This is a genomic window from Streptomyces sp. NPDC050548 (assembly GCF_044457385.1).
Lineage (GTDB): Bacteria > Actinomycetota > Actinomycetes > Streptomycetales > Streptomycetaceae > Streptomyces.
This window is the reverse complement of sequence record NZ_JBITGV010000005.1, coordinates 170452-228122: the sequence shown is the minus strand read 5'-3', so window position 1 is coordinate 228122 and position 57671 is coordinate 170452. Positions and strand designations below refer to the sequence as shown.

Annotated in this window: 46 protein-coding genes (1 of these 46 running past the window's edge); 26 read left to right on the top strand and 20 right to left on the bottom strand. The window is 70.3% G+C overall.

Annotated elements, in window-relative coordinates; translation table 11 throughout:
• Positions 1 to 57: 57 nt before the first annotated feature.
• The 3 genes from pcaC (at position 58) to ACIBJH_RS16645 (ending at position 2875) form a co-directional block, all read left to right on the top strand.
• Positions 58 to 1350: a 4-carboxymuconolactone decarboxylase gene (gene pcaC / locus ACIBJH_RS16655; RefSeq protein ID WP_399117813.1), complete on the top strand. Its 1293-nt coding sequence runs from the start codon at positions 58 to 60 to the stop codon at positions 1348 to 1350.
• Between the two features lie 70 nt (positions 1351 to 1420).
• Positions 1421 to 2065 carry an MBL fold metallo-hydrolase gene (locus tag ACIBJH_RS16650; RefSeq protein WP_399117569.1) on the top strand — a complete coding sequence of 215 codons (645 nt, stop codon included), beginning with the start codon at positions 1421 to 1423 and terminating at the stop codon, positions 2063 to 2065.
• A gap of 30 nt (positions 2066 to 2095) precedes the next feature.
• Positions 2096 to 2875: an exodeoxyribonuclease III gene (locus ACIBJH_RS16645; protein WP_399117568.1), complete on the top strand. Its 780-nt coding sequence runs from the start codon at positions 2096 to 2098 to the stop codon at positions 2873 to 2875.
• 24 nt (positions 2876 to 2899) lie between these two features.
• Here the strand turns inward: ACIBJH_RS16645 and ACIBJH_RS16640 are convergent, their stop codons facing one another.
• The gene (locus tag ACIBJH_RS16640; protein ID WP_399117567.1) at positions 2900 to 4171 is read right to left on the bottom strand and encodes a lipase; all 1272 of its coding nucleotides are present in this window, start codon (positions 4169 to 4171) and stop codon (positions 2900 to 2902) included.
• A gap of 148 nt (positions 4172 to 4319) precedes the next feature.
• On the opposite strand from ACIBJH_RS16640, the gene ACIBJH_RS16635 reads away from it, so the two are divergent.
• The 5 genes from ACIBJH_RS16635 (at position 4320) to ACIBJH_RS16615 (ending at position 8016) form a co-directional block, all read left to right on the top strand.
• Entirely contained in the window at positions 4320 to 4727 is a 408-nt protein-coding gene (locus tag ACIBJH_RS16635; protein WP_399117566.1) for a DUF6278 family protein, read from the top strand.
• 112 nt (positions 4728 to 4839) lie between these two features.
• Positions 4840 to 5583, top strand: a complete 744-nt coding sequence (locus tag ACIBJH_RS16630; RefSeq protein WP_399117565.1) for an amino acid ABC transporter ATP-binding protein — start codon at positions 4840 to 4842, stop codon at positions 5581 to 5583.
• A gap of 17 nt (positions 5584 to 5600) precedes the next feature.
• Positions 5601 to 6506, top strand: coding sequence for a glutamate ABC transporter substrate-binding protein (locus ACIBJH_RS16625; RefSeq protein WP_399117564.1), 906 nt, complete (start codon positions 5601 to 5603; stop codon positions 6504 to 6506).
• 11 nt (positions 6507 to 6517) lie between these two features.
• Positions 6518 to 7162 (top strand): amino acid ABC transporter permease, encoded by a 645-nt coding sequence (locus ACIBJH_RS16620; RefSeq protein WP_399117563.1) that lies wholly within the window; start codon positions 6518 to 6520, stop codon positions 7160 to 7162.
• The gene (locus tag ACIBJH_RS16615) at positions 7159 to 8016 is read left to right on the top strand and encodes an amino acid ABC transporter permease (protein ID WP_399117562.1); all 858 of its coding nucleotides are present in this window, start codon (positions 7159 to 7161) and stop codon (positions 8014 to 8016) included. Before ACIBJH_RS16620 ends, ACIBJH_RS16615 begins: the two co-directional genes overlap by 4 nt.
• Before the next feature lie 36 nt (positions 8017 to 8052).
• Here the strand turns inward: ACIBJH_RS16615 and ACIBJH_RS16610 are convergent, their stop codons facing one another.
• Both ACIBJH_RS16610 and ACIBJH_RS16605 read right to left on the bottom strand, forming a co-directional pair.
• Positions 8053 to 9621 carry a CocE/NonD family hydrolase gene (locus tag ACIBJH_RS16610; protein ID WP_399117561.1) on the bottom strand — a complete coding sequence of 523 codons (1569 nt, stop codon included), beginning with the start codon at positions 9619 to 9621 and terminating at the stop codon, positions 8053 to 8055.
• Between the two features lie 116 nt (positions 9622 to 9737).
• On the bottom strand, positions 9738 to 10493 hold the full coding sequence (locus ACIBJH_RS16605) for a hypothetical protein (protein ID WP_399117560.1): 756 nt from the start codon (positions 10491 to 10493) through the stop codon (positions 9738 to 9740).
• 143 nt (positions 10494 to 10636) lie between these two features.
• On the opposite strand from ACIBJH_RS16605, the gene ggt reads away from it, so the two are divergent.
• Positions 10637 to 12439: a gamma-glutamyltransferase gene (gene ggt, locus ACIBJH_RS16600; RefSeq protein WP_399117559.1), complete on the top strand. Its 1803-nt coding sequence runs from the start codon at positions 10637 to 10639 to the stop codon at positions 12437 to 12439.
• A 61-nt stretch (positions 12440 to 12500) separates the two neighbouring features.
• Here the strand turns inward: ggt and ACIBJH_RS16595 are convergent, their stop codons facing one another.
• Together ACIBJH_RS16595 and map are read right to left on the bottom strand one after the other, a co-directional pair.
• Positions 12501 to 15035: an ATP-dependent Clp protease ATP-binding subunit gene (locus tag ACIBJH_RS16595; RefSeq protein WP_399117558.1), complete on the bottom strand. Its 2535-nt coding sequence runs from the start codon at positions 15033 to 15035 to the stop codon at positions 12501 to 12503.
• 110 nt (positions 15036 to 15145) lie between these two features.
• A complete protein-coding gene (map, locus tag ACIBJH_RS16590; RefSeq protein ID WP_399117556.1) occupies positions 15146 to 15913 on the bottom strand; it encodes a type I methionyl aminopeptidase in 768 nt (255 codons plus the stop codon).
• A gap of 32 nt (positions 15914 to 15945) precedes the next feature.
• On the opposite strand from map, the gene ACIBJH_RS16585 reads away from it, so the two are divergent.
• The 9 genes from ACIBJH_RS16585 to ACIBJH_RS16545 all read left to right on the top strand — a co-directional run bounded on the left by ACIBJH_RS16585 (position 15946) and on the right by ACIBJH_RS16545 (position 27243).
• Complete coding sequence (locus tag ACIBJH_RS16585) at positions 15946 to 16197, top strand: helix-turn-helix transcriptional regulator (RefSeq protein ID WP_317883403.1); 252 nt, start codon at positions 15946 to 15948, stop codon at positions 16195 to 16197.
• 154 nt (positions 16198 to 16351) lie between these two features.
• The gene (locus ACIBJH_RS16580; RefSeq protein WP_399117555.1) at positions 16352 to 18160 is read left to right on the top strand and encodes a hypothetical protein; all 1809 of its coding nucleotides are present in this window, start codon (positions 16352 to 16354) and stop codon (positions 18158 to 18160) included.
• A 158-nt stretch (positions 18161 to 18318) separates the two neighbouring features.
• Entirely contained in the window at positions 18319 to 19161 is an 843-nt protein-coding gene (locus ACIBJH_RS16575) for a nitrilase-related carbon-nitrogen hydrolase (RefSeq protein ID WP_399117554.1), read from the top strand.
• Positions 19158 to 20444: an aspartate aminotransferase family protein gene (locus tag ACIBJH_RS16570; protein ID WP_399117553.1), complete on the top strand. Its 1287-nt coding sequence runs from the start codon at positions 19158 to 19160 to the stop codon at positions 20442 to 20444. Before ACIBJH_RS16575 ends, ACIBJH_RS16570 begins: the two co-directional genes overlap by 4 nt.
• A gap of 27 nt (positions 20445 to 20471) precedes the next feature.
• Complete coding sequence (locus ACIBJH_RS16565; protein ID WP_399117552.1) at positions 20472 to 22034, top strand: PucR family transcriptional regulator; 1563 nt, start codon at positions 20472 to 20474, stop codon at positions 22032 to 22034.
• Between the two features lie 155 nt (positions 22035 to 22189).
• Positions 22190 to 23032, top strand: coding sequence for a nitrilase-related carbon-nitrogen hydrolase (locus tag ACIBJH_RS16560; RefSeq protein ID WP_019071248.1), 843 nt, complete (start codon positions 22190 to 22192; stop codon positions 23030 to 23032).
• 118 nt (positions 23033 to 23150) lie between these two features.
• Positions 23151 to 24554: a dihydropyrimidinase gene (hydA, locus tag ACIBJH_RS16555; RefSeq protein WP_399117551.1), complete on the top strand. Its 1404-nt coding sequence runs from the start codon at positions 23151 to 23153 to the stop codon at positions 24552 to 24554.
• 11 nt (positions 24555 to 24565) lie between these two features.
• A complete protein-coding gene (locus ACIBJH_RS16550) occupies positions 24566 to 25585 on the top strand; it encodes a TIGR03842 family LLM class F420-dependent oxidoreductase (RefSeq protein WP_399117550.1) in 1020 nt (339 codons plus the stop codon).
• Positions 25586 to 25710: 125 nt separating this feature from the next.
• Positions 25711 to 27243 carry an NCS1 family nucleobase:cation symporter-1 gene (locus tag ACIBJH_RS16545; RefSeq protein ID WP_399117549.1) on the top strand — a complete coding sequence of 511 codons (1533 nt, stop codon included), beginning with the start codon at positions 25711 to 25713 and terminating at the stop codon, positions 27241 to 27243.
• A 32-nt stretch (positions 27244 to 27275) separates the two neighbouring features.
• Here the strand turns inward: ACIBJH_RS16545 and ACIBJH_RS16540 are convergent, their stop codons facing one another.
• Positions 27276 to 27947: a hypothetical protein gene (locus tag ACIBJH_RS16540; protein WP_399117548.1), complete on the bottom strand. Its 672-nt coding sequence runs from the start codon at positions 27945 to 27947 to the stop codon at positions 27276 to 27278.
• A gap of 177 nt (positions 27948 to 28124) precedes the next feature.
• Positions 28125 to 29120, bottom strand: a complete 996-nt coding sequence (locus ACIBJH_RS16535) for a carboxymuconolactone decarboxylase family protein (protein WP_399117547.1) — start codon at positions 29118 to 29120, stop codon at positions 28125 to 28127.
• A gap of 166 nt (positions 29121 to 29286) precedes the next feature.
• Here ACIBJH_RS16535 and ACIBJH_RS16530 point away from each other — a divergent pair, with 166 nt between their 5' ends.
• From ACIBJH_RS16530 to ACIBJH_RS16520, 3 genes are read left to right on the top strand one after another with little or no spacing between them, the layout of a single operon-like run.
• Positions 29287 to 30402 (top strand): sensor histidine kinase, encoded by a 1116-nt coding sequence (locus tag ACIBJH_RS16530; RefSeq protein WP_399117546.1) that lies wholly within the window; start codon positions 29287 to 29289, stop codon positions 30400 to 30402.
• Positions 30399 to 31106: a response regulator gene (locus tag ACIBJH_RS16525; protein ID WP_399117545.1), complete on the top strand. Its 708-nt coding sequence runs from the start codon at positions 30399 to 30401 to the stop codon at positions 31104 to 31106. The genes ACIBJH_RS16530 and ACIBJH_RS16525 overlap by 4 nt, the downstream gene beginning before the upstream one ends.
• Entirely contained in the window at positions 31103 to 31930 is an 828-nt protein-coding gene (locus ACIBJH_RS16520) for a class I SAM-dependent methyltransferase (RefSeq protein WP_399117544.1), read from the top strand. Before ACIBJH_RS16525 ends, ACIBJH_RS16520 begins: the two co-directional genes overlap by 4 nt.
• Positions 31931 to 31952: 22 nt before the next feature.
• On the opposite strand, the gene ACIBJH_RS16515 is transcribed toward ACIBJH_RS16520, so the two are convergent.
• The 7 genes from ACIBJH_RS16515 to ACIBJH_RS16485 form a co-directional block, all read right to left on the bottom strand.
• Complete coding sequence (locus ACIBJH_RS16515) at positions 31953 to 34136, bottom strand: alpha-galactosidase (RefSeq protein WP_399117543.1); 2184 nt, start codon at positions 34134 to 34136, stop codon at positions 31953 to 31955.
• A 94-nt stretch (positions 34137 to 34230) separates the two neighbouring features.
• Positions 34231 to 35592, bottom strand: a complete 1362-nt coding sequence (locus tag ACIBJH_RS16510; RefSeq protein ID WP_399117542.1) for an ABC transporter substrate-binding protein — start codon at positions 35590 to 35592, stop codon at positions 34231 to 34233.
• On the bottom strand, positions 35589 to 36626 hold the full coding sequence (locus ACIBJH_RS16505; RefSeq protein WP_399117541.1) for an acetylxylan esterase: 1038 nt from the start codon (positions 36624 to 36626) through the stop codon (positions 35589 to 35591). Before ACIBJH_RS16505 ends, ACIBJH_RS16510 begins: the two co-directional genes overlap by 4 nt.
• Positions 36620 to 39037: a glycosyl hydrolase family 95 catalytic domain-containing protein gene (locus tag ACIBJH_RS16500; RefSeq protein ID WP_399117539.1), complete on the bottom strand. Its 2418-nt coding sequence runs from the start codon at positions 39035 to 39037 to the stop codon at positions 36620 to 36622. Before ACIBJH_RS16500 ends, ACIBJH_RS16505 begins: the two co-directional genes overlap by 7 nt.
• Positions 39038 to 39069: 32 nt before the next feature.
• Positions 39070 to 40008: a carbohydrate ABC transporter permease gene (locus ACIBJH_RS16495; RefSeq protein WP_399117537.1), complete on the bottom strand. Its 939-nt coding sequence runs from the start codon at positions 40006 to 40008 to the stop codon at positions 39070 to 39072.
• 11 nt (positions 40009 to 40019) lie between these two features.
• Positions 40020 to 41045 carry a carbohydrate ABC transporter permease gene (locus tag ACIBJH_RS16490; protein ID WP_399117536.1) on the bottom strand — a complete coding sequence of 342 codons (1026 nt, stop codon included), beginning with the start codon at positions 41043 to 41045 and terminating at the stop codon, positions 40020 to 40022.
• Between the two features lie 56 nt (positions 41046 to 41101).
• Complete coding sequence (locus ACIBJH_RS16485) at positions 41102 to 43171, bottom strand: fibronectin type III domain-containing protein (RefSeq protein WP_399117535.1); 2070 nt, start codon at positions 43169 to 43171, stop codon at positions 41102 to 41104.
• A gap of 369 nt (positions 43172 to 43540) precedes the next feature.
• Between ACIBJH_RS16485 and ACIBJH_RS16480 the strand changes: the two genes are divergently transcribed.
• The 5 genes from ACIBJH_RS16480 (at position 43541) to ACIBJH_RS16460 (ending at position 49569) form a co-directional block, all read left to right on the top strand.
• Positions 43541 to 44695 carry an ROK family protein gene (locus ACIBJH_RS16480; RefSeq protein ID WP_399117534.1) on the top strand — a complete coding sequence of 385 codons (1155 nt, stop codon included), beginning with the start codon at positions 43541 to 43543 and terminating at the stop codon, positions 44693 to 44695.
• Positions 44696 to 44783: 88 nt separating this feature from the next.
• Entirely contained in the window at positions 44784 to 46577 is a 1794-nt protein-coding gene (locus tag ACIBJH_RS16475) for a gamma-glutamyltransferase family protein (RefSeq protein ID WP_399117533.1), read from the top strand.
• A 121-nt stretch (positions 46578 to 46698) separates the two neighbouring features.
• Positions 46699 to 47541 carry an inositol monophosphatase family protein gene (locus ACIBJH_RS16470; RefSeq protein ID WP_399117532.1) on the top strand — a complete coding sequence of 281 codons (843 nt, stop codon included), beginning with the start codon at positions 46699 to 46701 and terminating at the stop codon, positions 47539 to 47541.
• A 112-nt stretch (positions 47542 to 47653) separates the two neighbouring features.
• Positions 47654 to 49063, top strand: coding sequence for a phytoene desaturase family protein (locus ACIBJH_RS16465; protein WP_399117531.1), 1410 nt, complete (start codon positions 47654 to 47656; stop codon positions 49061 to 49063).
• Complete coding sequence (locus tag ACIBJH_RS16460; protein ID WP_399117530.1) at positions 49060 to 49569, top strand: O-acetyl-ADP-ribose deacetylase; 510 nt, start codon at positions 49060 to 49062, stop codon at positions 49567 to 49569. The genes ACIBJH_RS16465 and ACIBJH_RS16460 overlap by 4 nt, the downstream gene beginning before the upstream one ends.
• A 21-nt stretch (positions 49570 to 49590) precedes the next feature.
• Here the strand turns inward: ACIBJH_RS16460 and ACIBJH_RS16455 are convergent, their stop codons facing one another.
• The 6 genes from ACIBJH_RS16455 to ACIBJH_RS16430 all read right to left on the bottom strand — a co-directional run.
• Positions 49591 to 50625, bottom strand: a complete 1035-nt coding sequence (locus ACIBJH_RS16455) for a 2Fe-2S iron-sulfur cluster-binding protein (RefSeq protein WP_399117529.1) — start codon at positions 50623 to 50625, stop codon at positions 49591 to 49593.
• Positions 50622 to 51875: an aromatic ring-hydroxylating dioxygenase subunit alpha gene (locus ACIBJH_RS16450; protein WP_399117528.1), complete on the bottom strand. Its 1254-nt coding sequence runs from the start codon at positions 51873 to 51875 to the stop codon at positions 50622 to 50624. Before ACIBJH_RS16450 ends, ACIBJH_RS16455 begins: the two co-directional genes overlap by 4 nt.
• A gap of 51 nt (positions 51876 to 51926) precedes the next feature.
• On the bottom strand, positions 51927 to 53981 hold the full coding sequence (locus ACIBJH_RS16445) for an FAD-dependent oxidoreductase (protein WP_399117527.1): 2055 nt from the start codon (positions 53979 to 53981) through the stop codon (positions 51927 to 51929).
• A 134-nt stretch (positions 53982 to 54115) separates the two neighbouring features.
• Positions 54116 to 54901: an IclR family transcriptional regulator gene (locus ACIBJH_RS16440; protein WP_399117526.1), complete on the bottom strand. Its 786-nt coding sequence runs from the start codon at positions 54899 to 54901 to the stop codon at positions 54116 to 54118.
• 110 nt (positions 54902 to 55011) lie between these two features.
• Positions 55012 to 55467 carry a hypothetical protein gene (locus ACIBJH_RS16435; RefSeq protein WP_399117525.1) on the bottom strand — a complete coding sequence of 152 codons (456 nt, stop codon included), beginning with the start codon at positions 55465 to 55467 and terminating at the stop codon, positions 55012 to 55014.
• 518 nt (positions 55468 to 55985) lie between these two features.
• Positions 55986 to 57671 carry the 3' portion of a M1 family aminopeptidase gene (locus tag ACIBJH_RS16430; RefSeq protein WP_399117524.1) on the bottom strand. The gene runs 174 nt beyond the window's last position, so only the last 1686 of its 1860 coding nucleotides appear in the window; its start codon lies beyond the right edge, outside the window; it ends in the stop codon at positions 55986 to 55988.

Genomic DNA, 57671 nt, shown 5'->3' with positions numbered 1-57671 from the left:
CGAGGGCCCCACAGCCGGGCCGTAAGAAACGGCGGTTACGTTGGAGCGGTGAGCGACATGAACAACAGCCCCGCCCTCCAGTACCGCTTCGACGGCCCCGAAGACGCCCCTGTACTCATCCTGGGCCCCTCGCTCGGGACGACATGGCACATGTTCGACCGCCAGGTGCCCGAACTGGCGAAGCAGTGGCGGGTCTTCCGGTTCGATCTGCCGGGCCACGGCGGCTCGCCCGCGTATCCGGCCGGCTCGGTCTCCGACCTGGCCGACCGGCTGCTCGCCACGCTCGACGCGCTCGGCGTGCAGCGCTTCGGTTACGCGGGCTGCGCGCTCGGCGGTGCGGTCGGTCTCGAACTGGTCCTGCGCCACCCCGAGCGGGTGGCCTCGCTGGCGCTGATCGCGACCTCGCCGCGCTTCGGGACGGCGGACGAGTTCCGCCAGCGCGGGGTGATCGTGCGCACCAACGGGCTCGACCCCATCGCCCGCACCTCGCCCGAGCGCTGGTTCACCGGCGGTTTCGCCGCCACGCAGCCCGCGATCACCGAGTGGGCCGTGCAGATGGTGCGCACCACCGACCCCGGCTGCTACATCTCCGCGTGCGAGGCGCTGGCCGCGTTCGACGTACGGTCCGAACTCGCCCGGATCGGTGTGCCGACCCTCGTCCTGGTCGGCTCGGACGACCAGGTCACCGGTCCCGCGGAGGCCCGCACCCTGGTCGCCGGCATCCCGGACGCCCGCCTCGCGGTCGTACCCGGTGCCTCGCACCTGGTCCCGGTCGAGCAGCCCGCCGCCGTCACCGACCTCCTGGTCCGGCACTTCTCCACGGCCTGGCAGCCGGCCTACGACCAGTCCACCGGGCAGGTCGCCATCGTGGCGTCCCCGGTCAGGCCGGTCCTCGCCGCGCCGCAACAGGCCGCGCCCATCGCCGAGATCGCGCCGCCGCCCCCGGTACCGCCGCAGGTCATGGGCCGTCCCGATCCCTACGACGCCGGGATCAAGGTCCGCCGGGAGGTGCTCGGCGACGCGCATGTGGACCGGGCGCTGGCGCAGGCCGACGAGTTCTCCGGGGACTTCCAGGAGTTCATCACGCGGTACGCGTGGGGCGAGATCTGGGACCGGCCCGGCCTCGACCGGCGCTCCCGCAGCTGTGTCACCCTCACCGCGCTGGTCGCGGGCGGTCATCTGGACGAACTGGCCTTCCACACTCGGGCGGCGCTGCGCAACGGCCTCACCCCGGTCGAGATCAAAGAGGTGCTGCTGCAGGCGGCCGTGTACTGCGGAGTGCCGGCGGCGAACAGCGCCTTCAAGGTCGCCCAGCAGGTCATCCGCGAGGAGACGACCCCCACGGAGTGATCTTCAGCCCGGTACCGAAAGCACCAGTCTCAGGCGCCCGCCCGGAGTCGGGCAGCGGCAGGATGGACCCATGACGCTCACCACGCTCACCAAGAAGTCGCACGCCTGCATCCGTCTGGAGAAGGACGGCCGGACGCTCGTCATCGACCCGGGCACCTTCACCGAGGAGGACGCCGCGGTCGGCGCGGACGCGATCCTCGTCACGCACGAGCACCTCGACCACTTCAACGAGGACCGGCTGCGGGTCGGCCTGGACGCCAATCCGGCCGCCGAGATCTGGACCCTGAAGTCGGTCGCGGACCAGCTCTCGGCCGCCTTCCCGGGCCGCGTCCACACCGTCGGCCACGGCGACACCTTCACGGCGGCGGGCTTCGACGTCCAGGTGCACGGCGAACTGCATGCCGTCATCCACCCCGACATCCCGCGCATCACCAACGTCGGCTACCTCATCGACGCCGGCCGCGTCTTCCACCCCGGCGACGCCCTCACCGTCCCCGACCACCCCGTCGAGACCCTGATGCTCCCGGTCATGGCCCCCTGGAGCAAGATCTCCGAGGTCATCGACTACGTCCGCGAGGTCAAGCCGCAGCGCGCCTACGACATCCACGACGCCCTCCTCACGGACCTCGCCCGCCCGATCTACGACAACCAGATCGGCGCGCTCGGCGGCGCGGAGCACCTGCGGCTGGCGCCGGGGGACAGCGCGTCGGTCTGAGTGTCAGTGCCGTTCGGTAGGTTGTGAGGCATGCGCATCGCGACCTGGAACGTGAACTCGATCACCGCCCGTCTGCCGAGGCTCCTGGCCTGGCTGGAGAGCAGCGGCACCGACGTGCTGTGCCTCCAGGAGGCCAAGCTCGCCGAGGCGCAGTTCCCGTTCGACGAGCTGCGCGCGGCGGGCTACGAGGCGGCGGTGAACGCGACCGGCCGGTGGAACGGCGTGGCGGTGCTCTCCCGCGTAGGACTCGACGACGTGGTCAAGGGCCTCCCCGGGGACCCCGGTTACGACGGCGTCCAGGAGCCCCGCGCCGTCGCGGCGACCTGCGGCCCTGTCCGCGTCTGGTCGGTGTACGTGCCGAACGGCCGCGAGGTGGACCACCCCCACTACGCGTACAAGCTCCAGTGGTTCGAGGCCCTCAGGGCGGCTGTCGCGGAGGACGCGCAGGGCAGCCGCCCGTTCGCGGTGCTCGGTGACTACAACGTGGCGCCGACCGACGACGACGTCTTCGACGTGGCCGCCTTCGAGGGCCTCACCCACGTCACCCCCGCCGAGCGCGCCGCCCTCACCGCCCTGCGCGACGCGGGCCTCTCGGACGTGGTCCCGCGCCCCCTCAAGTACGACCACCCGTACACGTACTGGGACTACCGCCAGCTCGCCTTCCCGAAGAACCGGGGCATGCGCATCGACCTGGTCTACGGCAACGAGCCGTTCGCGAAGGCCGTCACCGACTCCTACGTCGACCGCGAGGAGCGCAAGGGCAAGGGCGCCTCGGACCACGCGCCGGTCGTCGTCGACCTGGACGTCTGACCGGACCGGACCGGCCCCGCCCGCTCAGCCCAGCGAGGCGAACCACCGTACGACGGCCCCCGTCGCCGCCTGCTGGGAGCCCAGATGGCGGGAGCCGCCGTAGTCCGGAGTGCCGAGGTCGACGAGCGGTACGTCGACCCCCTGGGCCCGGAACGACGCCTGGCAGTGCTCGCTGTTGCCGTTCACTGCCTGTTCGTCGCCCTCGGCGTAGTAGAGCCGCATGGGCATCTTCGGTGTCCAGCCCGTGCACACCCCGTCGGTGATCCGCAGCGCGGCGGCCAGGCCGCCCGTCGGGTGCGCGATCAGCGCGCGCCCGTGCCGGGTGAGGAGTGCGTCGATCGTGTTCGGCGTCTTCGCCACGACCTCCTGCCCGGTGTGGGTGCCGTCCAGCAGGCGCTCGATCGTGCGGGAGTACGGCGCCCGGAAGACCTCGCCCGGGCTGTCGTAGACGTGATGGAGCCGGTTGAAGGAGACCAGGGCCAGCGCGGTGTAGATCACGCCGGCCTTCGCGTCCGCCTGCCCGTCCAGCAGGGACGGGAACGCCACCTCCCGGAAGGCGTAGGCGCCGCTCACCGGTGCCACCGCCGCGACCCGGAAGCGCGGATCGGCTCCCTCCTGAAGGGCCCGGGTCAGCGCGAGCGCCGCCGACGCCCCCTGGGAGAAGCCGGTGGCCAGCACCTCGTGCCCCAACTGCCGTCCCACCGTGGGCGCGACGGAGGCCGCGGCCCGCAGCAGGTCCAGCGCGGCCGTCGTCTCGGACGGCACATCCATCCACGCCTGCGGCCCGGAGCCGAGGCCGAGCCCCAGGTAGTCCGGGAGTACGACGGCGAAGCCCGCCGACGCGTAGGTGAGGGCGGGTGCCTGTCCCCACACCTCCGTCGACACCGAGGCGACATCGCCCTTGAAGAGTTCGGTGCCGTGCGTGAACGACACCGTCCGCAGCCGCCGCTCACCACCGCGCGGGAACGCCAGCAGCCCGCTCGCGGTGGTCGGCCGGCCCTTGGCGTCCACCGTGCGGTAGACCACCCGGTACGTGTCCACGCCGTAGCGGACGCTCCCCGTGTCCCAGTCCGGGCCGTCCTCGTCGCTCCTCAGCTCGGCGGTCACCTGTCGCGCGGACAGCGTCCGCAGGTGCGTCACCGACACCACCCGCCCCCGCCCCGCATCGTGCACGGCCTGCGCCGACGCGGCCCCCGGAACCGCCCCCGCCCCCACGGCCTCCGCGGAGATCGAACCGCTCACCACCAGGGCTGCGGCAACCGACGACATCACGATCATCCTGCCTGTCCGATTCATACTGCGACCGTACGAACGGGACATCGCGCCCACCATCCGGCCAACCCGCGCCCGGGAGAGGGGCTTTCCCCCGCCGCGGCCGGGGTGCTGACACGCCACCGGCGACGCCCTGTGGTGCGTACGGCGGTGCGAATGACACGCTGTATGTATGAACATCCCTTTCCTGGGCGACCGGGCCGAGAAGCACCGTATCCATGACGCCGAGGGCATCGCCGAGTTGCTGGCCGAGTGCGAGCTGCTCCGCTCGCACGCTGCCCGGGAAGGCATCCAACTCGACGACTCCGCAAGCTCGTTGGAGGCACTCGACCAGCTGGTGCCGCGCTGGCGGGACGACGAGGAGACGGTGTCCTGGCTCGGCAACGACGCCGGTCTGTATCTGGGCACCGTGATCGTGCGCACGGTGGAGGGCGCCGTCTGGGAGATCCGGCCGGACGGACAGCCCGTCGTACGGCTGGACTCCGGGCGCGAGTTCGATGTCGTGGCCTCCGGTCATGAGTGGGCCGCGAGCGGGGTGCCCGAGCTCTCGCAGCTCTACGCGGAGGTCTCCGAAGAGTAAGAGGGGCATAAATACGGCTAATGCCCGAAAAGTGCGTGTCGTACGTTAACTCCGGTCTTGTGTGGATAGTTTGCGGCAACCACGACACAGCTGAGAGTGAGTAGGGCTGGGCATGGCCGTCGATCCGTTGATCGAACTGCGGGACGTCAACAAGTACTACGGGGAGCTGCATGTCCTCCAGGACATCAACCTCACCGTCGGCAAGGGGGAGGTGGTCGTGGTCATCGGCCCTTCGGGGTCGGGAAAGTCGACGCTGTGCCGGGCGATCAACCGGCTGGAGACCATCGAGTCCGGGACGATCGAACTCGACGGGCAGCCGTTGCCCGAGGAGGGCAAGGCCCTCGCACAGCTCCGCGCCGAAGTCGGCATGGTCTTCCAGTCCTTCAACCTGTTCGCCCACAAGACGGTGCTGCAGAACGTCTCGTTGGCCCAGATCAAGGTCCGCAAGCGCAAGCGGGACGACGCCGACAAGCGGTCGATGGAACTCCTGGACCGCGTGGGACTCGTCTCGCAGGCACCCAAGTTCCCCGCGCAGCTCTCCGGCGGCCAGCAGCAGCGGGTGGCCATCGCCCGCGCCCTCGCCATGGAACCCAAGGCACTGCTCTTCGACGAGCCGACCTCGGCCCTCGACCCGGAGATGATCAACGAAGTCCTGGAAGTCATGCGGCAGTTGGCCCACGACGGCATGACCATGGTCGTCGTCACCCACGAGATGGGCTTCGCCCGCTCCGCCGCCAACCGCGTCGTGTTCATGGCCGACGGCCGCGTCGTCGAGGACCGCACCCCCGAGGAGTTCTTCACCAACCCGCGCAGCGACCGGGCCAAGGACTTCCTGTCCAAGATCCTCAAGCACTGAGCGGGGGAGTGCGATCCATGTTCCGTACCACCCGTGTGCTCCTCGTGCTGATCCTCGCGCTGCTCGCGACCGCCTGCGGCAAGGAGGGCAGCCCGCCCGTGAAGGGCCCGGCCGCCGGGAAGCTCCCCAACTACCAAGTGGCACAAGGCTTTCAGCTCCCCGACTCCAAGACCTGGAAGCGGGCGAAGAAGCGCGGCTACTTCGTCGTCGGCGCCAAGGAGGACCAGCCCTACCTCGGCGAGAAGGACCCCGCGACCGGCACCTACTCCGGCTTCGACATCGAGATCGCCAGGATGATGTCGGCCTCCCTCGGCTTCGCCCCGAAGACCGTCCACTTCAAGACGATCGCCTCCGCCAACCGCGAAACCGCCCTGCAGAACGGCCAGATCGACTACTACGTCGGCACCTACACCATCAACGACATGCGCAAGAAACTCGTCGGCTTCGCCGGCCCCTACTACATGGCCGGTCAGTCGCTCCTCGTCCGCAGCGACGAGCACGACATCCACGGCCCCCAGGACCTCGCCGGCAAACGCGTCTGCTCGGCGGCCGGTTCGACGCCGTACCAGCGCATCAAGGACGACTACCCCAAGGCCCAACTCGTCGCCTACGACACCTACTCGGTCTGTGTCGACAACCTGCTCACCTACCAGGTCGCCGCCGTCACCACCGACGACGCGATCCTCATCGGCTACGCGGCGAAGGTCCCCGACCAGCTCAAGGTCGTCGGCAAGCCCTTCTCGAAGGAGCCGTACGGCATCGGTGTCCCGCACGGCGACAACGCCCTGCGCTTCGCCCTCGACGACGCGTTGGAGGCCCGTGAGAAGAACGGCGACTGGAAGAAGGCGTACGAGGCGACGCTCGGCCTGTCCGGAGTGCCCGCGCCCACCCCGCCCGCGATCGACCGCTACCCGGCGAGCTGAGCGAGGCCGATGTGAACGTACTGACAGACAACTTCTCGACCTTCGTCGACGGCTTCCTCGGCACCGTCGAACTCACCGTCTACGCCTCGGTGTTGGCGCTCGTCCTCGGGTTCCTCATGGCCTCCTTCCGGGTCGCCCCGGTCGGCTCGCTGCGCGTGTTCGGCACCGTGTGGGTCACCGTGCTGCGCAACACCCCGCTCACCCTGCTCTTCTTCGCGGTGCTGCTCGGCCTGCCGCGCTTCGGACTCGTGCTGCCCTTCAAGGTGTTCGCGGTCCTCGCACTCGGCTGCTACACCTCGGCGTTCATCTGCGAGGCGCTGCGCTCCGGCATCAACACCGTGCCCAGGGGGCAAGGAGAGGCGGCCCGCAGCCTCGGGATGTCCTTCGGGCAGAGCCTCGGCCTGGTCGTGCTGCCGCAGGCGTTCCGCTCGGTGATCCCGCCGGTCGGTTCCACCCTCATCGCGCTCGCCAAGAACTCGGCGATCGCGGGCGCCTTCAGCGTCACCGAACTCCTCGGCACATACCGGACGTTGAGCGAGCTCGGCTACAACATCGTCTGGACCTTCGTCTGGATCGCCCTCGGCTACCTGATCATCACCCTCGCCATCAGCGCGCTGTTCAACGCGATGGAGAGGAAGTGGGGAGTCGCCCGATGACCACCGCCAACGCCCTCTACGACGTCCCCGGCCCAAAGACCCGCAAACGGCACCGCCTTTACGGCATCGCGTCCACCGTCGTCATCCTCGGACTCCTCGCCTGGATCCTCTATCTCCTGTTCGACACCGACCAGTTCACCTACACGAAGTGGATGCCCTTCGAGTACAAGGGAATTCAGGAACTGCTGCTGCGCGGCCTCGGCAACACGCTCAAGGCCTTCGGGCTCGCGGCCGTACTGTCACTGGCACTCGGGACTCTGCTGGCCGTGGGACGGCTGTCGGACCACCGGCCGGTGCGCTGGCTTTCCACGCTCGTCGTGGAGTTCTTCCGCGCCATGCCCGTCCTGGTGATGATCTTCTTCATCTTCGTGGCGCTCAAGGTGCAGCCGCTGCCCGCACTGGTCGCGGGCCTCGCCCTCTACAACGGCTCGGTGCTCGCGGAGGTCTTCCGCTCCGGCGTCAACAGCGTCGAACGCGGCCAGCGGGAGGCCGCGTTCGCGCTCGGAATGCGCAAGACCCAGGTGATGTCGTACGTCCTCGTGCCGCAGGCCGTACGGGCCATGCTGCCCGCCATCATCAGCCAGTTGGTGGTCGCGCTGAAGGACACCTCGCTGGGCTATCTGATCACCTATGAGGAGTTTCTCCACGCCGGGAAGCTGATCGCGTCGAACCTCGACTACGATTTGCCGTTCATCCCGGTGGTGATGGTGATCTCGCCGATCTACATCGGGATGTGCATGCTGCTCTCCTGGTTCGCCGGATGGGTGTCCCGCCGGGAGCAGCGCAGTCCCAAGACCGAGGCCGTGGACGTGGCCCCGGCCGAACCAGGGACGCTGCTGCCGCGGGTGCAGTAGTTGGAGGGCACTTGCCCGTCCGGCGGCAGCCGGAGATCACTGCTCGCGCAGCGGGATCGACACGTACGACGGGTCGTTCGCAGGCGAGGAGAAGGTCAGCTGCGCGCCGGTCGGGTTGTGCTCGATGTAGAGCGGGTCGACCGTGTCGACGACCAGGGCGAGATGGTGCCCTGCCGGGACGTCGTAGGCCGTGGAGAACAACTCCAGGTCCACACCGAACGGCTTGCCGGGCGTCTGCCCGTGCCAGGTGTACGGCGCGTTGCTGACCAGCTTGCCGAGGCCGAGCGGGCCCACGTCGTAGAGGTACGCGACGAGGGTGCCGCTCTCCTTGGTGTCCGTGACAGTTGTATGCAACTTCACGGTGCCGCGCACCTGTTGGGCGCTCGGGTACTTCGCCGACTGCCATACGGCGGCCCAGCGGCGGGGGAGGAGGGGAACGGCGGCCACCGGAGGTACCTGCGCGACCTGGTCGAGGATGCTGGACAGGAAGACGATCCCGCCGTCCGCGCCCGAGTCGACATTGGTGTGGATGGTGGTCGTGCCCGCGAGGTCGATCTTCTTGCGGGTCGCGCCGACCGACTTCCAGTCCGGGTAACCCTCGTAGCCGCCCGTGGAACGGGACTTGAGCTCCACGGGGTCCTCGCGGTTGATGCCGTTGTCCTCGCCCTTGAGGTAGTGGTCGAACCAGCGCTCGGTGTCCGTCCACACGTCGTTGGGCAGCCCGAACAGTCCGGTCAGCTCGGCGGTGGCGTGGTCACCGGGGCGGAGTTCGAGCCGCTTGGGGCCGGTCAACTCGCCGTAGAAGTCGGCTATCTGGTTGGGCGGGAAGATCGTGTCGCCCCAGGCGTTGGCGAGCATGATCGCCGCGCCGTTCTTGTTGATCTGATCTACGTAGGTCGCGGGGGAGCGTTCCTTCCCCCAGTCGATCAACTCCTGTTCCTTGGACAGGTCGGAGGCGAAGAAGTCCTTGAAGACCTGGCTCGTCTCTGCGCTCGGTCGGCCGGTGACCAGGCCCACGCCGTCCAGCAGGGCGGTCGCCTGGGAGTGTTCGGTGCGGCCCGAGTAGATCGAGTCGATCAGGTCCGCCCAGCCGCTGAGCGAGGCAACTGCCTTGATCCGCTTGTCGTGTGCCGCCGCGAGCAGGCTGATGCCGGCGCCGTACGACACGCCCGCCATGCCGATGTGCCCCGCGTCGGACGGGGTGTTGGCGAGCGCCCAGTCGATGACCTCGGACGCGTCGGCCACGTCGGCCGGGCCGCCGACCTCTATCCCGCCGCCGGACTGCCAGAAGCCGCGGACGTTGTAACTCACCACGACATAGCCGGAGTTCGCGAGCTTCTCGGCCTGGGCGAGGTACTGGACCTGAGGGAAGCCCCAGCTCGTGGGCAGGACGAGGAGGGGGTAGCGACGCGAGCCGTCGGCGCCTGCGGGGGTGACGACGTTCGCCGCGAGTTTCGTACCGCTCTCGCCCGCGATGTCGACGAAGCGGACGCCGTTCGTGGCGGCCTGGGCGGCGGGGGCGAGCCCGAGGACGCCTCCGGCGACGAGAGTCGCGGAGACGGCGACCGCGGCGGTCGTACGCAGGGACTGGCGACGGTTTCGCACAGGTCACTCCTCACACGTGTCAATGCAAAGTGACCCGACGGTAACCGCAGCCCTTTACCTGAGGTAACCCGTGGGTAAGTTACGTGCCAGTAACGATTGTTGAAGTGTGTGTGACTTCAGGAGGCGCGGTGCGAACTTCGTGGTGCCGGTGCAGGTAGGGGGGTCTCCGCGGCCCGCGTCACATCGGCGACCAGCTCCACCACATCGGGGCCGTACGCCTGCGAGTTGACCACCTTCAGCAGCAGGACGAAGGTGTTGCCGCCGTGTTTGCGGGCCAACTTCTCATGGTTGCGGGCGAGATAGCGGGAGGCCGCCTGGTTGGTGATCGCACGCTGGCCGCAGAAGAGGAACACCGGCCGCGCGCCGCCGAGTTGACCGGCGGTGAGCCGGGCGAGAAGGACGTACTCGCCCTTGCCGGGATCGAGTCGGTAGCGCTCGCTGCCTATTTGGAACGCGCCCCGGTCCGGCCCCGGCTCGGGGTCGACGTTGACGCGGATGCCGGGCAGCAGGGACGCCAGATGCGCGGCCATCCGGCGGTTGGAGGCCGGACCGCCCACGCAGAACTCGGTGCGTTCGCCGAAGCCCTGCTGGGCCGCGTCGTGCGCGACGACCTGGGCGTGCGCGTTGCAGTCCTTGATCAGGGCGGCGAGTTCGAGGAGCGCGAACACGTCGTGCCGCATCACCGTGAGTTCGGGGCCGCCCGCCTCGCGGTTGACCACGAGCAGCGACTCGGAGTTGTCGGGCAGCCCGAAGAACGCCTGCTTGCGCCGGAGTTTGCGCTTCCACAGGTAGGTGCGGGCGAGCCAGCCGAGCGCGGCACTGAGGCCGGCGGCGACCACGCCCAGAACGATGTTGCGCACGTCGTCATTCATGGGCGCGCATGGTAGCGGCCCGATGTGGCTGGTACGTACCGGTGTTCGACGTGTGACGTTCGTGTGGCGGCGGCCGGAAGCGGTCTGTCGGGGCCCGTGCCAGGTGGATACGCTGCGCGGACGGTTCTGGACTGGAGGTACGGATGCGTCGCCCTGTGGCACGGAAACTGTCGGTCCTGGCGGTCTCGGCCGCCGTGGTGTCGGTCGGGGCAGCGGCCCCACCCGCCGCGACGAGCAGCAGCACACCGACGAAGGTTCCGGTCGCCGTCGGCTACGGCGGCGCCGTGGCGAGCGTCGACGCGGACGCCACCGCCGCCGGTATCGAAGTCCTGAAGAAGGGCGGCAACGCGGTCGACGCGGCCGTCGCCACCGCCGCCGCGCTCGGTGTCACCGAGCCCTACTCCTCCGGCATCGGCGGAGGCGGCTACTTCGTCTACTACGACGCCAAGTCCCGTACGGTGCACACCATCGACGGCCGCGAGACCGCGCCGCTGACCGCCGACTCCAACCTCTTCGTGGAGAACGGCAAGGCCCTCGCCTTCGCCGACGCCGTCAGCAGCGGCCTCAGCGTCGGCACCCCGGGCACACCCGCCACCTGGCAGACGGCACTCGACCAGTGGGGGAGCAAGAAGCTCGGTACGGTCCTCAAACCCGCCGAGCGGATCGCGTCCGACGGCTTCACGGTCGATGACACCTTCCGCACCCAGACCGCGGCCAACGAGACCCGCTTCCGCTACTTCCCGGACACCGCCAAGCTGTTCCTGCCCGGCGGCGCGCTGCCGGTCGTCGGCTCCATCTTCAAGAACCCCGAACTCGCCGCCACCTACAAGGAGTTGGGCAAGAAGGGGATCGGGGACATCTATCGCGGCGCCCTCGGCAAGGACATCCTCGCCACGGTCAACACCCCGAAGGTGGACGCCAGTTCCGGCTGGAACGCCCGCCCCGGCAAGCTGGCCGCCGAGGACCTCGCGGCCTACCGTGCCAAGCTCCAGGCGCCCACCAGGACGTCGTACCGCGGACTCGGCGTCTACTCCATCGCACCCTCCTCCTCCGGCGGCACGACCGTCGGCGAGGCCCTCAACATCCTTGAGAAGACGGACCTTTCGAAGGCCAGCGAGGTCCAGTACCTGCACCACTACATCGAGGCCAGCCGGATCGCGTTCGCGGACCGGGGCCGCTGGGTCGGCGACCCCGCCTTCGAGGACGTACCGACGAAGGAACTCCTCTCGCAGAAGTTCGCCGACTCGCGTGCCTGCCTCATCAAGGACGACGCGGTGCTCACCAGCCCGCTGGCGCCCGCCGACCCGCGCAACCCGACGGCCTGCACCGCCGCCGGGACGGCCGCTCCGACAACGTACGAGGGCGAGAACACCACCCACCTCACCGTCGCCGACAAGTGGGGCAACGTCGTCTCCTACACGCTCACCATCGAGCAGACCGGCGGCAGCGCGATGACCGTGCCCGGCCGCGGCTTCCTGCTCAACAATGAGCTGACCGACTTCTCCTTCACCCCGGCCAACCCGGCCGTCCACGACCCGAACCTGCCCGGTCCGGGCAAGCGGCCGCGCTCGTCGATCTCGCCGACGATCGTCCTCGACAAGCACAACAAGCCGGTCGTGGCGCTCGGTTCACCCGGTGGCGCGACCATCATCACCACCGTGCTGCAGACCCTCACGGAGTTCCTCGACCGGGGGCTTCCGCTCGTGGACGCGATCGCGGCGCCCCGCGCCAGCCAGCGCAACGCGGCCAACACGGAGCTCGAACCGGCGCTTTTCAACAGCGACTTGAAGACGCAGCTGCAAGCTATCGGGCACTCGTTCACGCTGAATCCGGAGATCGGTGCGGCGACGGGTGTGCAACGGCTGCCGGGTGGGAAGTGGTTGGCGGCGGCGGAGACTGTGCGGCGGGGTGGGGGGTCCGCGCAGGTGGTGGATCCGGCTCCGTAGTTCGCGGTCTGCGGGGGCGTGGGGGCTGGTCGCGCAGTTCCCCGCGCCCCTGAGGGGCGCCTCAGCGAGCGGCGCTTGACGGGTTCTGCCCGTTGAACGCCAAGTGATCGCCCTCCACATCCACCGTCACCTGACCCCCTTCCGCGACCGTGCCGTCCAGAAGCAGCCGGGACAGCTGGTTGTCGACCTCGCGCTGGATGGTGCGGCGCAGCGGCCGGGCGCCGTACTCGGGCTGGAAGCCCTGCCGGGACAGCCAGTTGACCGCCGGGTCCGTGAACTCGACCGTGATGCCCTGCGCATGCAGGAGGCGGCGGGTGTGCTCCAGCAACAGCTCGGTGATCAGGCGGAGTTGCTCGGCGGTGAGCTGACGGAACACGACGATCTCGTCGATGCGGTTGAGGAACTCCGGGCGGAAGTGCTCGCGCAGCGGGCGCAGGATCTGCTCGCGCCGGGCCTCCTCGTCCGCGTCGGCGCCGCCAGGGCCGAAGCCGATCCCCGCCCCGCGCCGGGTGATCGCCTCGGAGCCGAGGTTGCTGGTCATCACGATCACCGTGTTGGTGAAGTCGACCGTGCGGCCCTGCGCGTCGGTCAACCGGCCGTCGTCCAGGACCTGGAGCAGAATGTTGAAGACGTCCGGGTGCGCCTTCTCGACCTCGTCGAGGAGGAGGAGCGAGTAGGGGTGGCGGCGTACGACCTCGGTCAGCTGACCGGCCTCCTCGTGGCCGACGTAGCCGGGCGGGGCACCGATGAGACGGCTCACCGTGTGCCGTTCCTGGTACTCGCTCATGTCGAGGCGGACCATTCGGTCCTCGCTGCCGAACAGAGCCTCGGCGAGCGCGCGGGCAAGTTCCGTCTTGCCGACGCCCGTTGGGCCCAGGAACAGGAAACTGCCGATCGGCCGGTCCGGGCTCGCGAGCCCGGCGCGCGAGCGCAGCACCGCGTCCGACACGACCCGCACCGCCTCCTCCTGGCCGACGACCCGCCGGTGCAGATGCTCCTCAAGACCGAGCAGCCGGTCCTTCTCCTCCGCCGTGAGACTGCTCACCGGGATACCGGTCTGCCGTGACACCACTTCGGCGATCGCCTCGCCGGTGACCTCCAGGTGCTGCCCCTCGTCGCCCGTGTCCTCGCCGCCGGCCTCCGTCAGCCGTACCTTCAACTCGGCGATACGGTCCCGGAGTTGGGTCGCCTTCTCGTAGTCCTCGTCGGCCGCCGCCTGGTCCTTGTCCCGGGCGAGCTGCTCCACCTCGCGCTCCAGGGCCCGTACGTCCGTGCCCTTGGTCCGGGACCGCAGCCGTACCCGCGCGCCCGCCTGGTCGATCAGGTCGATCGCCTTGTCCGGCAGGCGGCGGTCGGTGAGATAGCGGTCGGACAGCTCCACGGCCGCCACCAACGCCTCGTCGGTGTAACGGACTTGGTGATGTGCCTCGTAGCGGTCACGCAGTCCGCGCAGGATCTCGATCGCGTCCGCGACGGTCGGTTCCGGTACCAGGATCGGCTGGAAGCGGCGGGCCAGCGCCGCGTCCTTCTCGATCCGGCGGTACTCCTCCAACGTCGTGGCACCGACGATGTGCAACTCACCGCGCGCCAGCGCCGGTTTGAGGATGTTGCCGGCGTCCATCGAACCGCTCTCGCCGCCACCGCCCGCGCCGACCACGGTGTGCAACTCGTCGATGAACACGATCAGTTCGTCCGAGTGCGCGCGGATCTCGCCGACGATGTTCGTCAGCCGCTCCTCGAAGTCGCCCCGGAAACGGGTGCCCGCGACCACGCCGGTCAGGTCGAGGGCGACAACCCGCCGCCCGGTCAGCACGTCCGGGACGTCGCCGTCCGTGATGCGCTGGGCGAGCCCCTCGACGATCGCGGTCTTGCCGACGCCCGCGTCGCCGATCAGCACCGGGTTGTTCTTGCCGCGCCGGGACAGCACCTCGATGGTCTGCTCGATCTCCTCGTCGCGACCGATCACCGGATCGATACGGCCGTGCCGGGCCAGGTCGGTGAGATCGCGGCCGTACTTGTCGAGGGTCGGGGTGCCGGTGGGGCGGGGCTGTTCCGCGCGCGGCAGCGTGCCGTCCGGCGCCTCGGGCGGCAGGCCCGTGGGGGCGTAGCGGGCCGCGTTCAGGATGTGGCCGGCGGCGGAGTCCGGGTTCGCGGCTAGGGCCCCGAGCACGTGTTCGGGGCCGATGTAACCGGCGCCGCCCGCCCTCGCCAGGTCGTGCGCGTCCAGGAGGGCGCGTTTGACGGCCGGGGTGAGGGCGAGCGACGTGCCCTCCGGGGGTTGGACCGGTCCCGAGCGCGCGTCGATCTCCGCCGCGAGGGAGTCGGGGTCCGCGCCGGCGCGGGACAGGAGACCGCGGGTCGGCTCCGCGGACAGCGCCGCGCGGAGGAGATGCTGGGTGTCCAGGTCGCGACTGCCGTGTTCCGCGGCGTACTGGGCGGCGCCCCGGACGAGGTCCCTGGCCGGTTGGCTGAGCAGGCGGCCTATGTCCACATCGCGTGGACCGGGGCGGGCGGCTCCGCCGGCGGCTCCGCCGAAGAACCGGGCGAGGAAGTCTTCGAAGGGGTCGTTTTCGGGGGGTATGTAGCCGCTGGTCATCAATCCACCATGGCACGGGCCACTGCGTGGGGCATGTGCAAGTTTGGGTGGTTTTGCGGGTGCGGGTGCGTTGTGGCTGGTCGCGCAGTTCCCCGCGCCCCCAAAGGCACTCAGCGTGCCGTGAGGATCCTGGGACCGTCCTCCGTGATCGCCACCGTGTGTTCCACGTGGGCCGCCCTCGAACCGTCGTTCGTGCGGAGGGTCCAGCCGTCCGGGGCCTCGTGGTAGCCGTCCTTGCCGCTCGCGATCAGCATGGGCTCGATCGCGAGGGCCATGCCGTGGCGGAGGGGGAGGCCTCGGCCGGGGCGGCCCTCGTTCGGGACGCCGGGGTCCTCGTGCATCTGGCGGCCGATGCCGTGGCCGCCGAAGCCCTGGGGGATGCCGTATCCGGCCGTACGGCAGACCGTGCCGATCGCGTGGGCGATGTCGCCGATGCGGTTGCCCACGACGGCTGCCGCGATGCCCGCCGCGAGGGCGTGCTCGGCGGTGTCGATCAGGCGTACGTCGGCGGGGCGCGGTGTGCCGACGGTGAAGCTGATCGCCGAGTCGCCGGCCCAGCCGTTCAGCTTGGCGCCGAAGTCGATCGAGACCAGGTCGCCGTCGCGCAGGCGGTAGCCGTCCGGGATGCCGTGCACGATCGCGTCGTTCACCGAGGCGCAGACGACCGCCGGGAACGGGGTGGGCGCGAACGAGGGGCGGTAGCCCAGGAAGGGCGAGGTCGCGCCCGCCGCGCGCAGCACGTCGTGCGCCAGCTCGTCCAGTTCCAGCAGGGATACGCCCACGTCGGCGGCCTCCCGCACGGCCGTGAGGGTGCGGGCCACGACCTGGCCCGCCTCGTACATCGCATCGATGGACGTGTCCGTCTTGAGTTCCACCATGCCAATTACTATACCGGTATTAGAATGACGGCATGGTACGCACCCCTCTCACCCCCGAAGAGCGTGAACGCGGCGAACGGCTCGGCCGGTTGCTCCGCGAGGCCCGTGGTGGCCGCAGCATGACGGACGTGGCGGCGAACGCGGGCATCTCGGCGGAGACCCTCCGCAAGATCGAGACCGGCCGGGCTCCCACGCCCGCCTTCTTCACCGTCGCCGCACTTGCCGACGCGCTCGGGCTGTCCATGGACGAACTCGTCGTCAGATGTGCGCCGTTGGCGGCCTGAGGGGGCGGATACGGCGTGAACCCGGCGGGCGCACAGGAGGGAGGCGTAGGCTCCGAACTCTCTGCGCCCGGCTCGAAAAGCTTCTGTAGCCGCGTCGTAACACAAATGGTGTTTTCTACGGACCGGAGCATTCCGGTCTGGCGGGAGTTGGAGCATGGCTGTGGATCAACTCCCCGGACAGGTGCGGGAGTTCGCGAACTACCTCGACCGACTCCTGGCGCGCCTCGACCAGGGCGGTGGCTGGTGCGGGGTGTTCTGGCAGCGCGATCCCGATGGTATGCAGGCCTGCCTGGGCGGACGTGAGATACCGCCCTGGGACGTGGTGGAGGCGCTGCTCCAGGACCTCGCGGCGGAGTACGGCCCCGGTGTCGCCGCCCAGGAGAAGGAGCGGGCCCGTGCCCTGCACGCGGCGGCGCTCGCCGCGTTCGACGCCCGGCCCGGCAGCCGGGACGCCCTCGGTGACCGGCTCGACGTGATGCTCCGCGAACAGAAGTACGCCGCCGAACGGCAGGCGGAACTGGGACGGTTGCTCACCTCCGCCACCACGCAGGAGGAGGCCGACGCCCTCCGCCTCGACCTCGCCTGGGCCCACGACGACCACGAACGCGCCACCGCCCGCTGCATCGAACTCCGCGCCCGCATCGAGGAGTTGGACAACCTCGTCCGCCTCCGGGGCGTCGGCGCCGTCCACCGCGACCGGCACGGCAACGTGTTCCGGGTCGACGACACCTTCCAGGACCAGGCCCAGGACGGCCGGTCCGACGGGCAGGACCCGTACGGGTCGTACGGCAACGGCCCGGCCCCGTACCGCCTGCCCCGCCAGCGAGACACCGAACAGGCGCAAGGAGCCGGACCGCAGAGCGGCTACGGCGGCCCCGACCCCCTGCGCCACGACGAGGGCGTCCGTGAGGCGCGCCGCGGTTACGACCCGACGGGCGGCGACCAGACCGGAGCCCAGCCCGCCCGCCGCGACGACAGGGCCCTCGACGCGCGCCGCGGCTACGAGGACTTCGAACGCGCCAACCCCGACTACGGCAGCCCCGCCCCCCTGCCGGGCGACTTCCCGAACCCCGCCGCCACTCCCGCGCCCGAACCCTCCGGCTGGCCCGCACCCGAGGCCGCGCCGTCCGTCGGCTTCGACCCCGCACAGCCCACGGCCCCGGAGCCCACGCAGTCCACCGACCCCGACCCGGCCCCCGCCTCCACTCCCGCTCCCACCCCCAAGCAGCGCAAGCGCCGCCGGGGCAGCGCCCGCTTCGCCGGTATGGCCGAGGACGACACAGCCGCGGGCACTCCGGCCCCGGACCCCGCGGCCGTCGTACCGGATCTGCCGACCCCGGCGCCCGCCGCCCGCCGCACCCCGCGCGGGGCCCGCTTCGCCGGGGCCGCGCGGCCGGCCGAGCGGACACAGCCGAAGCGTGAGGCGTTGGACGCCGACGCGCGGCAGGCCACCGTGGAGGCCGTGCAGCGGCTCGTGGGGCTGCGGCGGGAGGGCCGTAGCGGCGAGGCGCACGCGCTGCTCGCCGAGGCCGCGTACTGGCCCGCCGCGCGCTTCCCGCTGCTCGCGGCCGAGCTGCAGCGCGCCGGGCTCGGCGCGGACTGGGCGACGCTGCTCTGGGAGGCCGCCTCGCTGCCCGCCGACCGGCTGGTCGGCGCGGCGGACGCGCTGGTCGCGGCGGGCCGTACGGCGGACGGCGAGCAGATCCTGCGGCAGGGCGTGGCCCGCCCGGCCGAGGAGATAGGTGAGGCGGTGCTCGCGCTCGTCGCCGAGGGCCGCCGCCGCGAGATCAACGCCCTGCTCGACGCCTACGTCCGGGTCCGCACCCCCGAGGAGGCGGCCCGCAGCGTCGCGGCCGACCCCCAGCAGCTCGTCCCACTGCTGCTGGAGGCCGCCCAGGGCGTCTCGGACGAACGCCACTGGGACCTGGTCCACGCCCTTCGTGTCGCGGGCTTCACTGCCTGACCGGCCCATCGACTCGCCCACCGGAGTGTGAAACGCGATCGACTCCGCGGGTTAACGACGATGGTCTTGGCAAGGCTCCTCCGGAGGCTTACGTTCATCCCTCTACGGCCTTTGTCTACGGGCGTAGAGGCTCTGACGTCCCGTCGAAGGAGCAGCTCATGACCAACGTCGTACGCGCCGCTCTGGTCCAGGCCACCTGGACCGGCGACACCGAGTCCATGGTGGCGAAACACGAGGAACACGCCCGCGAGGCGGCCCGCCAGGGCGCCAAGGTCATCGGGTTCCAGGAAGTGTTCAACGCCCCCTACTTCTGTCAGGTCCAGGAACCGGAGCACTACAGCTGGGCCGAGCCGGTGCCCGACGGGCCGACCGTGCGTCGTATGCAACAGCTCGCGCGCGAGACCGGCATGGTGATCGTCGTCCCGGTCTTCGAGATCGAGCAGGACGGCTTCTACTACAACACCGCGGCCGTGATCGACGCCGACGGCACCTTCCTCGGCAAGTACCGCAAACACCACATCCCCCAGGTCAAGGGCTTCTGGGAGAAGTACTACTTCAGGCCGGGCAACGCCGGCTGGCCCGTCTTCGACACCGCCGTCGGCAAGGTCGGCGTCTACATCTGCTACGACCGCCACTTCCCCGAGGGCTGGCGCCAACTCGGCCTCAACGGCGCCCAGTTGGTCTACAACCCGTCCGCCACCTCACGCGGCCTCTCCGCCTACCTCTGGCAGCTGGAGCAGCCCGCCGCGGCCGTCGCCAACGAGTACTTCATCGCCGCGATCAACCGGGTTGGACAGGAGGAGTACGGGGACAACGACTTCTACGGGACGTCGTACTTCGTCAACCCGCGAGGCCAGTTCGTCGGCGATGTCGCCAGCGACAAGGACGAGGAACTCGTCGTCCGCGACCTGGACTTCGGGTTGATCGAGGAAGTACGCCAGCAGTGGGCGTTCTACCGCGACCGTCGTCCCGACGCCTACGAAGGGTTGGTGCAACCGTGACAAAGGATCTGCTGGGGCGGCACAAGGCCGTGCTCCCGGACTGGCTCGCCCTCTACTACGACAACCCGCTCGAAATCACGCACGGCGAGGGCCGGCACGTCTGGGACGCCGAGGGCAACAAGTACCTCGACTTCTTCGGCGGCATCCTCACCACCATGACCGCGCACGCGCTCCCCGAGGTCACCAAGGCGGTGAGCGAGCAGGCCGGGCGGATCCTCCACTCGTCCACGCTCTACCTGAACCGGCCGATGGTCGAACTCGCCGAGCGCGTCGCCCAGTTGTCCGGCATCCCCGACGCCCGCGTCTTCTTCACCACCTCGGGCACCGAGGCCAACGACACCGCCCTGCTCCTCGCGACCTCGTACCGGCGCAGCAACCAGATCCTGGCCATGCGCAACAGCTACCACGGCCGCTCCTTCAGCGCGGTCGGCATCACCGGCAACCGCGGCTGGTCCCCGACCTCGCTCTCCCCGCTCCAGACGCTGTACGTCCACGGCGGTGTGCGCACGCGCGGACCCTACGCCCACCTGTCCGACGCCGAGTTCATCGCGGCCTGCGTGGCCGACCTGAAGGATCTGCTCGGTCACGTCCGCCCGCCCGCAGCCCTCATCGCCGAACCCGTCCAGGGCGTGGGTGGGTTCACCTCCCCGCCCGACGGGCTCTACGCCGCCTTCCGCGAAGTACTCGCCGAGCGCGGCGTGTTGTGGATCGCCGACGAGGTGCAGACCGGCTGGGGCCGCACCGGCGACCACTTCTGGGGCTGGCAGGCGCACGCCCAGAACGGTCCGCCGGACATCCTCACCTTCGCCAAGGGCATCGGCAACGGCAGCTCGATCGGCGGTGTCGTCGCCCGCGCCGACATCATGAACTGCCTCGACTCCAACAGCATTTCGACCTTCGGCGGCACCCAGATCACCATGGCGGCGGGCCTCGCCAACCTCACCTACCTCCTGGAGCACGACCTCCAGGGCAACGCCCGCCGCGTCGGCGGTCTCCTCATCGAGCGGCTGCGGGCCGTCACCGCCCAGCATCCCGGCGTACGGGAAGTGCGCGGGCGCGGACTGATGATCGGCGTCGAACTGGTGAAACCGGGCACCGACGAGGCCGATCCGCAGGCCGCCTCCGCCGTGCTCGAAGCGGCCCGCGAGGGCGGGCTGCTGATCGGAAAGGGCGGCGGCCACGACACCAGCGCCCTGCGCATCGCCCCGCCGCTCTCCCTCACCGTTGCGGAGGCCGAGGAGGGCGCCGCCATCCTCGAACGGGCTCTGGCGAGCACGCAGTAGCAGCAGTACGAGCAAGGGAACATCGTCATGGCCACCACCTTCGACACCCTGGAACCCGCTCTGTCGGTCCGTCAGGTCCTCGCCCTGGAACGGGTGCTGGCCGGGGAGCCCGAGGTGGTGGCCGGCGCGAGCCAGCTCGACCGCGCCGTGCGGTGGGTGCATGTCGCCGAGGCCGCCGACGTCGGGGTGATGCTCACCGGCGGCGAGATGGTCCTCACCACCGGCGTCCTCCTCGCCGGTGACGAGGGCGCCCAGGCCGAGTACATCCAGTCCCTGCACCGCGCGGAGGCATCCGCCGTCGTCCTCGGTCTCGGCCGCGCCTTCCCCGCCCCGCCGGACGTGATGCGCCGCGCGGCCGAGCGGTGCGGGCTGCCCATGGTGGTGCTCCACCGCCCCTTCCCCTTCGCGGAGTTGACGGAAGAGGTCCAATCCCGCCTGGTACGGCGGAAGTTCGCCGCCGTGAGTCTCTCCGAGGCCGTCCGGACCGCGCTCACCGCACTCATCACCGGCGGCGCCCCGCTGCAGAGCCTGCTCGACGAGGTCGCCACGCACAGCGCCTGTCCCGTGGTCGTCACCAACCTCGCCCACCGCGTCCTCGCCACGGCGGGGGAGCGGTCCGCCGTCGACGACGTGCTGCGCGACTGGGAGCGCATCTCCCGCCAGGCGGGCGGCAGCGAGGGCGACGGCTGGATCCGCGCCGAACTGGGCGGACGCGGCGAGCGCTGGGGCCAGATCATGCTCTGCGGCCACCGCGGCGACACCGCCACCGGCCGTCTCCTCGCCGACCGCGCCGCCGAGGCCCTCGTCCTGCACCGCATGCTCGGCGGCTCCGCCCACACCTGGGAGGAACAGTCCGCCCAGAGCCTGCTCACCGACCTGGCGAGCGGCGTCGTACCGGCCCGCCAACTCCTGCCCCGCGCGCGGGCCGCAGGCCTGCCGGTCAACCGGCGCACCTTCGTACCGATGGTCGTACGCGACGGCGACACGACCCAACTCGACCGCGTGCTACGGCTGTTGGGCCTGCCCGGACTCGTCGCCGAACTGGCCGACGGCGTCACCGCCGTCCTTCTCAGCCTCCCCCGCGACCAGGACGCGGACGCCCTCGCCGCACACTTCGCGAGCCGACTGCGCACCGAGTCGGGGGCGTTGAAGGCGGTCGTGGCCGCCGCGGGGCAGCGCACCGTCTGGGACGACGTGCCCGCCGGACTGCGCGAGGCACAGCACGTGGCCGACGCCGTAGCGGATTCCAGCGACGCCCTCGAACTCCCCACCGTCGTCCGCCTCAAGGACGTCCATCTGCGCGGCCTGATCCGGCTGCTGCGGGACGACCCTCAGGTGCAGTCGTTCGCCGAACGGGAGTTGGACGGGCTGCTGTGCGCGGCCGACGAGGACCTGCTCGCCGTACTGCGCACGTATCTGGCCACCGGCCGCAACAAGTCGCGCACCGCGCAGCTCCACCATGTCTCACGGCCCGCGCTGTACCGCCGGCTGGAGGCGATAGAGGGCCGGCTCGGCGTGGACCTCGACGACTTCGAGCAGGCCGCGTCGGTGCACATCGCGCTCCTCGCGCACGACGCGCAACAGGGGTGAAACATGGGACTACCTGCGAAAACGGCGGTGAAACATGCGGCCACGACAGGGTGACACCGTGGAACGCCGAGCGTCCGCAGACGTGACACCGTGCAACTCAAACCGGACTTCAGGACTTCCTAGGCTCCTCGCACACCTAGCGACCGGAGGTCCCGATGAGCACCGTGATTCGTGCCGCCCTGTTCCAGACAGCCTGGACGGGCGACAAGGAGTCCATGATCCAGGTCCACGAGCAGGCGGTCCGCGACGCCGCCGCGCAGGGTGCTCAAGTCCTGTGCTTCCAGGAGCTGTTCTACGGACCGTACTTCTGCCAGGTCCAGGACAAGGCGTTCTACGAGTACGCCGAGGCGATCCCGGACGGCCCGATCGTCAAGCGCTTCCAGGCGCTCGCCAAGGAACACGGCATCGTCCTGGTCCTGCCGATGTACGAGGAGGAGCAGCCCGGCGTCCTCTACAACACGGCCGCCGTGATCGACGCGGACGGCTCCTACCTCGGCAAGTACCGCAAGCACCACATTCCCCAAGTCCCCGGATTCTGGGAGAAGTTCTACTTCCGCCCGGGCAACAGCGGTTGGCCGATCTTCGACACCAAGGTCGGCAAGATCGGTGTCTACATCTGCTACGACCGCCACTTCCCGGAGGGCTGGCGTGCGCTGGGCCTCGCGGGTGCGGAGATCGTCTTCAACCCGTCGGCGACCTCGCGCGGCCTGTCGGCGTACCTGTGGCAGCTGGAGCAGCCCGCCGCTGCCGCCGCCAACGAGTACTTCGTCGGCGCCATCAACCGTGTCGGTGTCGAGGAGTTGGGCGACAACGACTTCTACGGCACGACCTACTTCGTCGACCCGGAGGCCCAGTTCGTCGGCGAGGTGGCCAGCGACAAGGAGCCCGAACTGGTCGTCCGCGACCTGGACTTGGCGAAACTGCGAGAGGTCCGCGACCGCTGGCAGTTCTACCGCGACCGCCGCCCGGACGCGTACGGCCCGCTGACCGCACCGTAAAGAACGCAGGGTCCCCCGCGCTCCTTTGGAGGGCGCAGCCCTCCTGAAGGGGCGCGGGGAACTGCGCGCCCAACCCCCACAGACCCGCACCAGACCACAATCCAGCGGAGTCAAAACAATGAGCACCCGTACCGTCATCCGCGGCGGCCTAGTCATCACCGCGTCCGACGAACTCCACGCCGACGTCCTGATCGAGGACGGCCGCATCGCCGCCCTCGCCACCTCCGGCACGACCGTCGCCGAGGGCTGGACCGCCGACCGGGTCATCGACGCCACCGGAAAGTACGTCATCCCGGGCGGGGTCGACGCCCACACCCACATGGAGATGCCGTTCGGCGGCACCAAGGCCGCCGACACCTTCGAGACCGGCACCCGGGCCGCCGCCTGGGGCGGTACGACGACCATCGTGGACTTCGCGATCCAGAGCGTCGGCGGAGCCCTCCGCGAGGGCCTCGACGCGTGGCACGCCAAGGCCGAGGGCAACTGCGCCATCGACTACGGCTTCCACATGATCGTCTCGGACGTCAACGAGGACACCCTCAAGGAGATGGACCTGCTGGTCGAGGAGGGCGTCACCTCCTTCAAGCAGTTCATGGCCTACCCGGGCGTCTTCTACAGCGACGACGGCCAGATCCTGCGTGCCATGCAACGCGCCGCCGACAACGGCGGGTTGATCATGATGCACGCCGAGAACGGCATCGCCATCGACGTCCTGGTGGAACAGGCGCTGGCCCGCGGCGAGAGGGACCCCCGCTACCACGGCGAGGTCCGCAAGGCCCTCCTCGAAGCCGAGGCCACCCACCGAGCCATCAAGCTGGCCCAGGTCGCCGGTGCCCCGCTCTACGTCGTGCACGTCTCCGCGATGGAGGCCGTCGCCGAGCTGGCCAAGGCGCGCGACGAGGGCCTCCCCGTCTTCGGCGAGACCTGTCCGCAGTACCTGTTCCTCTCCACCGACAACCTCGCCGAGCCCGACTTCGAGGGCGCGAAGTACGTGTGCAGCACGCCCCTTCGGCCGAAGGAGCACCAGGCCAAGCTCTGGCAGGGCCTGCGCACCAACGACCTCCAGGTGGTCTCCACCGACCACTGCCCCTTCTGCTTCGTGGGCCAGAAGGAACTGGGCCGGGGCGACTTCTCGAAGATCCCCAACGGCATGCCGGGCGTCGAGAACCGCATGGACCTGCTCCACCAGGGCGTCGTCGACGGGCACATCAGCCGCCGCCGCTGGATCGAGATCGCCTGCGCCTCCCCGGCGCGGATGTTCGGCCTCTACCCGAAGAAGGGCACCATCGCCCCGGGCGCCGACGCCGACGTCGTCATCTACGACCCGCACGCCGAGCAGACCGTCTCCGCCGAGACCCACCACATGAACGTCGACTACTCGGCCTACGAGGGCAAGCGCCTCACCGGCCGCGTCGAGACCGTCCTCTCGCGCGGCGAACTCGTCATCACCGAGCGGGAGTACACCGGGCACGCGGGCCACGGCGTCTACACCCCGCGCTCCACCAGTCAGTACCTCAACTAGGAGTGGCGCACATGGACTTCGGACTCGTCCTGCAGACCGACCCGCCGGCCTCGCGGGTCATCAGCCTGATGAAGCGCGCCGAGCGCAACGGCTTCACCTACGGCTGGACCTTCGACTCCGCCGTGCTGTGGCAGGAGCCGTTCGTGATCTACAGTCAGATCCTGGCCAACACCACGAAGTTGACGGTCGGCCCGATGGTCACCAACCCGGGCACCCGCACCTGGGAGGTCACCGCCTCCACCTTCGCCACCCTCAACGACATGTTCGGCAACCGCACGGTCTGCGGCATCGGCCGCGGCGACTCCGCGATGCGCGTCGCCGGCCGCACCCCGAACACGCTCGCCCGGATCAGCGAGGCCATGAAGGTCATCAGGGCGCTCGGCTCCGGCCAGGAGGCCGACCTCGGCGGCACGGTCATCAAGTTCCCCTGGGCCAAGGAGGACGCCCAACTCCCGGTCTGGATGGCCGCGTACGGCCCCAAGGCCCTGAAGATGACCGGCGAGGAGGCCGACGGTTTCATCCTCCAGCTCTCGGACCTCTACCTCACCGAGTACATGGTCAAGGCGGTGAAGGACGCGGCGATCGCCGTGGGCCGCGACCCGTCCGAGGTCAAGATCTGTGTCGCCGCCCCGGCCTACGTCACCGAGGACGACTCGCCCGAGGCGCTCGCCCACGCGCGCGACCAGTGCCGCTGGTTCGGCGGCATGGTCGGCAACCACGTCGCCGACCTCGTCTCCAAGTACGGCGAACACTCCGCCGCCGTACCCGACGAACTCACGGACTACATCAAGGCCCGTGAGGGGTACGACTATTCGCACCACGGCCGTGCCGACAACCCCGACACCGCCTTCGTGCCCGACGAGATCGTCGACCGGTTCTGCATCATCGGATCGGCCGAGAAGCAGATCGAGAAGCTCAACGCCCTGCGCGAGTTGGGCGTCGACCAGTTCGCCGTCTACGACATGCACGACGCGCAGGAGGCCACGATCGACGCCTACGGGGCGAAGGTGATCCCGGCCGTCAACGGCTGACGAACAAGCGTCCAACTCCCCGTCCCCCCACTCCAGTTCTCCCCCTCCCCACCGTCCTGGGGAGGGGGGCCGGAGCCCCGCCCGCACGGCCTTTCCGGATCCGCCCCTCATTGATTGGCCTGCCCATGACCGACACCGCTCCCACGGCCATAGAGCCGACCGCTCAAGTCACCCTCGCCGACGGGCGGGTGGAGATCGCCCCCGGATCTCCGCAGCCCAGCGGGCCGTACGCCAACGACGATCTGCTGCCGGTTCCCGTCGAGAAGCGCACCTGGACCACGTACAACTTCTCCGCGCTGTGGGTCGGCATGGCCCACAACACGGCTTCCTGGACCCTGGCTTCGGGGCTCATCGCCGTGGGCATGGACTGGAAGCAGGCGGTGTTCACCATCGCCCTGGCCAACCTGATCGTGCTCGTGCCGATGCTGCTCACCGGGCACGCGGGACCGAAGTACGGCATCCCCTTCCCGGTCTTCGCGCGTGCCTCGTTCGGTGTGCGCGGCGCCAACCTCCCCGCTGTGGTGCGGGCGTTGGTGGCCTGCGGCTGGTTCGGCATCCAGACCTGGATCGGCGGTGAGGCGATCTTCTTCCTCGCCGGCAAGCTGATCGGGGACAGCTGGGCCGACGCCTCGCAGATCGGCGGGTACGCCTGGACGATGTGGCTGTCGTTCGCGCTGTTCTGGGCGCTCCAAGTGGCCATCATCTACCGGGGCATGGAGACCATCCGCCGCTTCGAGAACTGGGCGGCGCCCTTCGTGCTCGTCGGCGCGTTCGTGATGCTGTGGTGGATGAGCAGCAAGGCCGGCGGTCTCGGCCCGCTCTTCGACCAGCCCTCCAAGCTCGGCTGGGGCGGCAGCTTCTGGAAGCTGTTCTGGCCCTCGCTCATGGGCATGATCGGCTTCTGGTCCACGCTGTCGCTGAACATCCCCGACTTCACCCGCTACGGCAAGAGTCAGAAGGCCCAGACATGGGGCCAGGCGCTCGGTCTACCGACCACGATGACCCTGTTCGCGTTCCTGTCGGTGCTGGTCACCTCCGGTTCGCAGGCCGTCTACGGCAAGGCGATCTGGGACCCGGTACAGCTCGCGGCGAAGACCGACAACGTCGTAGGCCTGCTGTACGCGCTGGTGACCGTGCTGGTGGCCACCCTGTCCGTGAACATCGCGGCCAACCTGGTCTCGCCCGCCTTCGACTTCTCCAACATCGCGCCCCGGAAGATCAGTTTCCGTACCGGCGCCCTGATCACCAGCGTCCTCGGCGTGCTGATCTTCCCCTGGAAGCTGTACTCCGACCCGCAGGGCTACATCTTCACCTGGCTCGGCCTGGTCGGCGGTCTGCTCGGTACGGTCGCCGGCATCCTCATCGCCGACTACTGGATCCTGCGCCGCGGCAAGCTCGACCTGACCGACCTGTACAAGGCGGGCGGCCGTTACTGGTACGACGGCGGCTGGAACTGGCGGGCCGTCGTCGCCTTCCTGGTGGGTGGTGTGCTCGCCGTCGGCGGCGCCGACTTCCACCCGCTGATCGACGGCCGTCCCATCCCGGCCCTGTCCTCGCTCGCGGACTACGGCTGGGCGGTCGGCCTCGGCACGTCGATGGTGCTCTACGTGGCGCTGACGCTGCTGACCGGGAAGAAGCAGACGCCCGTCGAGGCGTAGGACTCGATTCGTCGTGCCGGAGGGCGCCGGGGCTAGCTGGCCTTGGCGCCCTGCAGCGCGGTCACCGCCTCCTTGGCGGCCTTGATCGCGCCCTTGTTGATGACGTCCGTGCTCGGTGCCTTCTTGTTCTCGAAGTCGCTGCCGTTGTACGTGATGGTCACCAGCGCGTTGCCCGCGCGGACGACGACCGTGCCCTCACGCGTCTGCTGCTTGTCCTCCGTGGTGAGGTTCACGATGGAGTAGGCCGCGTCCCCGAGCCCGGGAACCACCCCGCCGCCACTCTTCTCCGTAGTCGTCTCGGTGTACGACTTTTTTGCCGCTTCGTCCGATTCCGTGATCTCGTACGACACGTCGAGCCAGCGGTAGTCGTACCCCTTGAGCGCGTTCCACGAGCAGGTGCGGCGCACCTTCGTGTCCGTCGACGGGATCTCCTTGCCGGCCGTCTTCGCGCCCGGCACCAGGGACTTGAGCGTCGCCGCCGTCACACTTCCGCACGGGGCGGGGGACGTGGAGTACGCCTTGACCACGGGTGCCGTCGACGGCGCCGAGGTCCCGGACGAGGAGTCGGACTCGGGCGTCGCCTTGTGATCGGCGGTCGTCGTCGCGGCGAACGGACCGGACGTCAGGGCCCAGCCCATCGCGGCGAGCACGACGACCGGCGACAGACGCGCGGTGAGAGCGAGCGGCAGAGGTAGAGAACGCAAGTCGCACTTCTCGTGGGGGAAGGGTGCGGAGCGGGTCCGCACTGCGGACGGGAACGTCAGTGTCACATGACTCCCTGTGAGGCGGAAGTGTGAACTCGCTCCGTGCCTGTGCGGTGACAGTGCCTGACTGTGGACGCGTTGTGTGTCCTCTTATGTCCGTCCTCTTGTGTCCACGCGTCAGGCGCGAGCGGCGGGCGCGCGCATCGTCGACTCGATCCGTTCGACGGCCGCGAACGCTCCGTACGCGACGAGCCGCACGAGACTCGCGTCACTCCGCGACGGCTCCCGCCAGGCGGCCACGTCCTCCTCCGTGATCCGGTACGGCGCGAGCGCGGCCAGCACCGCGAGCCGTGCCGCCGGCCGCTCCCGCCGGTTCGGGAAGCCGCGCAGCACGACCGGCGGATGTCCCCCGTCCCAGGCCCACAGCGTCTCCCGTACGAGGATCAGGTCGTCCGCGTCGAGCAGATCCGCGCCCGCGAGCGCCGCGGTGCGCAGGGCGTCGTAGGCCGGGCCCACCGGGGTTCCGGCCGCCCAGCCAGGGCCGGGGCCCGGCGTGTCGAGCAGGGGGAGCGCCGCTCCCGGTACGGCGCCGCGGCGCACGGTGCGGGCCACGCTGCGGCCGGCGAGGCTGCGTACGGCCCGGAACCGCTGGGCGTTGCCCGGCAGGAGCTGTTCGGTCAGCAGGGCCGACACGATGCGGTTGATGAAGTGGAAGGTGAGGGCTGTGCCCAGGTAGGCGGGTGCCTGCTCGGGCGGGAACGGGTACGGCGCCAGGGTCGCGCCCGGGACCCGGGTGCGGCGGCCCCAGTCGAGCACGCGCGCGTGCCCCTCGTTCTCCGGTGTGCCGCCGCGCGCCAGGTGCTCGGCGAGGGCGTGGTCGCCGGTGGCGTGCAGCAGGACGGTGTGCGCGTCCGCGCAGAACGGGCACTTGTTGGCGAGCGAGACCCCGAGGGCGGCCAGCTCCTTGCCGGTGCGGCTGCCGTCGCCCGCGATCAGCGACTCTCGCATCAACGCCCAGGCGGGCGCGAGGAGTTCGGGCGCGGAGGACAGGACCACGAAGGTCGGGGGCCGCTCGATTCCGAAGTCGACGGCGATCTGCTCGAAGACCTCGGCGGTGCGGCCGGTGGCGGACTTCGGCGACGGGGGCAGGGTGTGACGGAAGGGTGTGGGCATGGCAGTAGCGTGCGCCGCCCGGATGCCTCCGGTCGTCGTACGGCCGAAGGGAGTCGACGCTGCGTCGGCCGGGTGGCGCGGGGCCGGGAAGTACTGCGTGGGGAGTAGTCCAGGAGTTGTCCACAGGGCTGACGCCCGTGTCGGCGCGGCGGTCTACTGTGCGGTCATGAGCGGGTACCCGGTCGATGTGACCCCACGCAGGCGCCTCGCCGACGCTTCCCTCGCGGTCGTGATCGGTGCCCTCGTCATGACCGTCGCCGCCTTCGACGCGGACACGACCGCCGTCGACCATGTGCTGGTCGCGCTCGCCTCGGCGGCCCTGGCGTTCTACCAGACGGCTCCGCGCGCGGTCCTCGCCGTGGCCACGGTCGCGGAGGCGGTCTACGTCCTGCACGCCCACCCGGGGCCGGTCGCCGGTCTGCCCGTGCTCGCCGCCATGCACACGGCGGCCCGCGCGGGACACCGCGGCTGGGCGGCCGGGGCGGGCGGGCTGTTCCTGGCCGCGTACTTCGCGACGGGACCGACGACCCAGCAGGTGGTCGAGCGGACCGCGCTCATCGCCGGCTGGTTCCTGTGCGCGGTGGTCACCGGCCTCGCCGACCGCAACTGGCAGGCGTATCTGCGCCAGACCGAACAGCGCGCCCTGGAGGCCGAACGCACCCGCGAGGAGGTCGCGTTGCGCCGCGCGGGCGAGGAACGCCTGCGGATAGCGCGGGAGTTGCACGACTCCCTCACCCACAGCATCTCGATCGTCAAGCTTCAGGCGGGCGTCGCCGTCCACCTCGCCCGCAAGCGCGGCGAGGAGGTGCCACCCGCCCTGCTCGCCATCCAGGAGGCGGGCGGCGAGGCGATGCGCGAACTGCGGGCCACCCTGGAGATCCTGCGTACCACCGAGGAGCCCACCGGCACCCCCGAACTGCTCGTCGAGCGGGCCTGCGCGGCCGGCCTCGCCGTAGAACTCGCGGTGACGGGCGAGGAGCGCCCCCTCGCCGCGACGGTCGACCGCGCGGTGTACCGCATCGTCCAGGAGGCCCTGACCAACGCGGCCCGGCACGCGGGCACGGCCAAGGTCAGCGTCCAACTCGACTACGGCGAGGACGACTTGACGATCCGGGTGGAGGACGACGGGGCCGCCGACCCCGGCTGTCCGCCGAAGCCCGGCATCGGCCTCACCGGCATGCGCGAGCGCGTCACGGCGCTGGGCGGCACCCTGCACACCGCCCCGCGCGCGGAGGGCGGCTTCGCGGTACAGGCCGAACTGCCACTGGGGGAGGCGAGATGATCAGGGTCGTGGTCGTCGACGACCAGGCACTGATGCGCGCGGGCTTCCGCGCCCTCCTCGACGCCGAGGACGGCATCGAGGTGGTGGGCGAGGCGGCCGACGGCGAACAGGGCGTGGCCCTCGTCCGCGCGCAACTGCCCGACGTCGCGCTGATAGACGTACAGATGCCGGTCATGACGGGCATCGAGGCCACCCGCCGTATCGCCGCGGACCCCGCGCTCGCCGCGGTCCGGGTCGTCATCCTCACCAACTACGGCCTGGACGAGTACGTCTTCGAGGCGCTGCGGGCGGGCGCCAGCGGCTTCCTTCTGAAGGACACCGATCCGGCGGACCTGCTCCAGGCGATCGGGATCGTCGCCGGTGGCGAGGCCCTGCTCTCCCCGTCGATCACCCGCACCCTCATCGGCGAGTTCGTCTCCCGGCCCCCCGACCGCTGCACCGCCACCGGCCTGGAACACCTCACCCGCCGCGAACGCGAGGTCACCGCCCTGGCCGCCCGCGGCCTCACCAACGAGGAGATCGCCGTCCACATGGTCATCAGCCCGTTCACGGCGAAGACCCACATCAGCCGCGCCATGACCAAGCTCGGCGCCCGCGACCGGGCCCAACTCGTCGTGTTCGCCTACGAGTCGGGCCTCGTGACGGCCCGCACGCCGGAATCCCGTTGCGGGCCGGGCACGCCGGATCACACCCTGGAGCGGTGACCGAGACGACACGCGCGCAAGACCCCGCCGTCCGTGTCCGCGAGGAGATCCTCGCCTACTACGCCCGCGGCGAGGAGGACGGCCGCCTCAGACAGGGCTCCGACCGGCTGGAGTTCTGGCGGACCCAGGACGTACTGCGACGCCTGCTGCCCGAGGCCCCCGCGAAGGTGCTGGACGTCGGCGGCGGCAGCGGCATCCACGCCGAGTGGCTCGCACGGGACGGGTACGAGGTCGAACTCGTCGACCCCGTACCGCTGCACGTGGAGCAGGCGGGCCGGCTGCCGGGGGTCACCGCCCGCGCCGGGGACGCCAGGGCGCTGCCCGCCGAAGACACGTCGTACGACGTGGTGCTGCTGCTCGGACCGCTCTACCACCTGCCCGAACGGGCGGACCGCGTACGGGCGTTGGGCGAGGCGCGTCGTGTCGTGCGGCCGGCTGGGCTGGTCGTCGCGGCGACCATCAACCGGTTCGCGGGGCTGCACGACATGCTCAGGCAGGAGTTGTACTTCATCGACCCGCATCGCACGCGGATCGACCGCGAGATGGAAGAGGGACGCCACGACTCCGAGGACGGCGGCCACTTCACGACCGCCTATTTCGCCCAACCCCACGAGGCCCCCGAGGAGTTCGAGGAGGCCGCACTCACCGTCGACGGCCAGTACGGCCTCGAAGGCGTCGCCTGGCTGATGGGCGGCATCGAGGGCTGGCTGGACGACCCGGACCGCCGCGAGGCCGTCCTGACGGCCAGCCGCCACATCGAGTGCGAGCCCACCCTGCTCGGCACCAGCGGCCATCTGCTCACCGCGGGCAGACGGCCCCACTGACCCTGCGCCTCCCCGCGCACGATCAGCCCGCCGTCCTCGCGAGTTCGAGCAGCAGGGCCTGCTCCGGGTTGAGGTTCGGCAGGGGCAGGCCCGCGACGGTGAGCACCGAACCGGGCAGGGACAGCCCCTCGCCGAGGGCCGCGGACAGCCAGGCCGGTTCCGCCGTCTCGTGGAAGGACGGCAGGCCCAACTCGGCGCGTACCCGCACCCGGTAGGTCGCCTCGGGGTCCAGGCCGGGCAACTGCACTCGCCCGTACTGGCCCTCGGGGGACGTGGCGAGCCGCGCCCAGCAGTACAGCGCCGCTGAACCGTCGTGGGCGACGACCCCGTGCAGCAGCGTCGACTCGTCGGCGAGGTCGGCGCGGACCGTGCGACCGCCGTGCAGCAGCGGGCGCAACTCGCGGTGGAGGGCGGTCCAGGCGGTGAGGCGGGCCAGTTCCTCCGGGGAGCAGCGGGTGAGGTCCTGTTCGATGCCGGCGTGGCCGAACAGGGCGGTGGCCAGGCGGAGTTGATCGGAGCTGACGCGGTCCGTGGTGTGGCTGGTACGCGGGCCCACGTGGGTGCCGACCAGTTCGGGGGGCAGCAGTTGCGCGGTCCAGCGCTGGATCGTCTGGCGCTCCACCGGGTCGTTGCAGTCCGAGGCCCAGACCCGGTCGGTCCGCTCCAGGATGCCCAGGTCGATCCGGCCGCCACCGGCGGCGCAGCTCTCGATCTCCAGCGCGGGATGGCGCTCCCGGAGGGCGTCGATCAGCCGGTAGAGGGCCATGACCTGGGCGTGCGTCACGGGACGGTCGGCGGTGGAGTGCACGGTCTCGTGGAGGTCCCGGTTGTGGTCCCACTTGAGATAGGCGATGGCGTACTTCTCCACCAGCGCGTCCAGCGCGTCCAAGAGGTACTTCCAGGCATCCGGGTTGGCCAGGTCCAGCACATGCTGATGGCGGGCCGCGGGGCCGACCCCGCGGGCGGGGCCCAGCACCCAGTCGGGGTGCTCGCGGGCCAGGTCGGAGTCCAGATTGATCATCTCCGGCTCCACCCACAGCCCGAACTCCATGCCGAGCGACCGCACATGGTCCACCAGCGGGGTCAGTCCCTCGGGCCACACCACGGGGTCGACGGTCCAGTCGCCGAGCCCGGCGTCGTCCGAACGACGGCCCCGGAACCAGCCGTCGTCCAGCACGAACCGCTCGACACCGACCTCGGCGGCCCGGTCGGCGAGCCGTAGCAGCCGGTCCAGATCGTGGTCGAAGTACACCGCCTCCCAGCTGTTGAGGATCACCGGGCGGGGGCCCCGCGGATGCCCGGGGCGGGCCCGGAGGAGGGTGTGGAAGCGGTCGGCGAGCCCGTCCAGGCCCTGGTCGGACCAGGCGAAGTGACAGACCGGAGCGGTGTACGACTCACCGGGCGCGAGCCGGATCTCCCCGGCCCGCAGGAGTTCGCCGCCGCCGAGCACCCCCGCATGGGCGCCCGCTCCCTCCGGCAACTGCTCGGCCAGATACCGCTGGTCGCCGCTCCAGGCCACATGAACGGCCCACATCTCCCCGTCACGGAAGCCGAATCCGGGCACACCCACCGCCATGACGTACGGCGAGTCCACTCCCGGCTTGCCCCGCCGCACCTCACGGGCATGGGTGCCGAAGCCCAGCGGCCGCCGCTGCGGTGAACGCTCCCGGCTCCACTTGCCGGTGAAGTCCAGGACCTCGGACGCCCGGCGCGGCAGCGGCAGCAACGTCGTGAGGCCCGCCAGATCGTACGGCGCCGGGTCGGCGTCCGGTCGGCGGGTGAGCGTGGTCCGTACGCCCAGCACCCCGGAGGGCTCCAGGACGTAGGAGAGCGTGGCGTCGAGTCCGGTGCCGGAGTCGGCGAGCTGAAGGGTCAACTCCCCGCCCGCAGCCCGTGGTTGGTACGAACTGCCGGTCAGCGTCAGCCGGGGTGCGGCGAACGCGCCGGCGAGATGGCCCTCCTGGGCCGGGGTGCCGGACCAGGCGTCGGCCTCGGTGGGCCAGACGGTGAACCGGCGCGGGATGTCGACGGAGTTGTTGAGCACGGCGGGTTCGCCGGTCAGGGCGAGCGCGGCCAGGGCGTCCTGCGGGAGGTCGCCGAGGTCGGCACCCCAGTGCAGCACCCTGGGCACCGGCTCGGTGAGCTCCACGACGAGGGCGGTGCCCGCCGCGCGCAGGATGTGGATCCGCGCCGTGGTGTCCGACATGAAGAGTCCTTTCCGAGCGCCCGGTGCCACCGGACGGGCCCGGCTCAGTGGGCCCGTCCGGCGGCCGGACAGGGAGTGCGGAGGAGTGGTGGGGTCACTTCTTGGCGAGCAGCTGCTTGCTCTGCTTCTGCATGTCCGTGAAGACGGAGTCGCTCTTCTGGCCGGCGAAGTAGGCCTGGAACAGCGGCTGCAGCGCGTCCTGGAGGGCCGCTCCGTTGCCGTAGACCGGGGACGGGTAGAGCACCTTGTCCTTGATCATGTCGGTGAAGACGGACAGGTCCACGCCCGTCTTGGCCAGCGCCGCGGCCGAGGCGTCCATGGAGGCCGGGATCGACGGGAAGAAGGTGCCGGTCAGGGAGGCCTTGGACTGGCAGGCCTCACTGCCCATGTAGGAGACCCACTTCCAGGTCTGTTCGGGGTTCTTGGTGCCGGCCCAGATGTTGTTGCCGTTGGAGTTGCTCAGCACGGCCCGGGTCTTGCCGTCGGGGCCGTAGGGGGTCGGGGCGATGCCGACCTTGAGGCCGGGGATCTTCGCGAAGGTCGAGGCCTCCCACGAACCGCCGGTCTCCATCGCGACCTTGCCGGAGGAGAGCAGGTCGACGTCGCTGACGCTGTCGTTGAACTGCCCGATCTTGGGCGCGTAGCCCTTGTCGGTCAGCGAGCGGATCCAGTCCATGGTCTTCACGAACCGCGGGTCGGAGTAGTTGAACACCGTCGGCCAGCTGGCCTTGTCGCCCAGCCGCCAGCCCGTGGTGCTGACCAGCGGGTTCCAGGTGGTCTGGCCGATGAAGTCCTTGGCCGCGATCTCCCCGTAGCCGTAGGTCTTGATGTGGGACTTGTCGAAGCCCTTCTCGTCGCCGCGACGGCCCTTGGTGTCGATCGTCAGGTGGGCGATCATCTTGCCCAGCGTGCCGCCGTTGTCGGGGTTCCAGTTCAGCGACTTGACGTCCTGGTCGGTGTACCCGGCCTTCTTGACGGCGTCCTCGTTGAAGTAGACGCCGGCCGCCGCCCAGTCCAGGGGCAGGGCGTACTGCTTGCCGTCGGTGAACTTCCAGGCGTCCACGCCGACCGAGAACCGGGACAGGTCGAAGTTGTCCTTCTTGATGTAGTCGTCCATCGCCAGCAGTTGGTGCTGGGAGGCGTACGCCTGGAAGAACTGGACGCTGTTCTGGAAGGCGTCGGGCGCGCTGCCGGCCACGAACCCTGCGGTCAACTTGGTGAAGTAGCTGTCCACTTGGTACTGGGTGATCTTCACCTTGACGCCGGGGTTGGCCTTCTCGAAGTCCGTGGCGCACACCTTGTACGCGGCGGCCTGCTTGTCGTCCCAGGTCCACCAGTTGACGGTCTTGGAACCACCGGCGGAGGAGGAGCCGTTGGAGCACGCGGAGAGCAGCGCGGCCAGCGTGAGCGTGGCGCCCAGCGCGACCGTCTTCCGAACTCCCTTGATTCTTCTCATTGTTCCTTCTTTCGGGATGACGCGGTCGGTGCGGGGGACGGCTGCACCAGCGGATGGGACGACGACTTGAGGAGGGCGCCGAAAGCGCCCAGTGCGACGGCCAGGTCCTCGGGCCCGCCGGCGTCGTGGCCGTTGAACTCCCACAGCCGCAGCTCTTTTTGGCCGGCGTAGGCGTGGTAGGCGGCGATCGCGGTGACGGCCGGGCACACCTCGTCGCGCAGCCCGGCGGAGAACCAGGCCGGGGCGTTCGCGCGGCGGGCGAAGGCGAGTCCGTCGAAGTAGCCGAGGGTGTCGAAGGTCTGCTCCACCCGGTCCCGGCGGGCCCCCAGATAGCCGACGATCTCGGCGTAGGGCTCGGCGGAGGTGAGCCGGGTGGCGTGCCGGATGTCGCAGAGGAACGGCGACTGGAAGTGCGCGGCGGCCAGATCGGGGACCAGTCCGGCGACCGCGAGGGCGATGCCGCCGCCCTGGCTGGGGCCGACCACGGCGACCCGCTCCGGGTCGACGAGATCGGTACGGGCGCGCAGCGCGTCCACGGCCCGGACGGCGTCGGTGAACACCCGCCGGTAGACGTAGGTTTCCTTGTCCTCGATACCCCGGGTGAGGAACCCGGGATGTGCCGGGCCGCTGCCGACCGGGTCGGGCGTCGCGCCCCCGCCCGCCCAGGCCCCGCCCTGGCCGCGCGCGTCCACCAGCAGATGCGCGTACCCGGCGGACGCCCACAGCAGGTCGTCGATCGGGGCGCCGCGCCCGCTGCCGTAGCCGTGGAACTGGACGACGGCGGGCAGCGGGCCACCCCGGTGCCGGGGCATCCGCAGCCAGGCGCGGACGGGGTGCCCGCCGAAGCCGGGCAGCACGGCGTCGAAGACGTCGACCGTCTCCAACCCGGTGGCGACCTCGGTCAGTTGGAGGGTGGCCTCCTGTCCGGCGCGGGTCTCGGCGAGGGTGCCCTTCCAGAAGGTGTCGAAGTCGGCGGGCTCCCGGTAGGCGCTGCGATAGGCGAACAGCTCGGGAACGTCCTGTTCGCTCAGCACGGCACCGGCTCCCCTCGGGGCCGCAGATCGGCGTCCAACTCGACCTGGTGACCGGCCGGAAGCAGCAACTCGGTCGTACGGTCGCGGCACCGGACCCGCACGGTCTCGCCGGAGTCACCCGCGTGCCTGCGGACGGTCGCACCGGTCAACTCGCCCTCGTTCCAGGCGAAGTCGACGGCCAGACCGCCCCGGCAGCGCAGGTCGCGGGCCTCGCCTTCGGCCCACTGTGCGGGCAGCGCGGGCAGCAGATCGAGGGTGCCTGTGTGGCTCTGCACCACCATCTCGGCGATGCCGGCCATCAGCCCGTAGTTGCCGTCGATCTGGAACGGCGGGTGCGTGGAGAAGAGGTTGGGCAGCAGCCCGCCCCAACGGGAGCCGTCCACCGGGGCGTTCACCCCGGAGTCGCCGTCAAGTGGCCGTACGGCTTCGAGGAACAGCGAGCGCGCGGTGGCGGCATCGCGTAGCCACGCCCGCAGAGCGATCTTCCAGGACCACGACCAGCCCATCGCCCCGGGCCCGCGCCGGTCCATCGACTTCCCTGCCGCAGCGGCCAGTTCGGGCGTCGAGTCGGGATCGATCAGACCCAGCGGGTGTACGGCGACCAGGTGCGAGAGGTGACGGTGGTGCGGGTCGGCCTCGGTCAGGTCCTCGGCCCACTCCTGGAGTCGGCCCTCCGACGAGACCGGCAGGGGGCGCAGTCGGGACAGCGCCGCGCGTATCTCGCCGGTCAGCGGAGTGTCCAGACCCAGCAACTCGGCTGTCGCCAGGACCCGTTGGAAGGTGGCTCGGATCAGCGCCAGGTCCATGGTGGCGGTGCGGGTCAGTGACCTCGGGACGCCGTCGGCCAGGAACAGGTTCTCCGGGGAGGTCGACGGCAGGGTGTCCAGGTAGCCACTTCCGTCGTCGACGAGCCAGTCCAGCAGGAACTCGGCGCAGCCGCTGAGCAACGGCCAGGCCCGCTCCCGCAGGAAGACGGCGTCGCGGGTGAACTCGTAGTGGTCCCAGAGGTGTTGGGACAGCCAGGCGCCTCCCATCATCCACAGCGCCCACGAGGTGTTGCCGTGCCCCATGCCGACCGGCAGCGCCCATCCCCACGGATCGGTGTTGTGGTGCGCCACCCAGCCGCGCGCGCCGTACAACTCCCTTGCCACATGCGCCCCTTGGACGGCCATGCGGTCGAGCAGGTCGAAGAGGGGCGCGTGACAGGCGCTGAGCCCGACCGTCTCCGCGCCCCAGTAGTTCATCTGGGTGTTGATGTTGATCGTGTAGTTGGACGACCAGGCGGGTCGCAGCTCCGCGTTCCAGATGCCCTGGAGGTTGGCCGGGGGGCCGGTGTGCGGGCGGGAGGCGGTGGCCAGGAGATGGCGGCCGAGCTGGAACAGCACGGTGGCGGTGAGGAGTTCGTCGTCGCCGTCGAGGATGTCGCGGGCGACGTCGTAGGTGCCGGAGCGGCGGGGCCCGACGCGCAGGGACGTGCCGCCCAACAGGACCCGCACGTCGGCCTCGTGGTCCTTGAGGAGACGGTCGGCGCCCTGCGCGACGGCCCGCGCCGCGAGTTCGCCGGCGGCGGCCGGATGGGCGGCGCGGGCCACGGCCGGGGCTCCGCTCCAGTCGCGGTCGGCCGCGGTGGAACTGGCCAGGGCGAGCAGGACGTGGGAGGCGCCGGTGATACGCAGACCTCCCTCGTCGTCGAGGGTCGTCGTGCCGTCGGTGTGCACGGCGAGCGCGAGGGCGCCGAAGGGGTCGTAGCCGTCGACGGGACCGTCCGCGTAGCGCAGCGGTTCCGCGACCTCGGGCTCGTGCGCGGGGGCGCCGTCCACCGGTATCCCGATGCCCAGCGTGATGCCGTCGGGCGCGGCCGAGCGCAGCAACTCCCGTAGTGGGGTGGACAGTTCTACGGCCAGGTCGACCGTGCCGTCGTCCGTGTCCAGGGTCGCGCACAGCGCGCCGGTCACGGCATCGGCCCAGACCCGGCGCCGTACCGTCGTCCCTCGAAGGTCGAAGCCGTCCTCGGCGACGGCGGTGTCGAGGTCGAGCGTCCTGCCGTGGTAGGTGGCGTGTTCGCCGCCCGGCACGGTCAAGTACAGGTCGGCGTACGGCAGATACTCCTGGGTGTAGGGCCCCTCGAAGGTCATGAGGAGGGACTCGGCGCGGTTCTGGTCGCCGGCGCGCAGCGCGGCGCGGACCTCTTCGAGCCGCTCCGGGCCGGCCCCTTGCGCGCGGAGTGCGGCGAGGGCGGTGGCCGGTCCGGCGGGGGTGCCGGACCAGACGGTGGAGTCGTTGATCTGGATACGGGTCCGGTCGGTGCCGCCGAAGACCATCGCGCCGATCCTGCCGTTGCCGACCGGGGCGGCCTCCGTCCAGGTGGCGGCGGGCGCGGGCCAGCTCAGCACCAGGTCGCTGGAGTGCATGGCTGTGTCGTCCAATCGAGGGGTACGGCCGGTCACTTGAGGCCGGAGAAGCCGATGGAGTTGACGATGCGCTTGCCGAAGGCGACGAACAGCAGCAGCATCGGCAGCGCCGCGACCAGGGCGGCGGCCATCAACCCGGCCCAGTCGGGGGCCGCTTGGGGCGAGGACTGCTTGAAGACACCGAGCGCGAGCGTCAGCGGTTCCACGCTCTCGCTGTTGGTGATCAGCAGCGGCCAGAAGTAGTCGTTCCAGGCGTTGACGAACATCAGCAGCGACACCGTCGCGATCGGTGCCGTCGACATCGGCAGGATGATCCGGAAGAAGATCCGCAGCGGGCCCGCGCCGTCGATGATGGCGGCTTCCTCGACCTCGGTGCTCAGGCCCAGCATGAACTGCCGCAGGAAGAACAGCGTGAACGCCTGGAAGAGCGCCCCGGGAAGGATCAGTCCGGCGAACGTGTTGGTCAGGCCGAGGTCTTTCACGAGGACGAAGTTGGGCAGCAGCGTGAAGACGCTGGGCACCATCAGCGCGGTGATCAGGATGTTGAACACCAGGTTGCGGCCACGCCAGTGCAGCCGGGAGAACGCGTAGGCGCCGGCCGAGGCGAACAGCACGATCAGCACCGTCTGCACGGACGCGTAGATCAGTGAATTGCGCAGGTAGAGCGCGATGTTGATGGCCGCGCCGGAGCCGCCCTGGGCCTGTGCGTCGGCGGTGGAGGCGATCCCGAGGACGCGTTCGAAGGCACCCCAGGTGAAGCCGACCGGCAGCGGTGAGGACGGGTGCGTCGACAGCTTGTAGTTGTTGGACAGCGCGGTGCGCAGGATCCAGTAGAACGGGAAGAGGGTGATCAGGACGATGATGCCCAGGTAGATCCAGGCGACGATCCTGCCGGGGGAGAGGCTTCTGCGGTTCTTCCGGGGCCGGGGCTGTGCGGTGGCCGCCCGGCCGGGGGCGAGGGTGACTGCCATGACGGGCTCCTTCAGCTCAGGTCGGATTCGTTGGCGCGGGCGAGCCGCAGCTGGGTGAAGGTGACCGTGATGAGCAGGGCGAACAGGGCGAGCGAGAGGGTGGCCGCGTAGCCGAAGTCGAACTGCCTGAACGCCTTGCTGTAGATGTACATCTGCAGCACGTTCGAGGCGTTGGCCGGGCCGCCCTGGGTGGTGACCTGCACGATGTCGAACACCTGGAAGGAGTTGATCACCGTCAGGACGACCACCATGACGAGGATCGGCCGCAGCAGGGGCACCGTGAGGCGCCGGAACATCTGCACCTCACTGGCGCCGTCCACCCGGCCGGCCTCGTAGACGGTGGCCGGGATGGTCTGCAGTCCGGCGAAGATCAGCAGGGAGTAGTAGCCCATCCACTTCCAGATGCTGATCGCGGCGAGGGACGGGATGGCCCAGGCGCTGCTGCCGAAGAAGAGGATGGAGTGGCCCGTCAGATGCTGCAGGACGAGGCTGACGACACCGAGGGACGGGTCGAGCATCCACTGCCAGACCAGCGCGGCGATCACGTTGGAGATCAGGAACGGCAGCAGGATCACTCCGCGCAGCGCCGACGACTTGGTCACCCGGTGCAGCACCACGGCCGTCACCAGGGAGGCCAATGTGCCGAAGACGACGGCCAGGATGACGAAGTAGACGGTGACGAGCAGGGAGTGCCAGAAGACGTCGTCGCCGAACATCTGGTGGAAGTTGGCCAGTCCCACCCAGTTCGGCGGGGTGAGGACATGGAAGTCGGTGAAGCTGAGGTAGATGCCGCGCAGGGTCGGATAGGCGTAGAAGACCGCGAATCCGACGACACTGGGAAGGATCAGCAGGAGTGCGACCGGCAGGTCGCGGCGGCGGGCCGCCGCGGACCTGGTCGGCGCGTTGCGGCTCGCCCTGCGGGCCGAACGGGTCTTGCGGACGTGGGCGGTTGAGCCGGGGGCGGTGGCCGTGGTGGTCACCGCGGCGGACGGCGGTGTGGTCGGCGTCTTGGGCTCGCCCTGTGATGTGACCACCACGGAACTCTCCTCGGATGTCGGTCGGTCGGAGGCTGGTCAGGTCGGACGGACGACGGTCAGAGGACGATCCGGTCCACGTCGGCGGCGTAGTCCGTGGCGTTGCCGAAGGTGATCGTGTTGTCGCCGGCCTTCAGCTGGACGGGCACGGTGATCGAACTCGGCCGGCCCCAGACGTTGTCGTTGCTGCCGGGCAGGAACTGCTGGAAGGAGGTGCCGCCGGTGGTGATGATCATCGTGCGGCCGGTGTCGCCGTCGGTGTAGTCGAGCTTCATCAGGTACGTGCCGTCCCGGGGCGCGGTCACGTGGTTGATCGCCACGGTTCCGGTGCCGCCGAGGTTGCCGACCTTCTTGCCGCCCGAGCACGCGGAGCAGTCGCCCACGGAGGCGTTGCCGCTGAGGGTGTTCCCGGAGGCCTCGGCCTCGTAGGACACCGGTCCATCGGCCGCCGGGGTGGTGACGTCAACTGCCTTGCTGGGGGCGGACTTCCGTCCCTTGGCGTCGTGCGCGACCACGGTCAGGGAGTAGGCGGTACCGGCCGTCAGACCGCTCACGGTGGCGGAGGTGCCGGTGACGGTGGCCTTCTTGGTGCCATTGGCGTACACGTCGTAACCGGTGGTCTTCGTACCGGAGTTCACCGCGCTCCAGGCGAGCGAGACGCTGCCGGCCGTCGACGCGGTGCCGTGTACGTTCAGCGGCACACCTGGGTGGGTGCCGGTCGCGGCGGGCGTGATGCGCAGCAGTCGCGAACCGTGCGGGGCCAGGTTGTCGGTGAACTTGCCGCTGACCGAGCCGAGGTTCTTGTGGCTCCACAGGTCGCGGACCTTGGCCTTGCCGCTGATGCCGAGGTCGCTGAAGTCGGCGGTCACGTCCGAGTAGCCCTTGCCCAGGTTGAAGAGGGCCACGGTGTAACTGCCGTCGGCGTTGCGGGCGTACCAGGTCTGCTGGGGCGTCTTCTGGCTGACCGGCCTCGCCGGGTTGCCCGCCTGGTCCACGGCGATGACCTCGTCGTTGGTGAGCAGCTTCAGGCCGTACTTGTCGAGCTTGGTGAGGTCGTCACCGATGTACAGCGGCGCGGCCTCGATGGCCCACAGGGTCATATAGCTCTGCCGCTCGGTCTGGTTGACGCCGTCCATGACGTCCGAACCCACGTCGAGCGAGTCGAGGTTGTTCCAGTGGCCGGGACCGGCGTCGTCGATCCACGGCACGACGTCGTTCCAGCGCGCCTTCACGGAGTTGTTCCACGTCACCAGGGTGTCGCAGTAGCACTCGACGTCCGTGTCGATGCGCCAGCCGTTGGAGTTGGCCTTCCAGACGTCGGCCTGGTTGTGGCTCAGCGACCAGGAGAGGGTGAACTCGATGGGCCGCCCGGTGTTCTTCAGGGCGGTGTGCCAGGCCTGGATGTCGGGGACGTTGTTGTGCGCGTCGTCGCCCTGGTTGGAGCCGGGGCCGACGCCGTCGATCTTGAGGAAGTCGACGCCGAAGGAGGCCAGTTGGTCGGCCTCGGACTGGATGTACTTGGTGGTGCAGGGGCTGGAGAAGTTCAGCTGGTAGGAGACGTCGTCCCAGCCGCTGGTCTTGCGCAGGTCCGGGTAGACGATGTCCTTGGTGGTGCAGCCCGGCGCGTTGTAGATCGGCGTCTTGCCGTCGTTGTACGCCTGCTGGTAGAGGCCGACGGCCAGATAGAGGCCGAACTTCAGTCCCTTGCGGTGGAGTTGGTCCGCGAGGTACTTCATCCCGTGCGGGAACTTCGTCAGGTTCGGGGTCGGCCGGGCGTAGGCGTCGCCCTTGGCGTCGTTCCAACCGGCGTCCACGTTCACGTAGTTGTAGCCGTGCGACTTCAACTTCGAGGACAGCACGTCCGCCTGCTGCAGGACGTGCGCCTCGGTGAGCCAGTCCCCGCCGTAGCCGGGGAAGTTGGTGGATTCGACGCTCCAAGTGCTGTAGCCCATATAGGGCTTGGCGGCCACGACGGGCGTGGTCGTGGCAGTCGTGGCACCGGATGCCTGGGCCCCCGAGGCGTCCGCGGCGGTCGCGGCCCGTGCGGAGGCGGGCACGACGAGTGCCGCCGTCAGCGCGGTGAGGCAGGTGAGAGTTCTCAGACGTGTGGGTCGAGCTGGACGAGGCATGTGTTCACTCCGTCAGGGCGCGGCTGCAGGCGGGGTTCCCGCCTGAGGTGTCGAGGTGCGGGGAGCCTCTCGGTGGTGGTCGTCCCGGGACATCACCGAGAGGGTTCGCTGGGACCAACGGGCGAGTGGGTGGGGGCCACACACTCCTCACCGGCGCAGGACCGTCCCGTCCGCCCCGACGAGGAGTGCCGCGAATCTAGGCTTAGTTTCCTTCCAGCGTCAACATAGTCGGCGCTCAGAAAACTCCGACCTTTGTGCGGCCTGGTGGGGGGTTTCAGCCACCTGCTGCCGAATGACCTGCGGTTTCAGGCCCATAGGGCCGATGAATATCCCTTGTCTTACTTTCCAAAGGAAAGGTAACGTCGCCCCATGACCCTCGCCGACCAGCCACCCGCGGCCGCACTCGTCCTGCAGACCCTGCTCCAGCACGGTCCGCTGAGTCGCGCCGAGATCGGCCGGCGGACCGGACTGACCGCGGGAGCCGTCACCAAAGTGGCCACCTCGCTGATGGCCGACGGCTGGATCACCGAGGGCGGCAGGACCGCCACCGAGCGGACGAACGGCCGCCCGGCGACCCCGGTCGAAGTACGGCCCGAACGCGCCCTGTTCGCCGGTGTGAAGGTCACCGGCGAGGAACTCATCGGCGTACTGGCCGATCTGACGGCCCGTCCGCTGGCCTCCCGGCGCGTCCGGCTCGACTCACGCGACGTGGGCACCGTGGTGCTGGCCATCGCCCGGCTCGTCGACGAACTGCGCACGGCGGCGAACCCGGCGGGCGCCGCCGACCTCCACGGGGTCGGGGTCACCATCTCCGGCGACGTGGACAGCCAGTTGGGCACGGTCCAGTACTCGCCCTTCCTCAACTGGCGCCGGGTGCCGCTCGCTCAGCTCGTCGAGACGGCCACCGGGACACCCACGGTCATCGAGAACGACGTACGCGCGCTGACCGTGGCCGAGCAGTGGTTCGGCGCCGGTGTCGGGCTGTCGATCTTCGCCCTGGTCACCGTCGGCGCCGGCATCGGCGCCGGGCTCTGTGTCGCCGGCCGGGTGGTCTCCGGAGCGCACGGCGTGGCGGGCGAGGTGGGCCACCTGCCGGTGAGCGGCACCGACCGGATCTGCACCTGTGGCAACACCGGGTGCGTCGAGGCGGTCGCCTCCACCCACGCGATCGTCGAACAGGCCCGACAGGCCAGCGGCGACGCGGAGTTGACCATGGACGGCGCGATCCGCCTCGCGCACACCGGCGACCCCGCCGTCCGCGCCGTCTTCGCCCGCGCCGGACACGCCGTGGGCCTCGCCCTGGCCTGCGTCGCCAACCTCATCGGACCGGAGCGGATCATCATCTCCGGCGAGGGTGTCGCCTCCTACGACCTGTTCGCCGACCACATCCGGCAGGCCTTCGTGGACCACGCGTTCGGTGCCGCGGTGGACTGCGATCTCGTGGTCCGACCCCTGCCGTTCGAGGAGTGGGCACGCGGCGGGGCGGTGGTCGCGGCGCAACGCGTGTTCGCGCCCGCGAAGTAGGGAGTGACGTGTGCACGCCTTCGGTCGATAGTCTGCTGCCCGATCAGGACGATCGGGACGACCACACACGCGACCACCGAGGTGAGACATGTCCTTCACCACCCGCCCCACCCTCCAGGGCACCTTCGGCATGGTGTCCTCCACCCACTGGCTGGCCTCGCAGTCGGCGATGGCCGTCCTGGAGGACGGCGGCAACGCCTATGACGCCGCCGTCGCCGGAGCCTTAGTCCTGCACGTCGTCGAGCCGCACCTGAACGGCCCGGCCGGCGAGGTGCCCATCCTGCTCGCCCCGGCCGGCGGCGAGGTCCAAGTGCTGTGTGGACAGGGCGTCGCACCCGCCGGAGCCACGATCGACCACTACAGAGGACTCGGTCTGGATCTCGTACCCGGCACCGGCCCCCTCGCCGCGGCCGTCCCCGGCGCCTTCGACGCCTGGATGCTGCTGCTCCGCGACCACGGCACGAAGTCCCTCGCCGACGTCCTGAAGTACGCCATCGGCTACGCCGAGGACGGGCACGCGTGCGTGGAGAAGGTCGGCGCGACCGTCGAGAGCGTACGGGAACTCTTCGAGACGGAGTGGACCTCGTCGGCGGACGTGTACCTGCCCGGCGGGAAGGCGCCCCGGCCCGGCGAGCTGTTCCGCAACCCCGCCCTCGCCGCCACCTGGAAGCGGCTGCTCGCCGAGGTCTCCGGCGCCGGGGACCGGGAGGCCCAGATCGAGGCGGCGCGAGCGGTGTGGCGGTCCGGCTTCATCGCCGAGGCCCTCGTACGGCAGTCCGGGCGGCCCACCATGGACACCAGCGGCGAGCGCCACACCGGCACCCTCACGGCCGCCGACCTCGCCTCCTGGTCCGCGTCCTACGAGGCCCCGGCGACGTACGACTGGAACGGCTGGACACTCTGCAAGGCCGGCCCCTGGAGCCAGGGCCCGGCCTTCCTCCAGCAACTCGCGCTTCTCCCGCCCGAGTTGCCCGCCTACGGTTCCGCCGACTACGTCCACCTCCTGATCGAGGGCTGCAAGCTCGCGATGGCCGACCGGGAGGCCTGGTACGGGGACGCGGGAGAAGACGCCGTACCGCTGCGGGAGTTGCTGTCGGCGGAGTACAACGCGGCGCGACGGGAGCTGATCGACGAGAAGGCCTCGCACGAGCTGCGGCCCGGCAGTCCCGGAGGGCGCGTTCCCCGGCTGAGCGGGCACGCGCGCGTGGTGGCGCCCGCGGAGTCCGGCTTCGACCCGCTGGGGGCGGGGGAGCCGACCGTCGCGGCCGACGGCGGTACCCGGGGCGACACCTGCCACCTCGACGTCGTCGACCGCTGGGGCAACATGATCGCGGCCACGCCCAGCGGCGGCTGGCTGCACTCCAACCCCGTGGTGCCCGAGCTGGGCTTCCCCCTCGGGACCCGGCTGCAGATGGCCTGGCTGGAGCCGGGGCTGCCCAACTCCCTTGCGCCGGGCCGCCGTCCGCGCACCACGCTCACCCCGTCGATCGCCCTGCGCGACGGAGTGCCGGTCCTGGCCTTCGGCACACCGGGCGGTGACCAGCAGGACCAGTGGCAGCTGCACTTCTTCCTGGCGGTCGCCACGCGCGCGAAGGCACGCGGCGGCCTCGACCTCCAGGGCGCGATCGACGCCCCGAACTGGCACAACGACAGCTTCCCCGGCTCCTTCTACCCGCGCGGCATGCGACCGGGCAGCGTGACCGTCGAGTCCCGCATGGACGAGAACGTGGTGGAGGAGCTGCGCCGGCGCGGCCACGACGTGACCGTCGGGGACGCCTGGTCGGAGGGACGGCTGTGCGCGGTCACCCGGGACCCGGCGGCCGGGATCCTCTCGGCGGCGGCGAACCCCCGGGGCATGCAGGGGTACGCCGTCGGACGCTGACGCGGAGGCCGATGCGCCCAGTGATGCGGACGGTGATCGCGAATCCGGGTGTTCATGGTGATTCCACCCGGAGTGCACCGGGCGGGTGGGGATTGTCAGTGGCCCGTGCTCTCATGGAGACATGATCGAAGACACCGAAACCATCGACGAGTTTCTCGTACAGCACACGGCCGACGTCGAGGACGCGATCCGCAGGGCGGCGGCGGCCGAGATCATGCCCCGCTTCCGGCAGCTCGCCGCGCACGAGATAGACCAGAAGAGCGGCCCGCACGACCTGGTCACGGACGCCGACCGCAACGCCGAGCGGTATCTGACGAAGGAGCTGGGCATCCTCCTGCCCGGCTCGGTCGTGGTCGGCGAGGAGGCCGTGCACGCCGACCCGGAGACCTACGAGGCGATACAGGGCGACGCCCCGGTCTGGATCGTCGACCCGGTCGACGGGACCCGCCAGTTCGTGCGCGGCGAGACCGGCTTCTGCACCCTGGTCGCGCTGGTCCGGCACGGCGAGCTGCTCGCGTCCTGGACCTACGCCCCCGCCCGCGACCAACTGGCCACGGCGGTGAAGGGCGGCGGCGCCTTCCTCGACGGCGTCCGGCTGCGCTCCGGTGGCCCGGACCCCGCCCGGGACCTGGAAGTGGCCACCTCTCACCCGGACTACACGACGGACGCCCAGAAGCGCGCCCTGCTCGGCCTCTGGACGGACGGGGTGCGCACGCGCCCGTGCGGCTCGGCCGGACTGGAGTATCTGGCCATCGCCCGGGGCGAGTTGGACGCGACGGCCTTCTCCTGGGAGGCCGCCTGGGACCACGCGGCGGGCCTGCTCCTCGTCGAGGAGGCGGGCGGCGCCCACCTCACCCTCGCCGGAGAGCCCTTCCGCATCACGGGCGGCAACGCACTGCCGTTCACGGCGGCCCGGGACGAGGCGACGGCCCGCCGCGTCATGGAGCTGCTGAGGGCGTCGTAGGGTCACGGGTTCCGCACACTGGACGGACCGGCCCCGGGGATGTCAGTCCTGCGGCATATCCTGGCTCCGAGTGGCCATGGGCTGACGAAGAAGGGGTCCGAAGGTGCCGTCGATGCTCGATGCGGTCGTGGTGGGTGCGGGGCCGAACGGACTGACGGCTGCCGTGGAGCTGGCCCGGCGCGGCTTCTCCGTGGCCGTGTTCGAGGCGCGGGACACCGTGGGCGGCGGCTCCCGCACCGAGGAGCTCACCCTCCCCGGCTTCCGGCACGACCCGTGCGCGGCGGCGCACCCGCTCGGCATCAACTCGCCCGCGTTCCGCGCCCTGCCCCTGGAGCGCTACGGCCTGGAGTGGCTGCACGCCGAGCTGCCCATGGCGCACCCGTTCACCGACGGCAGCGCGGCAGTGCTCTCCCGGTCCGTCGCGGAGACGGCCGCCTCCTTCGGACCGCGCGACGCGGGGACGTACCGGAGGCTGGTCGAACCCTTCCTCCCCAAGTGGGACACCCTGGTCCGCGACTTCATGTCCCTGCCGCTCACCTCGCTGCCCCGCGACCCGGTCACCCTCGCCCGCTTCGGTCTGGCCGGACTGCCCCCGTCGACCTGGCTGACCAGCCGTTTCCGGGACGAGCGCGCGAAGACCCTGTTCGCCGGACTGGTCGGCCACGTCATGGCCCCGCTCAACGGCTTCGCCACCGGAGCCATCGGCCTGGTCTTCGCCCTCGCGGCACACGCGCGCGGCTGGCCGGTGGCCCGCGGCGGCTCCCAGTCCATCTCGGACGCCCTCGCCGCCTATCTGAAGGACCTCGGCGGCGAGATCCACACGGACTACGAGGTCAAGCGCCTCGACGACCTCCCCCCGGCCCGCGCCTACGTCTTCGACACCTCGCCGACCGCCCTGGCGAAGATCGCGGACTTGGGCAACTACTACGAGAACTACCGCTACGGTGCGGGCGTCTTCAAGATCGACTACGCCCTGGACGGCCCGGTGCCCTGGACCGCCAAGGAGGCGCGCACCGCCGGCACCGTACAGATCGGCGCCGACAGCACGGAGATCGGCAACGCCCTGCGCGCCGCGTCCCGTGAGAACCGCGCCCCCGACCGGCCGTTCATGATCACCGTGCAGCCCAGCGTCGTCGACCCCACCCGGGCCCCGGCCGGCAAGCAGGTCTTCTGGGCCTACGGCCATGTCCCCAGCGGCTGGACCGGCGACCTCACGGACGCCCTGGAACGCCAACTGGAGCGCTTCGCCCCGGGTTTCCGCGACCGCGTCCTCGCCCGCGCGACCGCGGGCCCGCCCGAACTCGCCGCCCGCAACGCCAACTACGTCGGCGGCGACATCGGCACCGGCGCGGTCTCCGGACTCCAGATCCTGCTGCGCCCCAAACTCTCCCTCTCTCCCTACGGCACCCCGCACCCGGCCGTCTTCATCTGCTCCTCGGCGACCCCGCCAGGCCCCGGTGTGCACGGCATGTCGGGCCACAACGCGGCGAAGGCCGTCTGGCGCAAACTGCGACAGTCATGACCACCATCAAATTCGTCCGGGGCGACATCACCCGCCAGACCGCCGACGCGATCGTCAACGCGGCCAACTCCTCACTCCTGGGCGGCGGAGGCGTGGACGGCGCGATCCACCGCCGGGGCGGCCCCGCGATCCTGGAGGCCTGCCGCAAACTCCGCGCATCGCACTACGGCAAGGGCCTGCGCACAGGCCAGGCGGTCGCGACGACGGCCGGCGAACTGGGCGCCCAGTGGGTGATCCACACCGTGGGCCCCGTCCATTCCCGCGAGGAGGACCGCTCGGACCAACTCGCCTCCTGCTACCGGGAGTCGCTGCGCGTCGCCGACGAACTCGGCGCTCGCACGGTCGCGTTCCCCGCCGTCTCCGCCGGGATCTACGGCTGGCCGATGGACGACGCGGCGCGGATCGCGGTGGAGACGGTACGGGCGGCGAAGACGTCGGTCGAGGAGGTCACTTTCGTGCTGTTCGACGAGGCGGCGTACGAGGCGTTCGGTCGGCAGCTCCGCTGACCGGGCTTGGCGGGACAGTCCTCACGCATCGATCACGACATCCTCCAGCGGCTTCGAGCAGCAGAGCAGGATCTTGTTCTGGGCGATCTCGCGCGGCCGGATGCCCCCGTTGTGCCGCATGTCGACGGAGCCGGCGAACAGGGTCGTCTTGCAGGTGCCGCACATGCCCTGCGCGCACGAGGCCGGCAGGCTGAGACCGGCTCTGGACGCGGCGGCGAGGAGCGAGGTGTCGGCGTCGCACTCGACGGTGCGCCCGCTGCGGGTGAACTCGACCTTGAAACCGGTGTCCGCGGAGGTGGCGGGGGCGGCGTCGGCCTGCGCGGCCAGTGCCTCGAAGGTGAAGCTCTCCTCGTGGTAGTGGTCCATGTCGAGGCCCGCGTCCGCCAGCATCCGCCGTACGGCGGCCATGTAGGGGGCGGGGCCGCAGGTGAAGACCTCCCGTTCGAGGAAGTCCGGCGCGATCTGCCGGAGTGTCCCGATCGTGAGCCGGCCGCGGTGTCCGCCCCAGGGGGCGTACGGGCGGTCCTCCTCGCAGATGTGCACGATCCGGATGTTGGGCGCGGTCGCGGCGATGAGGTCGAGTTCGTGGCGGAAGACGATGTCCGCCGGGGTGCGGGCACTGTGCAGGAACACCACGTCGGCGGGGTCCGCCAGGTCGTACAGCGTCCTGGTCATCGACATCGACGGCGTCACTCCGACACCCCCGGACAGGAAGAGGTACTTGGACGCCGGATGCCGGGCCGTGGAGAAGTCGCCGAGCGGTCCGTGCGCCCGTACGGTGTCGCCCGGCCCGAGGTGGTCGTGCAGCCAGTTCGATGCGAGCCCACCCGGTACGCGCTTCACCGTGATCGAGAGCAGGAAGGGGCGGGTGGGCGGTGAGGAGATGGTGTAGCAGCGCTGCACCGGCCGGCCGTCGATGTCGAGGGTCAGCGTCAGGAACTGGCCCGGGTCGTGCCGGAACGGCCGGGGTTCGGCGTACTCGAACACGAACGTGGACACGTCGTGCGTGAGCGGATGCACCTGACGGCAGACCAGCGACTCTTCGGTCTCGCTCATGGCCGGCGCTCCAGGTGTGCCTTGAGCCTGGTCACGTACCAGTTGACGAACGCCTCGACCTGCTCCTCCGTCGGACCGTACGGGCCCGGCAGATAGGCCGGGCTGCTGATGCCCCGGTGGGCGCGGGCCACCAGCACCGCGTCCTGGTCGTTCGTGGCCCGCCACACCTTGGTGAGGGTGTCGAGGTCGTAGTCGATCCCCTCGACGGCGTTGGCGTGCACGAGCCAGGTGGTGCGGACGAGGGTGCGGTCCGGGCCGAGCGGGATCACGGAGAACGTGATCGCGTGGTCGGCCATGAAGTGGAACCAGGAGTTGGGCTGGATGTGCATGGACAGCCGGCCCAGTCGTGCCGTGGGGAAGTCCGCCAGCAGCCGTTTGCACGCGGCCGTGCCGTCCGGGGTGTACGACTCCCCGGCGAGGTCGAGGGGCTCGCGCTGGATGCGGAAACCGGTGGGGCGGGTGTCCAGTTCCTCGATCTCGGCGTAGGGCAGGCCCAGGGAGTCGTAGGTCTCGCGGGCCTCGGCGTCGGCCACGAGGAAGCGCTCGTAGGCGGGGCGCAGCGCGGGCGGGATGTCCTTCTCCTGGTAGCCGTAGACGGGGAAGTAGCAGGCCTGGAGTTCGGGATGGCCCACGCAGTGGTAGCACTCCCGGTTGTTCTCCATGGTCAGCTTCCAGTTGCCGTTCTCCACCAGGTCGATCTGCGTGGCGACCTTCGCCTCGGCCAGGCGGTGCGGTGCGAGGTACGGCTCGATGCGGGCGGCGACCTCGTCGAAGTCCTCCGGCGGCTCCTGGGCGAGGCAGATGAAGACCAGCCCGGCCACCGTGCGCGCGTGCACCGACCGCAGCCCGAAGCAGGACGGGTCGAAGCCGGGCGCCTGGGACTCGGCGTACAGCAGCTTGCCGTCCACGCCGTACGTCCAACGGTGGTATCCGCAGACGATGTTGCCCACCGAGCCGCGCTCCTCGTTGAGGATCCGAGCCCCGCGGTGGCGGCAGACGTTGTGGAAGGCCCGGACGTCCTCGTCGTCGTCGCGCACGACGATGACCGAGTACGACCCGAGGTCGACCGTCACGTAGTCGCCGGGCTCGGGAAGCTCCGCCTCGGCGGCCACGAACAGCCAACTCCGGGCGAAGACGGCCTCGATGTCGAGGTCGAAGAACTCCTCGCCGACGTAGAACGGGGCTTCGAGGCTCTGGCCGGTGGGACGGCGGGCAACGAGGTCGCCGACGTCGAGGGTCGCTTGCTTCATCTCATCTCTCCGGTACGACTGGGGAGTTGACGTGCGGACGGGGGGTGGCGCTCAGACCGGCAGGCACAACCGCAGCGCGTCGTGGATCGCGGCGTGGATGTTGCGGGAGGCGACGGCGTCGCCGACGCGGAAGAGCTGGTAGCGGCCCGCCTCGTTGCGGACCACGGACTGCCGCTCGTCGGCCAGCAGGGCGCGGTGGTCGACCTCGCCCAAGTTGCTGGATCCGGGGAGGAGTTCGACGTACAGCTCGTCCGCCGGCAGGGTCCCGTGCTCCACGACCACGTGGTCCACGATCCGTTCGGTCTCGGCCTCGGTGTACTCGCTGTAGAGGGTCGCGGCCAGCCGTCCGTCCCCGGTGCGGCGTACGGAGCGCAGCCGCCGGGCGAGCGTGATGGTGACCTCGTGCGCGGTGAACGCCCGTAGATAGGCAGGGGAGTTCATGCTGCCGACGTCGGGGGCGAGGGCGCGCTCCGGGGTGACGTACTCGATCCGGACGTCGGGCAGGGCCGTGAGGACCTCCGTGGCGTCCATCGCCGGGTAGCCGCCGTGGTCGTCGTAGACCAGGATCTCGCCGCGCGGGCGCCGCAGCGAGCCCGTCATCACGTCCCAGGTGTCGGACACCAAGCCCTCGCCGGCGCTGAGGAAGCTGCGGTTGGGCGTGCCTCCGGTGGCGACGATCACGAGGTCGGGGTGTTCGGCGAGGACGTCGTCGGCCTCGGCGTACGCGCCCAGGCGTACGTCGACGCCGAGAATTTTGCATTCGGCGAGGCGCCAGTCGACGATCTGGATCAGGTCGGCCCGGCGCGGGTTCGACGCGGCGAGCCTGATCTGCCCGCCGGGCTGGTCGCTCGCCTCGAACAGGACGACGTCGTGGCCGCGTTCGCCCAGCACCCGCGCCGCTTCCAGGCCGGCCGGTCCCGCCCCGACGACAACTGCCTTCCTGCGGCGGCCTGTTGTGCGGGAGATGAGGTGGGGCAGGTGGAGTTCGCGGCCGACGGCCGGGTTGTGGACGCACTTGGTGTCGCCGGAGTCGTAGATCGCGTCGAGGCAGTAACTCGCCCCGACGCAGGGCCGGATGCGGTCCTCCTGGCCGGCCTTCACCTTGGCGACCAGGTGCGGGTCGGCGATCTGCGCGCGGGTCATGCCGACCAGGTCGAGCAGCCCTTCGCGCAGGGCGTGCCGCGCGGTGGCGACGTCGGCGATGCGGGCCGCGTGCATCACGGGGATGGAGAGGCGTCGCTTGATCTCGCCGGTGAAGCCCAGATACGGGCCGAGCGGGGTGCCGATGGACGGGATGGCCTTCGCCAGGGACGCGTCCCGCTCGATGGAGCCGTGGATGGTGCTGATGAAGTCGATGCCGTCGGCGGCGTACTGCCGGGCGGCGGTGAGCGCCTCGTCGAAAGTGAGGCCGCCGGGTTGCGCCTCGTCCAGCGACATCCTGATCCCGACGACGAAGTCCGGGCCGACGGCTTCGCGTACGGCCCGGATCACCCGGCGCGGAAACGCCATGCGGTGCTCCAGTCCGCCGCCCCACTCGTCGTCGCGGTGGTTGGTCGCCGGGGAGAGGAAGCTGTCCAACAGGTGGCCGTACGCCTCCAGTTCGATGCCGTCGAGACCGCCCTCCCGGCAACGGACCGCCGCGGAGGCGTAGTCGGCGACGATCCGGTCCAGGTCCCAGGACTCGGCGGCCTTCGGGAAGGCGCGGTGCGCGGGTTCGCGCAGCGGCGAGGCGGACACCACCGGGAGCCAGTCGCCGGTGAAGTTGCTGGTGCGGCGGCCGAGATGGGTGACCTGGCACATGACGGCGGCCCCGGCCTCGTGCACGTCGTCGGCGAGCCGGCGCAGCCACGGGACGATGTCGTCGCGGTACAGGAGCAGGTTGCCGAACGCCGGCGGGCTGTCGGGCGAGACGACCGCCGAGCCGCCGATCATCGTGAGACCGACCCCACCTCGGGCTTTCTCCACGTGGTAGGCCCGATAACGGTCCTTGGGCAGGCCGTCCTCGCCGAACGCCGGTTCGTGGGAGGTGCTGACCACACGGTTGCGCAGGGTGAGGTGCTTGAGCCGGAAGGGCTGGAGCAGGGGATCCAGGATGGCTGAGGGCACGGCTGCTCCTCGAAGGATGCTGTGGCGCGTTTGTTTCGCGATGCAAAACAGCATCGCCATACGAGACAAATGGTGGAGCTGGGAATCCCCGGCCGTCAATAGCCCGCCGTGTTAACTCGCCGTGCGCGCAGCGCTCATCCGCGTTTCACGTGGCCCCGGCGCCAGGAGATCTTCGCGGCGGCCGCCAGCAGCTGTTCCGCGAGACCGGGCACGGTGTCCTCGTCGATGCGGAAGGTCGGTCCGGACAGGGTCACGGCCCCGATGACCTGGCCGTCCAGGGCGCGGATCGGGGCGGCGATGGCCGCCAGCCCGATCTCGTGCTCCTCGCTCGTGGTGGCGTAACCCCGCTCGCGGATCGTCTCCAGCGCCGCCGCGAGGATCGCCGGGTCGACGATCGTGTGCGGGGTGTACTTCTCCGCCCCCCTCGCGAAGACCTCCGCGACCTGGTCGGGGGTCATGTGCGCCAGGAAGAGCTTGCCGGCCGCGGTGGCGTGCAGCGGGGCGCGCCGGCCGACCCAGTCGACGCTCTTGATCGCCGCCGCGCCGATCGCCTGGTCGATGGTGATCACGTCGTGTCCGTCATGGATCGCCACGTTCACCGTGTCGCCCACGGCGGCGGCCAGTTCCTGGCAGACGGGACGGCTCAGCAGGGACAGGTCGTTCACCTTGCTCGCCCCGGCGGCCAGTTCGACCATCGTGTACCCGATGCGGTACCGCCCGCGCTCGGTGTCCTGCTCGACCAGGCCCCGTGACTCCAGGGTCGCCAGCAGCCGGAACACGGTCGACTTGTGGATCCCCAGCTCCTCGGCGACCTCGGTCACACCACTGGGACCCCGCGTGGCCAGCACCTGGAGGATCGACACCGCCCGGTCGACGGACTGCACCGAGTGATCACGTGGGCGGCTTCCGTTGCTGGTCATGGCGGAAGGGTAATCGAGGGGAAGGCGCCGGCCGCGAGCCCCGGGCGGCTGGTTCCGGGCCCCTCGTGCGCGGGTGCGTCCGACCCGACCGGCGGGCTGTCACCCGACCGTCAGGCCGTTTTCCAAAGCGTCAGCTCGGTGACGTAGTCGCGGGCCTTGACGCCGGATGCGTCCGTCTGGACGACGACGTCCTTGATCTTGAGCATCGCGAGGTTCTTCTCGTCGGTGACGGTGCACAGCAGGGTGCCCTTGGTCAGTTCCTTGTCCTGGTCGGCGTCGGCGAGTTGGGAGGGCAGTTCCTCAGACCCGAGTCCCGCCCCGACGGCTCGGTCTCCGTCGTCCCCATGGACATGGGCGTGCGCACGGAGGCCGAGATCTCCTACCGCATGGAACTCGCCGCCCTCAAGAAGCAGGGCCTGCTCGGCCCGGCCCGTACCCCGCTGACCCAGGTCATCATGCGGAACTGGCGCTGCCCGGAACCCCGTTGCACGCTCTACGACGTCCACCGGGGCGACCGCGTCCTGCTGCCCCGCATGCGGCGCGGCGTCCCCACCTGCGAGCTGCACGGCGCCCCGCTGACCGACGAGGGCCGAGGCCCGCCGCCGCCCAGCTCAAGGTCGTCATCGACCGTTTCTGCGTGGCCCGTTACACCCTGGACGAGGGTTCCGAGGCGCACGTCGGACGGCTGCCGGGACCGGAGGGCATCGCCCTGCACAGTCTGCTGTCGCCGGAGGTCGCCGCCCAGGTCAGCCGCCGGCATGTGGCGGTCTCGGCGCGGGGCGGGGCGGTCCTGGTGCGTGACGTCAGCACCTACGGGACGCGGATGCGCAGGGCGGGCCGCAAGGGCGTACCCGGCCCGTGGGAGACATTGCCGCCGCTGACCGACCGGCTCTTCCGCCCCGGCGACGAGCTGGAACTCGCCCCGGTGTCGTCCTCACCCGCAGCGGCCGGCGTTTCCCCGCCGAACTCGCCGACGCCTGGCGTACCGAGGCCGCCGGGGTCGTCGTACCGCCGACTGCGGCGGCACCTACGCGCCGGGTCTGACCGCAAAGGGGGGCCGGCGTTACCGCCGGCCCCCCTTCCGTCAGCCGATGATGCGGTGCGTGGTCCAGAACGAGGTCAGGTCCGTGGTCGTCGCGGCCTGGGCCGCCGCCTTGAACTCGGCCGTCGTCGAGACGCCGTACCAGTGCGAAGTGGCGTAGTCCTTCAGGAGTTTGGCCATCACCGTGTCACCGAGGGTGCGGCGCAGGTCGTGCAGGGCGCACTTGCCGTAGCCGTAGACGACGGTGGAGTAGCGGGACGAGTGGGCGTCCCAGTAGGCCATCGAGTTGGTGATGTTCTCCGCCGAGGACGCCCACGAAACGCTGTTCCAGCAGTTGGTGCCGGTCAGGCCCTGGGCCAGGTCGGTGGCGTAGTCGGTGAACGCCTCGTCCAGCCAGGGGCTGTTGTACTCGTCGTCGCCGACGATGCCGTAGAACCACTGGTGGCCGATCTCATGGGTGAGGGCCGTGGTGCTGACCAGGTCGAGGACGAAGCCGGGGTACTCCATGCCGCCGAACCAGAAGTTGTTGTCGATGACGGCGTCCAACTCGCCGTACGGGTAGGCCCCGAAGCGGCCGGCGTGGGCGTCGACCGCCGACTTGGCGGTGGTGAGCATCGACTGGGCGTTGGCGGAGCTGATGCCCGTCACCGAGTAGATGTTGATCGGGGTGCCCGCCGTCGACGTGCCCGAGATCTTGGTGAACGGACCCGCCGCCCACGCGAAGTCACGGACCTTGGACGCGGTGGCCGTGGTCACCGTACGGCCGCTGGTGCCGGGGGTGTCGACCGAGGCGCCGGTGGCCGGGACCAGCAGGGTGCTCGGGTGGTCCAGGGTCACCTTGAAGTCGGCGGCCAGGGAGTAGAAGGACTCGCCGTTGTTCGTGTACGGGTCCAGGTGCCAGCCCGAACCGTCCTTGATCGCGAGGACCGGCAGCGCGTTGCCGATCATGCTGAACGCGCCGTCGTAGCCGAACCGGTCGGCGCCGCTGGGGACGGTGATCCCCAAGTCGAAGCCGATGGTGGTGGATTGGCCCTGTGCGAGCGGGGTCGGCAGCGCGATCTGGAGGGCCGTGCAGGCGACCGAGAGGGCGCCCGCGGTGCCGCCGGTGACGTTCGTGACCGTGATCGGCGGGGCGGTGCAGGTGCCGTGGTAGTTGTCCCACAGCCGCAGGTACACCTCGGTCAGCGGGGTCGCCGACGCGTTGGTGAAGGTCGTGCTCTCGTGGCCGGTCCAGACCGTGCCGGCGGTGTTGCTGCTCAGGCTGACGGTGTACGCCGGGGCGGCCGGGGTACGCGTCGAGTCGGCGGGCGGGGCCGTGTCGCCCGAGGTGTTGAGGGCGATGTCGTCCAGGACGAAGCTGGTCTGGAGGCTGGAGTCCTCGACGCCGGAGAAGGCGAGGCTCACGGTCTGGCCCGCGAACGACGACACGTCGAACGACTTCTGGACGTAGCCGGTGGCCTTGTTCAGGTTCGAGTAGGTCGCGAGTGTCGTGCTGCCGATCTTCGCCGTGAGCTTGTCGTACGCGGTGGACGAGGTCGTCTCGGCGGTGTCGATGTGCAGCCAGAAGGTGAGCGTGGCGCTGGCGCAGCCGGACGGGATCGTCACGCTCTGGGAGAGCGTGTCGGTGTGCGTGCCGCCGGTGCCGTCCAGCCAGGCGAAGCTGGTGCCGGCGTGGGCGCTCTGCCCGGCGCGGCTGGTGATGACGGTCGTCGAGGACTGGGTCCAGGA

Bases quoted from the DNA above. Each gene is read 5' to 3' on its own strand.
- pcaC (WP_399117813.1), top strand. From the start codon at position 58: ATGAACAACAGCCCCGCCCTCCAGTACCGCTTCGACGGCCCCGAAGAC.
- ACIBJH_RS16650 (WP_399117569.1), top strand. From the start codon at position 1,421: ATGACGCTCACCACGCTCACCAAGAAGTCGCACGCCTGCATCCGTCTG.
- ACIBJH_RS16645 (WP_399117568.1), top strand. From the start codon at position 2,096: ATGCGCATCGCGACCTGGAACGTGAACTCGATCACCGCCCGTCTGCCG.
- ACIBJH_RS16640 (WP_399117567.1), bottom strand. From the start codon at position 4,171: ATGAATCGGACAGGCAGGATGATCGTGATGTCGTCGGTTGCCGCAGCC.
- ACIBJH_RS16635 (WP_399117566.1), top strand. From the start codon at position 4,320: ATGAACATCCCTTTCCTGGGCGACCGGGCCGAGAAGCACCGTATCCAT.
- ACIBJH_RS16630 (WP_399117565.1), top strand. From the start codon at position 4,840: ATGGCCGTCGATCCGTTGATCGAACTGCGGGACGTCAACAAGTACTAC.
- ACIBJH_RS16625 (WP_399117564.1), top strand. From the start codon at position 5,601: ATGTTCCGTACCACCCGTGTGCTCCTCGTGCTGATCCTCGCGCTGCTC.
- ACIBJH_RS16615 (WP_399117562.1), top strand. From the start codon at position 7,159: ATGACCACCGCCAACGCCCTCTACGACGTCCCCGGCCCAAAGACCCGC.
- ACIBJH_RS16605 (WP_399117560.1), bottom strand. From the start codon at position 10,493: ATGAATGACGACGTGCGCAACATCGTTCTGGGCGTGGTCGCCGCCGGC.
- ggt (WP_399117559.1), top strand. From the start codon at position 10,637: ATGCGTCGCCCTGTGGCACGGAAACTGTCGGTCCTGGCGGTCTCGGCC.
- ACIBJH_RS16595 (WP_399117558.1), bottom strand. From the start codon at position 15,035: ATGACCAGCGGCTACATACCCCCCGAAAACGACCCCTTCGAAGACTTC.
- map (WP_399117556.1), bottom strand. From the start codon at position 15,913: ATGGTGGAACTCAAGACGGACACGTCCATCGATGCGATGTACGAGGCG.
- ACIBJH_RS16585 (WP_317883403.1), top strand. From the start codon at position 15,946: ATGGTACGCACCCCTCTCACCCCCGAAGAGCGTGAACGCGGCGAACGG.
- ACIBJH_RS16580 (WP_399117555.1), top strand. From the start codon at position 16,352: ATGGCTGTGGATCAACTCCCCGGACAGGTGCGGGAGTTCGCGAACTAC.
- ACIBJH_RS16575 (WP_399117554.1), top strand. From the start codon at position 18,319: ATGACCAACGTCGTACGCGCCGCTCTGGTCCAGGCCACCTGGACCGGC.
- ACIBJH_RS16565 (WP_399117552.1), top strand. From the start codon at position 20,472: ATGGCCACCACCTTCGACACCCTGGAACCCGCTCTGTCGGTCCGTCAG.
- ACIBJH_RS16560 (WP_019071248.1), top strand. From the start codon at position 22,190: ATGAGCACCGTGATTCGTGCCGCCCTGTTCCAGACAGCCTGGACGGGC.
- hydA (WP_399117551.1), top strand. From the start codon at position 23,151: ATGAGCACCCGTACCGTCATCCGCGGCGGCCTAGTCATCACCGCGTCC.
- ACIBJH_RS16550 (WP_399117550.1), top strand. From the start codon at position 24,566: ATGGACTTCGGACTCGTCCTGCAGACCGACCCGCCGGCCTCGCGGGTC.
- ACIBJH_RS16545 (WP_399117549.1), top strand. From the start codon at position 25,711: ATGACCGACACCGCTCCCACGGCCATAGAGCCGACCGCTCAAGTCACC.
- ACIBJH_RS16535 (WP_399117547.1), bottom strand. From the start codon at position 29,120: ATGCCCACACCCTTCCGTCACACCCTGCCCCCGTCGCCGAAGTCCGCC.
- ACIBJH_RS16530 (WP_399117546.1), top strand. From the start codon at position 29,287: ATGAGCGGGTACCCGGTCGATGTGACCCCACGCAGGCGCCTCGCCGAC.
- ACIBJH_RS16525 (WP_399117545.1), top strand. From the start codon at position 30,399: ATGATCAGGGTCGTGGTCGTCGACGACCAGGCACTGATGCGCGCGGGC.
- ACIBJH_RS16515 (WP_399117543.1), bottom strand. From the start codon at position 34,136: ATGTCGGACACCACGGCGCGGATCCACATCCTGCGCGCGGCGGGCACC.
- ACIBJH_RS16510 (WP_399117542.1), bottom strand. From the start codon at position 35,592: ATGAGAAGAATCAAGGGAGTTCGGAAGACGGTCGCGCTGGGCGCCACG.
- ACIBJH_RS16500 (WP_399117539.1), bottom strand. From the start codon at position 39,037: ATGCACTCCAGCGACCTGGTGCTGAGCTGGCCCGCGCCCGCCGCCACC.
- ACIBJH_RS16495 (WP_399117537.1), bottom strand. From the start codon at position 40,008: ATGGCAGTCACCCTCGCCCCCGGCCGGGCGGCCACCGCACAGCCCCGG.
- ACIBJH_RS16485 (WP_399117535.1), bottom strand. From the start codon at position 43,171: ATGCCTCGTCCAGCTCGACCCACACGTCTGAGAACTCTCACCTGCCTC.
- ACIBJH_RS16480 (WP_399117534.1), top strand. From the start codon at position 43,541: ATGACCCTCGCCGACCAGCCACCCGCGGCCGCACTCGTCCTGCAGACC.
- ACIBJH_RS16475 (WP_399117533.1), top strand. From the start codon at position 44,784: ATGTCCTTCACCACCCGCCCCACCCTCCAGGGCACCTTCGGCATGGTG.
- ACIBJH_RS16470 (WP_399117532.1), top strand. From the start codon at position 46,699: ATGATCGAAGACACCGAAACCATCGACGAGTTTCTCGTACAGCACACG.
- ACIBJH_RS16465 (WP_399117531.1), top strand. From the start codon at position 47,654: ATGCTCGATGCGGTCGTGGTGGGTGCGGGGCCGAACGGACTGACGGCT.
- ACIBJH_RS16460 (WP_399117530.1), top strand. From the start codon at position 49,060: ATGACCACCATCAAATTCGTCCGGGGCGACATCACCCGCCAGACCGCC.
- ACIBJH_RS16455 (WP_399117529.1), bottom strand. From the start codon at position 50,625: ATGAGCGAGACCGAAGAGTCGCTGGTCTGCCGTCAGGTGCATCCGCTC.
- ACIBJH_RS16450 (WP_399117528.1), bottom strand. From the start codon at position 51,875: ATGAAGCAAGCGACCCTCGACGTCGGCGACCTCGTTGCCCGCCGTCCC.
- ACIBJH_RS16440 (WP_399117526.1), bottom strand. From the start codon at position 54,901: ATGACCAGCAACGGAAGCCGCCCACGTGATCACTCGGTGCAGTCCGTC.